Annotated in this window: 57 protein-coding genes (2 of these 57 only partly in view); 26 read left to right on the top strand and 31 right to left on the bottom strand. The window is 48.6% G+C overall.

Going from position 1 to position 57,295, the window contains the following annotated elements; all coding sequences use genetic code 11:
• Both H6F90_RS04260 and H6F90_RS04265 read left to right on the top strand, forming a co-directional pair.
• Positions 1–64 carry the end of a type I glyceraldehyde-3-phosphate dehydrogenase gene (locus H6F90_RS04260; RefSeq protein WP_190431740.1) on the top strand. The gene continues 950 nt to the left of window position 1, outside the view, so only the last 64 of its 1,014 coding nucleotides appear in the window; its start codon lies off the left edge, out of view; it ends in the stop codon at positions 62–64.
• Between the two features lie 185 nt (positions 65–249).
• Positions 250–585, top strand: coding sequence for a cupin domain-containing protein (locus H6F90_RS04265; protein ID WP_190550531.1), 336 nt, complete (start codon positions 250–252; stop codon positions 583–585).
• Here H6F90_RS04265 and thiL read toward each other — a convergent pair.
• The 3 genes from thiL to H6F90_RS04280 all read right to left on the bottom strand — a co-directional run bounded on the left by thiL (position 582) and on the right by H6F90_RS04280 (position 3,220).
• Complete coding sequence (thiL, locus tag H6F90_RS04270) at positions 582–1,640, bottom strand: thiamine-phosphate kinase (RefSeq protein ID WP_190550533.1); 1,059 nt, start codon at positions 1,638–1,640, stop codon at positions 582–584. The genes H6F90_RS04265 and thiL overlap by 4 nt on opposite strands.
• Positions 1,641–1,701: 61 nt before the next feature.
• Positions 1,702–2,007 (bottom strand): hypothetical protein, encoded by a 306-nt coding sequence (locus H6F90_RS04275; protein WP_190431737.1) that lies wholly within the window; start codon positions 2,005–2,007, stop codon positions 1,702–1,704.
• An 82-nt stretch (positions 2,008–2,089) separates the two neighbouring features.
• The gene (locus tag H6F90_RS04280; protein WP_190550535.1) at positions 2,090–3,220 is read right to left on the bottom strand and encodes a peptidylprolyl isomerase; all 1,131 of its coding nucleotides are present in this window, start codon (positions 3,218–3,220) and stop codon (positions 2,090–2,092) included.
• Positions 3,221–3,527: 307 nt separating this feature from the next.
• On the opposite strand from H6F90_RS04280, the gene efp reads away from it, so the two are divergent.
• From efp to H6F90_RS04300, 4 genes are all read left to right on the top strand, one after another.
• Positions 3,528–4,091: an elongation factor P gene (gene efp, locus H6F90_RS04285; RefSeq protein WP_190550537.1), complete on the top strand. Its 564-nt coding sequence runs from the start codon at positions 3,528–3,530 to the stop codon at positions 4,089–4,091.
• Between the two features lie 111 nt (positions 4,092–4,202).
• On the top strand, positions 4,203–4,745 hold the full coding sequence (gene accB, locus H6F90_RS04290) for an acetyl-CoA carboxylase biotin carboxyl carrier protein (protein WP_190550540.1): 543 nt from the start codon (positions 4,203–4,205) through the stop codon (positions 4,743–4,745).
• A gap of 390 nt (positions 4,746–5,135) precedes the next feature.
• Positions 5,136–5,534, top strand: coding sequence for a four-helix bundle copper-binding protein (locus H6F90_RS04295; RefSeq protein ID WP_190550542.1), 399 nt, complete (start codon positions 5,136–5,138; stop codon positions 5,532–5,534).
• Positions 5,535–5,615: 81 nt separating this feature from the next.
• Entirely contained in the window at positions 5,616–6,308 is a 693-nt protein-coding gene (locus tag H6F90_RS04300) for a DUF3105 domain-containing protein (protein WP_370587943.1), read from the top strand.
• A gap of 45 nt (positions 6,309–6,353) precedes the next feature.
• Here the strand turns inward: H6F90_RS04300 and H6F90_RS04305 are convergent, their stop codons facing one another.
• Entirely contained in the window at positions 6,354–6,923 is a 570-nt protein-coding gene (locus tag H6F90_RS04305; RefSeq protein WP_199295707.1) for a DUF981 family protein, read from the bottom strand.
• 87 nt (positions 6,924–7,010) lie between these two features.
• Complete coding sequence (locus H6F90_RS04310; protein WP_190550544.1) at positions 7,011–7,949, bottom strand: carbohydrate ABC transporter permease; 939 nt, start codon at positions 7,947–7,949, stop codon at positions 7,011–7,013.
• Between the two features lie 115 nt (positions 7,950–8,064).
• Here H6F90_RS04310 and purN point away from each other — a divergent pair, with 115 nt between their 5' ends.
• From purN to H6F90_RS04325, 3 genes are all read left to right on the top strand, one after another.
• Positions 8,065–8,790: a phosphoribosylglycinamide formyltransferase gene (gene purN, locus H6F90_RS04315; protein ID WP_190550546.1), complete on the top strand. Its 726-nt coding sequence runs from the start codon at positions 8,065–8,067 to the stop codon at positions 8,788–8,790.
• A 264-nt stretch (positions 8,791–9,054) separates the two neighbouring features.
• Entirely contained in the window at positions 9,055–12,228 is a 3,174-nt protein-coding gene (locus H6F90_RS04320; RefSeq protein ID WP_190550548.1) for an MFS transporter, read from the top strand.
• 236 nt (positions 12,229–12,464) lie between these two features.
• Complete coding sequence (locus H6F90_RS04325; protein ID WP_190550550.1) at positions 12,465–12,707, top strand: hypothetical protein; 243 nt, start codon at positions 12,465–12,467, stop codon at positions 12,705–12,707.
• A gap of 55 nt (positions 12,708–12,762) precedes the next feature.
• On the opposite strand, the gene H6F90_RS04330 is transcribed toward H6F90_RS04325, so the two are convergent.
• From H6F90_RS04330 to H6F90_RS04345, 4 genes are all read right to left on the bottom strand, one after another.
• Positions 12,763–13,365 carry a type II CAAX prenyl endopeptidase Rce1 family protein gene (locus H6F90_RS04330; RefSeq protein WP_190550551.1) on the bottom strand — a complete coding sequence of 201 codons (603 nt, stop codon included), beginning with the start codon at positions 13,363–13,365 and terminating at the stop codon, positions 12,763–12,765.
• 118 nt (positions 13,366–13,483) lie between these two features.
• The gene (locus tag H6F90_RS04335) at positions 13,484–14,548 is read right to left on the bottom strand and encodes a DUF3326 domain-containing protein (RefSeq protein WP_190550553.1); all 1,065 of its coding nucleotides are present in this window, start codon (positions 14,546–14,548) and stop codon (positions 13,484–13,486) included.
• The gene (locus H6F90_RS04340; RefSeq protein WP_190550555.1) at positions 14,545–14,748 is read right to left on the bottom strand and encodes a hypothetical protein; all 204 of its coding nucleotides are present in this window, start codon (positions 14,746–14,748) and stop codon (positions 14,545–14,547) included. The genes H6F90_RS04335 and H6F90_RS04340 overlap by 4 nt, the downstream gene beginning before the upstream one ends.
• A 121-nt stretch (positions 14,749–14,869) precedes the next feature.
• Positions 14,870–15,199, bottom strand: a complete 330-nt coding sequence (locus H6F90_RS04345) for a 2Fe-2S iron-sulfur cluster-binding protein (RefSeq protein WP_190550557.1) — start codon at positions 15,197–15,199, stop codon at positions 14,870–14,872.
• Positions 15,200–15,445: 246 nt separating this feature from the next.
• Between H6F90_RS04345 and H6F90_RS04350 the strand changes: the two genes are divergently transcribed.
• Positions 15,446–16,564, top strand: a complete 1,119-nt coding sequence (locus H6F90_RS04350; protein WP_190550559.1) for an acyltransferase — start codon at positions 15,446–15,448, stop codon at positions 16,562–16,564.
• A gap of 102 nt (positions 16,565–16,666) precedes the next feature.
• Here the strand turns inward: H6F90_RS04350 and H6F90_RS04355 are convergent, their stop codons facing one another.
• The 9 genes from H6F90_RS04355 to H6F90_RS04395 form a co-directional block, all read right to left on the bottom strand.
• Positions 16,667–17,614, bottom strand: a complete 948-nt coding sequence (locus H6F90_RS04355) for a F0F1 ATP synthase subunit gamma (protein ID WP_190431718.1) — start codon at positions 17,612–17,614, stop codon at positions 16,667–16,669.
• Positions 17,615–17,708: 94 nt separating this feature from the next.
• Entirely contained in the window at positions 17,709–19,226 is a 1,518-nt protein-coding gene (atpA, locus tag H6F90_RS04360; RefSeq protein WP_190431716.1) for a F0F1 ATP synthase subunit alpha, read from the bottom strand.
• Positions 19,227–19,280: 54 nt separating this feature from the next.
• Positions 19,281–19,838: an ATP synthase F1 subunit delta gene (gene atpH, locus H6F90_RS04365; RefSeq protein ID WP_190550561.1), complete on the bottom strand. Its 558-nt coding sequence runs from the start codon at positions 19,836–19,838 to the stop codon at positions 19,281–19,283.
• Positions 19,835–20,398 (bottom strand): F0F1 ATP synthase subunit B, encoded by a 564-nt coding sequence (locus H6F90_RS04370; RefSeq protein WP_190550563.1) that lies wholly within the window; start codon positions 20,396–20,398, stop codon positions 19,835–19,837. Before H6F90_RS04370 ends, atpH begins: the two co-directional genes overlap by 4 nt.
• A 116-nt stretch (positions 20,399–20,514) precedes the next feature.
• Positions 20,515–20,997, bottom strand: a complete 483-nt coding sequence (locus H6F90_RS04375) for a F0F1 ATP synthase subunit B' (RefSeq protein WP_190550565.1) — start codon at positions 20,995–20,997, stop codon at positions 20,515–20,517.
• Positions 20,998–21,116: 119 nt separating this feature from the next.
• On the bottom strand, positions 21,117–21,362 hold the full coding sequence (gene atpE / locus H6F90_RS04380; protein ID WP_010994186.1) for an ATP synthase F0 subunit C: 246 nt from the start codon (positions 21,360–21,362) through the stop codon (positions 21,117–21,119).
• 168 nt (positions 21,363–21,530) lie between these two features.
• Positions 21,531–22,292, bottom strand: a complete 762-nt coding sequence (atpB, locus tag H6F90_RS04385) for a F0F1 ATP synthase subunit A (protein ID WP_190432021.1) — start codon at positions 22,290–22,292, stop codon at positions 21,531–21,533.
• 56 nt (positions 22,293–22,348) lie between these two features.
• Positions 22,349–22,792, bottom strand: coding sequence for an ATP synthase subunit I (locus H6F90_RS04390; RefSeq protein ID WP_348252011.1), 444 nt, complete (start codon positions 22,790–22,792; stop codon positions 22,349–22,351).
• A 182-nt stretch (positions 22,793–22,974) separates the two neighbouring features.
• On the bottom strand, positions 22,975–24,171 hold the full coding sequence (locus tag H6F90_RS04395; RefSeq protein WP_190550567.1) for a class I SAM-dependent methyltransferase: 1,197 nt from the start codon (positions 24,169–24,171) through the stop codon (positions 22,975–22,977).
• A 641-nt stretch (positions 24,172–24,812) separates the two neighbouring features.
• On the opposite strand from H6F90_RS04395, the gene H6F90_RS04400 reads away from it, so the two are divergent.
• From H6F90_RS04400 to H6F90_RS04430, 8 genes are all read left to right on the top strand, one after another.
• Positions 24,813–28,208 (top strand): phycobilisome rod-core linker polypeptide, encoded by a 3,396-nt coding sequence (locus tag H6F90_RS04400; RefSeq protein ID WP_190550569.1) that lies wholly within the window; start codon positions 24,813–24,815, stop codon positions 28,206–28,208.
• A 420-nt stretch (positions 28,209–28,628) separates the two neighbouring features.
• Positions 28,629–29,114 carry an allophycocyanin subunit alpha gene (gene apcA, locus H6F90_RS04405; protein ID WP_190431701.1) on the top strand — a complete coding sequence of 162 codons (486 nt, stop codon included), beginning with the start codon at positions 28,629–28,631 and terminating at the stop codon, positions 29,112–29,114.
• A 66-nt stretch (positions 29,115–29,180) separates the two neighbouring features.
• Complete coding sequence (apcB, locus tag H6F90_RS04410) at positions 29,181–29,666, top strand: allophycocyanin subunit beta (protein ID WP_190431699.1); 486 nt, start codon at positions 29,181–29,183, stop codon at positions 29,664–29,666.
• A gap of 149 nt (positions 29,667–29,815) precedes the next feature.
• Positions 29,816–29,947 (top strand): hypothetical protein, encoded by a 132-nt coding sequence (locus H6F90_RS31030; RefSeq protein WP_255524960.1) that lies wholly within the window; start codon positions 29,816–29,818, stop codon positions 29,945–29,947.
• A gap of 191 nt (positions 29,948–30,138) precedes the next feature.
• A complete protein-coding gene (locus H6F90_RS04415; protein ID WP_190431698.1) occupies positions 30,139–30,342 on the top strand; it encodes a phycobilisome linker polypeptide in 204 nt (67 codons plus the stop codon).
• Positions 30,343–30,493: 151 nt separating this feature from the next.
• The gene (locus H6F90_RS04420; protein ID WP_190431696.1) at positions 30,494–31,666 is read left to right on the top strand and encodes an FtsW/RodA/SpoVE family cell cycle protein; all 1,173 of its coding nucleotides are present in this window, start codon (positions 30,494–30,496) and stop codon (positions 31,664–31,666) included.
• A 110-nt stretch (positions 31,667–31,776) separates the two neighbouring features.
• Positions 31,777–32,520: a cytochrome c biogenesis protein CcdA gene (locus H6F90_RS04425; protein WP_190550571.1), complete on the top strand. Its 744-nt coding sequence runs from the start codon at positions 31,777–31,779 to the stop codon at positions 32,518–32,520.
• 2 nt (positions 32,521–32,522) lie between these two features.
• Positions 32,523–33,938, top strand: coding sequence for a cytochrome c biogenesis protein (locus H6F90_RS04430; protein ID WP_190550573.1), 1,416 nt, complete (start codon positions 32,523–32,525; stop codon positions 33,936–33,938).
• A gap of 63 nt (positions 33,939–34,001) precedes the next feature.
• On the opposite strand, the gene queF is transcribed toward H6F90_RS04430, so the two are convergent.
• Complete coding sequence (queF, locus tag H6F90_RS04435) at positions 34,002–34,442, bottom strand: preQ(1) synthase (protein ID WP_190431692.1); 441 nt, start codon at positions 34,440–34,442, stop codon at positions 34,002–34,004.
• 178 nt (positions 34,443–34,620) lie between these two features.
• Here queF and H6F90_RS04440 point away from each other — a divergent pair, with 178 nt between their 5' ends.
• The gene (locus H6F90_RS04440) at positions 34,621–35,205 is read left to right on the top strand and encodes a hypothetical protein (protein ID WP_199295710.1); all 585 of its coding nucleotides are present in this window, start codon (positions 34,621–34,623) and stop codon (positions 35,203–35,205) included.
• 245 nt (positions 35,206–35,450) lie between these two features.
• Positions 35,451–35,789: a P-II family nitrogen regulator gene (locus H6F90_RS04445; protein WP_190431690.1), complete on the top strand. Its 339-nt coding sequence runs from the start codon at positions 35,451–35,453 to the stop codon at positions 35,787–35,789.
• 110 nt (positions 35,790–35,899) lie between these two features.
• Here the strand turns inward: H6F90_RS04445 and rdgB are convergent, their stop codons facing one another.
• From rdgB to H6F90_RS04460, 3 genes are all read right to left on the bottom strand, one after another.
• Positions 35,900–36,478 (bottom strand): RdgB/HAM1 family non-canonical purine NTP pyrophosphatase, encoded by a 579-nt coding sequence (gene rdgB / locus H6F90_RS04450; RefSeq protein WP_190550576.1) that lies wholly within the window; start codon positions 36,476–36,478, stop codon positions 35,900–35,902.
• 68 nt (positions 36,479–36,546) lie between these two features.
• The gene (locus H6F90_RS04455) at positions 36,547–38,001 is read right to left on the bottom strand and encodes a phosphoglucomutase/phosphomannomutase family protein (protein ID WP_190550578.1); all 1,455 of its coding nucleotides are present in this window, start codon (positions 37,999–38,001) and stop codon (positions 36,547–36,549) included.
• An 81-nt stretch (positions 38,002–38,082) separates the two neighbouring features.
• Positions 38,083–39,831 carry a diguanylate cyclase gene (locus H6F90_RS04460; protein ID WP_190550580.1) on the bottom strand — a complete coding sequence of 583 codons (1,749 nt, stop codon included), beginning with the start codon at positions 39,829–39,831 and terminating at the stop codon, positions 38,083–38,085.
• Between the two features lie 606 nt (positions 39,832–40,437).
• Here H6F90_RS04460 and H6F90_RS04465 point away from each other — a divergent pair.
• Positions 40,438–42,495 (top strand): GAF domain-containing protein, encoded by a 2,058-nt coding sequence (locus H6F90_RS04465; RefSeq protein ID WP_190550582.1) that lies wholly within the window; start codon positions 40,438–40,440, stop codon positions 42,493–42,495.
• A 17-nt stretch (positions 42,496–42,512) separates the two neighbouring features.
• On the opposite strand, the gene H6F90_RS04470 is transcribed toward H6F90_RS04465, so the two are convergent.
• Positions 42,513–43,064: a hypothetical protein gene (locus H6F90_RS04470; protein ID WP_190550584.1), complete on the bottom strand. Its 552-nt coding sequence runs from the start codon at positions 43,062–43,064 to the stop codon at positions 42,513–42,515.
• A gap of 641 nt (positions 43,065–43,705) precedes the next feature.
• Here H6F90_RS04470 and H6F90_RS04475 point away from each other — a divergent pair.
• Positions 43,706–44,737: a permease gene (locus H6F90_RS04475; RefSeq protein ID WP_190550586.1), complete on the top strand. Its 1,032-nt coding sequence runs from the start codon at positions 43,706–43,708 to the stop codon at positions 44,735–44,737.
• A complete protein-coding gene (locus H6F90_RS04480) occupies positions 44,727–45,533 on the top strand; it encodes a TIGR03943 family protein (RefSeq protein ID WP_190550588.1) in 807 nt (268 codons plus the stop codon). The genes H6F90_RS04475 and H6F90_RS04480 overlap by 11 nt, the downstream gene beginning before the upstream one ends.
• 34 nt (positions 45,534–45,567) lie before the next feature.
• On the opposite strand, the gene H6F90_RS04485 is transcribed toward H6F90_RS04480, so the two are convergent.
• Complete coding sequence (locus H6F90_RS04485) at positions 45,568–46,152, bottom strand: 2OG-Fe(II) oxygenase (protein ID WP_190550590.1); 585 nt, start codon at positions 46,150–46,152, stop codon at positions 45,568–45,570.
• Between the two features lie 52 nt (positions 46,153–46,204).
• Between H6F90_RS04485 and H6F90_RS04490 the strand changes: the two genes are divergently transcribed.
• The 3 genes from H6F90_RS04490 (at position 46,205) to H6F90_RS04500 (ending at position 51,852) form a co-directional block, all read left to right on the top strand.
• Positions 46,205–47,716, top strand: coding sequence for an Ig-like domain-containing protein (locus H6F90_RS04490; RefSeq protein WP_190550592.1), 1,512 nt, complete (start codon positions 46,205–46,207; stop codon positions 47,714–47,716).
• A gap of 68 nt (positions 47,717–47,784) precedes the next feature.
• Positions 47,785–49,515 carry a pentapeptide repeat-containing protein gene (locus tag H6F90_RS04495; RefSeq protein WP_190550594.1) on the top strand — a complete coding sequence of 577 codons (1,731 nt, stop codon included), beginning with the start codon at positions 47,785–47,787 and terminating at the stop codon, positions 49,513–49,515.
• A gap of 462 nt (positions 49,516–49,977) precedes the next feature.
• Positions 49,978–51,852, top strand: coding sequence for an iron uptake porin (locus H6F90_RS04500; RefSeq protein WP_190550597.1), 1,875 nt, complete (start codon positions 49,978–49,980; stop codon positions 51,850–51,852).
• 107 nt (positions 51,853–51,959) lie between these two features.
• Here H6F90_RS04500 and H6F90_RS04505 read toward each other — a convergent pair whose 3' ends face one another.
• The 7 genes from H6F90_RS04505 to H6F90_RS04535 form a co-directional block, all read right to left on the bottom strand.
• Entirely contained in the window at positions 51,960–52,505 is a 546-nt protein-coding gene (locus H6F90_RS04505) for a tetratricopeptide repeat protein (RefSeq protein WP_190550599.1), read from the bottom strand.
• A 54-nt stretch (positions 52,506–52,559) separates the two neighbouring features.
• Positions 52,560–53,399, bottom strand: coding sequence for a transporter substrate-binding domain-containing protein (locus tag H6F90_RS04510; protein ID WP_370587944.1), 840 nt, complete (start codon positions 53,397–53,399; stop codon positions 52,560–52,562).
• 29 nt (positions 53,400–53,428) lie between these two features.
• Positions 53,429–53,788 carry a 50S ribosomal protein L20 gene (rplT, locus tag H6F90_RS04515; protein WP_190431669.1) on the bottom strand — a complete coding sequence of 120 codons (360 nt, stop codon included), beginning with the start codon at positions 53,786–53,788 and terminating at the stop codon, positions 53,429–53,431.
• Between the two features lie 22 nt (positions 53,789–53,810).
• The gene (gene rpmI, locus H6F90_RS04520; RefSeq protein WP_190431667.1) at positions 53,811–54,008 is read right to left on the bottom strand and encodes a 50S ribosomal protein L35; all 198 of its coding nucleotides are present in this window, start codon (positions 54,006–54,008) and stop codon (positions 53,811–53,813) included.
• Between the two features lie 86 nt (positions 54,009–54,094).
• Positions 54,095–54,625: a CDP-diacylglycerol--glycerol-3-phosphate 3-phosphatidyltransferase gene (pgsA, locus tag H6F90_RS04525; protein WP_190550601.1), complete on the bottom strand. Its 531-nt coding sequence runs from the start codon at positions 54,623–54,625 to the stop codon at positions 54,095–54,097.
• A gap of 147 nt (positions 54,626–54,772) precedes the next feature.
• Positions 54,773–55,456 (bottom strand): sugar transferase, encoded by a 684-nt coding sequence (locus H6F90_RS04530; protein WP_190550603.1) that lies wholly within the window; start codon positions 55,454–55,456, stop codon positions 54,773–54,775.
• Positions 55,457–55,892: 436 nt separating this feature from the next.
• Positions 55,893–57,295, bottom strand: the 3' portion of a protein-coding gene (locus H6F90_RS04535; RefSeq protein ID WP_190550605.1) for a hypothetical protein. 718 nt of this gene lie beyond the right edge of the window; 1,403 of the gene's 2,121 nt are visible here — the last part of the coding sequence; its start codon lies off the right edge, out of view; it ends in the stop codon at positions 55,893–55,895.

Below are 57,295 nucleotides of genomic sequence, written 5' to 3' on the forward strand. Positions count from 1 at the left end.
GTGGGGTTATAGCCAACGTGTGGTTGACCTAGCTGAAACCGTGGGCGAGAAATGGCAAGGCTAGACAGACGCTGATGCGTTCTAGCCCAGTACTTGGCGCGATCGCTCTCACCTAAAATTAGAGTTTAGAGGTGCAGCGATTCGTCAAGCGATCGCAACTCCATCTGCTGAAGCAACTGTTATCTACATTCAGATCTGGGACGTTCGATAAGAGCGTCCTTTTTTGTAGCAACTAGCAATTAAGCCTGTATGAAACTGACCACTCTCAACCAGCTACCTGAAGAACAGGTTTCTCATAACCCAGCGATTAAGAAGAAAGTAATGCTGCGGTTGAACGATCTGCCCCACTTGATCAACTTTGCTCAGGCCTACTTTGCTCCGGGGCAAGTTGCTACAGCGCATGCCCATAAGGATATGTGTGAAGTTTTTTTTGTCGAAGCTGGCTCAGGTGTGATTCAAATTGATGGGCAGGAACATCTGCTGCAACCAGGCACTTGTATTGCCGTGGAACCTGGGGAAGTGCACGAAATTGTAAACAACGGCTCTATCAACTTAGTCTTGACTTACTTCGGCTTAGGCGCCTAGAAATGTTGGAAGCCCTTTTGTAGAGCCAGTGTCTCATCAGGCTCATGCCCCGCAGCGTCAATCAGTAAAACTTCAGGCTCCTTAGTTATCGTCCCCACAATCGCGGCTCCTAGCTCTAACTGCTCAACCAAAGCTTGGGCTACTGCTTGCTCTAGACACAAAACCAATTCAAAATCTTCTCCCCCATATAACGCCCATTGCATCGCTTGTTCAGAGCTAACCCAACGAGTTAAAGCGGGCGGAATGGGAATTTGGCTCCGCTCAACCCTGGCACCCACCCCACTCATCCGGCAAATTTGCACGATCGCGTCGGCAAGACCATCACTGCTATCCATGCCAGCGATTCTGAAAGGAGAGGAAAGCAAGGATGAGGGATGAGGGATGGGGAAGGAAGGAAGAAGGTAAGGCAGAATATCGAGGCGAGGGTTGGGGCGTTGGTGAGCTTGAATGAGATAGGTGCGATCGCTCTCACTAAGCTCCTGACCTAGCTCAGGATGGAGTAGCAGTTCTAGACCTGCTCTAGAAGCACCATGCCAACCTGTCGCGACGATCGCATCTCCGGGTTGTGCGGTAGAGCGGCGGATTACCTGATGTGGTGCTACTTGACCGAAGGCAGTAATAGCTAGGGTCAGAATTGGCGATCGCGTAATGTCTCCACCTACAATTGGAGTCTTGAATCGCTGTAAGCAAGCAGTTAAACCTTGATAAATCTCTTCAATCCAGACGACAGGCGTCTCTCCCGGAGCACTCAAACCCACTGTAATGCCCAGCGGTGCTGCTCCCATCGCGGCTAAATCTGAGAGATTTGCGGCGGCGGCTCGCCAACCGACATCTGCTGGAGAAGTTGTATAAACACCTGGAGATGCAAGACCAACGCTAAAATGTACCCCGTCTACTAATACATCCGTTGTAATCACCAGATCGAGTTGTGGGTGCGTCTGGAGCACAGCAGCATCATCACCGACAATTCCTTCAGGACAAAAGCGCTGCAAGCGTTGCAGTAATGCTTGTTCTCCTAAATCTTGGACTTTCAACCTGGATAAATCGTTACTCACAGGTCGTGTCTGGCACTAGGGTCTGGTTTAGCAATTGATGTTTCACGAAGGACGCAAGTAATTAGCGTGCTGCATCACTCGGACGCAGTTTGGGAAAGCGATAGAAAGTATCACCGTCAGCATCTACTTCTGGGGTAGCGGTCAATACCTGCGCTTGGTGCTCTAGAAATTGTCGAGCCAATTCTGGATCTACTTTAGCTGCTGCCACCAGTTGAATCAGTGAAATATAGCCGTTTCCTGCTCCCAGTTGTTGGTAGAAAGCATTTCTCAGCCGTTGCTGTTGCTGCTCACGCTGCATTGAGTTGACCAGCAGGAGCACCACAAAAACACCCAAAGCGATCGCAAACACCAACTCGATGAGGACCATAAATGCAGTTCCTAGGGGCTACACAAGCAACAGGTAGAAAAGCTGTTTCACTCAACTCTTCTACCCACAGCATAACTAGTCCTCAAGCAGACTTAGGCTGGACCAGATTCTCTGCTCCCTTCATCACTTTGGCCGAGGTGATTTTGTCTCCAGCTTTCAGTTCGTCTAAAACATCCTTGCCTTCGGTCACGTAACCAAAAATTGAGTACCGACCATCCAGCAAATTCAAGCCGGCGGGTGTAAGTTCTGGCTCAAACAGGAAGAAGAAGAACTGGGACGATCCACCATTTGGATCATCACCGGGGCGAGCTAAAGCTAAAGCCCCAAAAGCGGAGAAGGGTAGTACTGGCAAATCTTTATAGCGGCCTGCATCTTCTAAGGTAATGCCGTAGGTGGGGGCATCATCTCCTTGAACCAAGACTTCGAGAGGCACCGCGCGGTACTTGCCAGTCGCGGGATCAATAAAGCCTTCCGCTGGTCCGGGTGGATCTCCAATTTGCAGCACATAAGAATCTTCAGCACGGGTGAACTCTAAGCCATCGTAGAAACCCCGTTGTACTAGATCAACAAAGTCTCCAGCGGTCACAGGAGCGCTATAGCCATCCACAACTACCGTTAGGGGGCCTTTGCTCGTTTCCACAACTACTGTGGCTCGCCCTTTTAGTTGAGGCAAGTTACTGTACTCTGTTGGCACTTCAAAGGGGAATTCCTGTACCATCGCCTCCTCTAACTCACTCACATGATTGAGTAGTTCGGCTTGCTTCTGGCGAATTTGCTCTTTATCTTTAGACTCAGCCGCTGCTTGTAAATCAACAGCTTCTTGCTGCATTTCTGCGATCAGAGCCTCGGCTTGCTGCTGGTGGTCGGGAGGAATACTGGCGAGTAAAGCAGCTTGGTTTTTCTGAAGAATGGAAGCTGCTTTATTTGCATCCCTAGAAATAGCTCCCCAACGGCGATTGGCTCGCAGTTGGGTAGTAATGTCTTCCAGGCTGGTTTGGACGTTTCTAATATCTTTGTTATTGATGGGCAAGGCATAGCGCAATAACGCCTTACCGTCTGTAATTGCGTTCCCAGCAGGCAATCGGCTCACGCGATCGGCGGCCCATGCTGCTGGACTAAAGCTGACAGCAAGCGTCATCAGCAGGAACGCTAAGAGGCCTAGCTTTAGCCAGCTCTGGTGTGAAGTGAGCCGCGAACGATTTAAATGAAGCATAAACTCATCCCCGTGTGCCTTGTACTGGTTCCGGTGCGATTAATCTAGTCATGGAAATTCCATTTTTAATCTTGCCACAGTGTTTCGCCTAGAAGCTCTAGAGAGATTCAGAGGTAGATCCCAATCTGGAGCACTGGCAAGCTGGTTTTGATCTTTGATATATAGCAATCTCACAACCTACAACCTTATAAATCATTTAGGAATGCTATAGATCGGCAGTTTGCACAACTTCTGGAAGGGGGGTACTGGGAAGTACCCGCTCAGCGGTACAATAGGATGCCAATTGTTCTGCCCAGACACAAGATTCATGATCTCCAGTAATGACTTTCGACCCGGCGTCACTATTGAATTGGATGGCAACGTGTGGCGAGTTGTGGAATTTCTCCACGTTAAACCCGGTAAAGGATCTGCCTTCGTTCGCACCAAACTAAAGAACGCCCAAAATGGCAACGTTGTAGAAAGAACCTTCCGGGCTGGAGAGGTTGTGCCTCAGGCCAATTTGGAAAAGAGCACGATGCAACATACCTATAAAGACGGCGAAGACTTTGTCTTTATGGACATGGAGACTTACGAAGAAGGACGCTTAAGCGCTTCTCAGATTGGCGATCGCGTGAAGTACCTGAAAGAGGGGATGGAAGTCAACGTCGTTCGTTGGGGTGCCCAAGTTCTGGAAGTTGAACTACCTAACTCAGTGGTTTTAGAAGTTACTCAAACCGATCCAGGTCTCAAGGGTGATACCGCTACAGGTGGCACTAAGCCTGCGATCGTAGAAACAGGTGCTCAAGTCATGGTGCCTCTCTTTATTACGATTGGAGAGCGCATCAAGGTTGATACTCGCAACGACACTTACCTAGGTCGGGAAAAAGACTAGAGCTGGGATCAGTACTTTGTTGGCACTGTGCTAAATTGCACTGTTGACAATGTGTAATTAGTAAAGACGAGCTGGTTGAAAACAGCTCATTGGATTGGGGTCATAAACACTGTGCAATTGAATTTTGAAGAACTCCGCAACCTACTAGTCACTCTGGGCCAGACTGATATTGGCGAGTTGACCATCAAAAGTGCTGACTTTGAGCTTACGGTACGCAAGGGTGTGCAAGTCAGTAGTCAAACAACAGCGATCGAGTCCACGGCTGCTGGTAGTGGTGGTGTTCCTAGTGTTGAGTTGGCCCCACCCATTGCAATAAACCCCACACCATCCTCAGTGGCTCCTGAGTCTCGTCCCAGCATGGGAGCTACTACTCCTGCGGCAAGTCCTACGGTTGTCTCGGTAGATAAAAGCAAGTGGTTGGATGTCACTTCACCGATGGTGGGCACATTCTACAGAGCCCCAGCACCCGATGAGCCGCCTTTTGTGGACATTGGCGATCGCATTCGGAATGGCCAGACTGTCTGCATCATTGAGGCCATGAAGCTGATGAATGAGTTAGAGGCTGAGGTGAGCGGAGAGGTGATGGAAGTCTTGGTTCAGAATGGCGAACCAGTCGAGTACGGCCAAGTATTAATGCGAGTTAATCCTGGCTAAGACACTCAATAGTTCGTAGAAGTTAGATGTTTTCGACCTAATTTTCTCCACGCTCTAATTTTTTATGAACTTTCATTTCTAAAGCATAAGGATGTAGCTAAAGATTTTTAGCTCACAATTTGAACAACATACAGGTGCAAACGAGCACCTTTTTTTTATCTAAAAAAGCTAAATTATCTCCACACATGCTTAGGAATTTTCTAATTCTGCTCAATAAGGCATGTCGCAGACAGCGTATCGATAGGGGGTTTCGCCTTCCATACCTCTATTTGCGTAAATGAAATACAGATGCAGGTGCTAATCTCTAACTTCAGAAGTGTTGCTTAGGAGCGATGAAAGTTTTTCTATTTCAGCCGATAAGCAAACTAGAAGAATTTAATTGTTTTTTAAATGACTTATCATCAATATCAATCTTTTTTAGATGCCATTAATTATTGCGCTTTAGAATGCCAAGCTTCTGCTGAAACCCAGTCAACTGACTTAATAGAGTACGCTAGCCTTTGTCGAGACTGTGCCGATCTTTGTTGGATCTGTGCCGCCACTTTGATGAATCGGGGACCGCGCTTTGTGGCTTTAATTGCTCAAGCCTGTGCTGATTTGGCAGATGTCTGCGCTAGAGAGTGCGAAAAATACTCAGACGATCGCCTGCAAAAATGTGCGATCGCCTGTGAACAAGTGGTTTTTGAATATCGGCAAATTGCTGGCTTCTTATTTCTACAAGAAAAAAGTAAGGTGTCACCTAGCCGCCAAGATTCTAGTCGCCGCTTTGCTGCCGCTCTAGGAAATTAGTGATTTCATCTAGCATGAGAGTAGCTGCGCCTTGCTTCAGGCAAAACAGCGACAAGACGGGCCAAGACTAGGTGAAACAAGGTGAGCAAATACCCAGAATCACGGCGACGTAGCCGCACATGGCAGGATAAGGTCCTAGCCAGCCGCCAACTCCTGCTTTCTATTGGGATAGTTGGGGCATTAGTGGCAGTAGGTTGCACGCAACAATCGTCAGATACAGCTTCTCAGCAGATAGAGACTAAACCCATGAGTCAGCAAAGGGTTCAGGCATCTACTGGAGATGAATTCTTTAAGATAGAAACCCCTGGCTCACCTTTGCCACCCCCACCTGCCGCTGCTAAGTTGCCTGGTACTGCCTTACCAAAGTTAGACCAAGATCACGTTCCTGAAACTGAGAAAGTTAAATACAACTCTAACCCTCCCACTTCTGGTCCCCACTATGCCATTTGGGCGCAGTGGGGCATCCATGCTAAAGCGCCATTGGACGAAAGGTTGGTTCACAATTTAGAGCATGGTGGCGTCATTATTAGCTACAAGCCCGAGCAGATCCAAGGCCAAGCGCTAGAGCAAATCAAAGCTCAGGTCCGAGACCTCAGCAAAAACAATCCCCGAATTATTTTGACCCCTCGCCCAAATCTGGATACAGCGATCGCGCTGACTGCCTGGGGCTATTTGCAGAAGCTTGATCGCTACGACCCATCAGCAGTCACAGCTTTTTATAATGCCCATATCGCCCGGGGGCCAGAGTGTAAGAACGGCTTATGTCCTAACTAGCAGTCTGATTGAAGCGGAGCCGAAGAGCGCTATCCCATGCAAGACTTACGGCATTCCAGGAGGAACCCAGTTGCTAGAACCCTCCAAGTGGCCCCAATATGCCATATAACCTGTAAACGCCCAAATTGCCGCGGCGATCGCCAGTACCCCAACCCCCGCTAAGCGAAACGCTCGGTTAGTTCGCCAATACAGAGCAGGGGCAGCACACACCCCACCCAAGCCAGTCAAGATAAAGCCTAAACCAGAAATTAACGGGCGACGAGTCATTTCTAAGTCGATGATCCGGATACCAATCACGATCGCAGTTACACCAGCAAAGAAGGCGTAAATCGCGACAGTCAAAAGATCCCAGCCTAGGGCTAAGGCCAGCGACGCACCCACAAACAAAATGCCAAATAGAACCGTCGTCTCACCAAAGGCAATGTTGTAGCTGCCTCGAATCGGCCAATGCCAAATCATGTGGAATCCGGTAGAAAGGGCGATCGCTCCTACCATACCGAAACCAGGAACCCAACGTTTTGGGTTGGGATGCTCAAAGCCTTCATAAACAAAGCTAGCCAATAAAACCAGCCCTGCCGTCAGGTTAATCAGCATCAATGTGATGTAGTTAATCAAGATGCGGTTCCTCCTGTAGGGATGGGTTGATTGTAGAGAATCTCAATGTAGCGGCCAAGTATTGTTAACGGGTTCAACCCCAGCGGACTATTCGGTCCAAGTCTGCAACTGCAAATAAACCAGTACTGACGTAGCACTTAGCAGCACGGTGGCAGCAGCGGCGGCATAGCCAAAATCAAATTGAGCAAACGCTTGCTCATAGATGTAGTAGACCAACAAGTTGGTGGAGTTGAGCGGTCCTCCTTCAGTGATCACATACACCTGCTCAAAGCTCCGTAGCGTGAAAATCACTGTTGTAATCGCCGCAAAAATTAAGGTAGGTCTCAATCCTGGTAGCGTAATGTGCCAAAACTGCTGCCAAGCATTAGCCCCATCCAGTTCCGCCGCTTCGTAGCGATTGACTGGAATGGTTTGCAACCCCGCTAAAAACACCACCATATTGAAGCCGAGTTGCTTCCAGACACTCAGCAGAATCAGCACAGGCATCGCCCAAGTCGTGCTACCCAGCCAAGCAATCGGCTCTAACCCGATCGCGCCGAGTAAAGTGTTGATCGGTCCTTCGGTTTGAAACAGCCACCGGAAACCTAACCCCACCGCTACCAGCGAAGTAATAGACGGAATAAAGTAGGCAGCTCGGAGCAATCCTTGTAAGGCAAAGGTTCGGTTTAGGAGTACTGCTAACCCCAAAGCCAAGATCAAGCTCGGAATCACTGTCGCCACTGTAAAATAAAGCGTATTTCCCAACACCTGCCAAAAATCGGGATTGAGCAGCAAGCGCCAGTAGTTGCTGAAGCCAATCCAGTGAGTGCCAGTGCGAGTAAAGCTCCCTGCCGTGAAGCTGAGGTAGACCAAATAAGCGATCGGCCCCAAGACAAAAATGCTCAGGAGCAATAGAGCAGGCGCTAAGAATAACCAAGCTGCGATCGCGCCTGACTCATTTTTATCCACCCAGGTTTGGGAATCTGCCTGAGGCGCAGTTGGACTGTCCTGATGAGACACTTGGCGACGAGACGACCACAAAGACATAGCAAGTTTCTACTGACAAGCATGGGATGCAAGAACCCTGCTGTTACAATTCTGAGACTAGCGCTTAGTCAGCGACTACGCTAGCGCAATTTTCGAGCGATCTTTTCCTGATTTCATGACTTCTCACTCTGCGGTGCCTACTTCCAGTCCGGATTCTATCCCTAGTCTCGTTTCACCGATTTTGGTTGCTTCTACATTCGCCACACCTGCGGCAACTCCTTTAAAACTAGGCGTGATGGCTTCTGGTTCGGGCAGCAACTTTGAGGCGATCGCTCAAGCTATTGCTGATGGCCAGCTGCATGCCAAAATCCCAGTTTTGATCTGCAACAATCGCAATGCAAAAGCTTTGGAACGCGCAGAGCGCTGGGGCATTCCTTCTGTTTTATTAGATCACCGCACTTTTGCGTCGCGTGAAGATCTCGATCGCCAAATTGCAGAGACCCTGAAGCAGCACGGGGTGGAATGGGTGATCATGGCGGGTTGGATGCGGCGAGTGACGCAAGTGCTGATTGACGCATTCCCCGACCAGATGCTAAATATTCATCCCAGCTTATTGCCCAGTTTTCCCGGCATTCGTGCGGTAGAACAAGCCTTGCAGTCAGGGGTAAAGATTTCAGGCTGTACCGTGCACTATGTACATTTAGAAGTGGATAGTGGTCCGATTGTGATGCAGGCAGCAGTGCCAATTTTGGCAGAAGATACTCCAGCGACGCTGCAAGCTCGGATTCAAGTGCAAGAACATCGGATTTTTCCTCCCGCGATCGCTCTAGCAGCAGCACAGAAAGCAGGCGTAGACCCGACCACATTTTTCTCGACCCCAGCGAATCACAAGGTTTCGTGACGACCCAGTTTGGTTAGTAGAAACGGCTTGAACTAGCAGCAAATTCTGATCCCCTGGTTCGCCTTCCGTAAGAAATACGTCCTTAGAAATCCTTGCTGCATAACTTTATCCGCCTATAGAGTTCATTTCAGACTTCGGAGAGATGCTTTGTACCCTCTGAGTCGGAGATTCTGAGCGTGAGGGTTATTAGTTTTGCAGAAATATAGCGCTGGGATGCAGGCAAGCTCAGATTTGCGTGGATCTTAGCCTTAACGAGGGAAAATCATGTTTCACAATATAGGAATTGCACGGGAATTATTCCAGGGGCAATTCTGGATTGCGCAAGTGCCAGTGGATGGATCAGTCACCACTCCTGAAGAAGCCGCACTTGTCTTTTCAGGTCCCCAATTTTTTGTAGCTTTGATCGCAGGGCTAGTCTTAGCCTTTGCCATTCAATTAGTTCTAACCAACCTTTCTGTAGCCGCAGGAATTTCTTATTTAGGCCACCAATCTGACGACAATCAATCCAGCCACTCTAGCCATTCCAGCCACAAAGATTCAGGCAGTTTGGGCGGCACGATCCGCAAAATTGGTACTGCTGTGGGCCTATGGACTCTGATCACGGTCACCATTACCTTATTCATTGCTTGCTTACTCGCCGTTAAGCTGAGCTTGATTGAAAATGCTGTTTTAGGCGCAATTGTTGGTCTGGTCATTTGGGCTGCTTACTTCACGCTGCTAGTGTGGGTTAGTTCCTCAACGGTCGGTTCCTTAATTGGTTCGGTGGTTAACACGGCCACCTCAGGGTTCCAAGCGGTGCTGGGCACTGCAACTGCCGCGATCGCGGGTAAATCTGCAAGTGACCAAGTGGTAGCAACCGCAGAAGCCGCAGCCGCAGCCGTGCGCCGGGAACTTACCGTCGGTATGGACCCAGTCAGCATTCGCGAAACTATTGAAGACTATCTCGATCGCTTGAAGCCGTCTGAATTGGATATTTCGCGGATTCGGGGTGAGTTTGAAAACTTAGTGAACACCCCAGAGCTAAAGTCTTTGGCTCAGAGTGCGGGTGGTGTGGGGGAATCTCTACGCGATCGCCTCAGCCACATCGATCGCCAAACCTTTGTCAACTTAGTTAGTAGCCGCACCGATCTTTCTAAGCGCGATATCAACCGCATCGTAGATCAGTTAGAAGGCGTATGGCAGCAAGTGCTGAGTCAGCAAGGTCAGCAAGATCTGATGGGCCAATTGCGAGATTATCTCTCTTCGGCTCAGCCAGAAAACCTACGTTCTAACGAGTTCAGCAACAAACTTGATCAACTGATTGCGGAGATCCGCCGTTCTAATCAAGGTGGCAGCCAACAGCAGCAACCTCCTGGCTTGATTGGGCGAGCTGCTCAGTTTGGTATGACTGCCCTCTCTGGCACTGTCCTGAGCCGCACTGACCTTTCTGACCTTGATGTTGAGAAGGTGATGGGTCAGTTACAAGGCTTCAAAGATAAGCTGGACGAGCAAGCTAATAAAGTAGGTAGCCAAGTCGCTGAAAAAGCGCCTGCCCTCCCCTTCAACCCTATCCGAGCGGATATCGAAAACTACATCCTCAATTCCTATGCTTGGCATTTGAATCGAGAAACAATTAAGTACGAATTCCGCAACGTTATCTACGATCCGCAAGCCGATCCTGGTGTGGTGAAGCGGCAACTAGAACAGTTGAACCGCAGCTACTTTGTGGATCTGTTGACTCAGCGGGGCGATCTCTCTCCTGCTCGAGTGGGAGATATTGCCGACCAACTGGAAAGCATTCGCCAAGAAGTTCTCACGACTGCCACGATTGCTGCGGATCAAGAGGAATCGCAGGATCTTCGCAGTCGAGTCGAGAATTATCTGAGCTCTACTGGCAAAGCTGAACTCAGCCCCGAAGGCATTGAGCGAGACTTCCAAACTCTGCTAGAAGATCCTGAAGCGGGTTATGAAGAATTGCGCGATCGCCTGAACCACTTTGACCACGATACCTTGGTTCAGTTGCTGGCTCAGCGCCAAGACCTGAGTCAGGAAGAAGCTGATCACATTGTTAGCCAACTCGAAAGCACTCGCGATCGCGTTTTGGGCAACGCTCAGTCCGTGCAAGACCAAGCGGAATCAAAAGCGACTGAGTTGCGGCAACGTCTGGAGTCATACCTGCAAAACACAGGTCGCTCCGAACTCAACCCTGAAGGCATCAAGCGCGACCTCCAAACTTTACTGGATGATCCCCAAGCTGGCTTTAGAGCCTTACGTTGGCGCTTCTCCGCCGTTGATCGCGATACCTTTGTCAAACTGTTGGCCCAACGTCCCGACATTAGTGAGGAGGAAGCCAACCGCATCTTTGATCAAGTCGAAAGCAACTGGAACAACATTACCCATGCGCCCCAGATTGTTGTAGGCAAGACCAAAGAGCAATACGACAAAACCACAACTGCGATCGCCGATTACCTGCGGAACACCAACCTGCAAGAACTCGATCCAGTAGGTATCCAACGCGACCTGCAAACTCTGTTGCACGATCCCAAAGAAGGTACTCTGGCACTGAGACGACGCTTGTCTCAAGTCGATCGTGAAACGTTGGTGCGATTGCTGAGCCAACGCCCCGACATCAGCGAAGAGCAAGCCAATCGCCTGGTAGATCAAACCCAAGAAGCGATCCGCAGCATTGTCAGAGCGCCGCGTCGTTTGGCTGCTCGGACTCAAGAGCGTGTGCGTGACTTCCAAGCCACCCTGGAAAACTACCTGCGTAATACCGACAAAGAAGAACTCAATCCAGAAGGGATTAAGCGTGACTTGCAATTGCTGCTCAGCGACCCCCGCGCTGGGTTGGGTAGCCTAGGCGATCGCCTCTCCCATGTAGATCGCTCGACCATCGTGGCTCTGTTGTCTCAGCGCTCTGACATGAGTGAGGCAGAAGCCAGCCGCATCGTCGATCAAGTTCTCTCCGTTCGGGAGCAAGTGCAAGCGCAAATCCAGAACATCCAGAACCAGATTCAATCGGTGATCGACGGCATTTTTGCTCGCATCCGCAACTATTTGAATGCATTGGATCGCCCAGAGCTGAACTACGAAGGCATCAAGCGCGATCTACGCACCGTGTTCGATGATCCACAAGCTGGATTTGATGCGTTGCGATCACGGCTCGGTCAGTTCGATCGCGGTACTTTGGTGGCGCTGCTCAGTTCCCGTGAAGACATCTCGGAAGCAGATGCCAATCGCATCATCGACCAAATTGAAGGGGCCAGAAACAGCGTCCTCCAGCGGGCTGAACGCATCCAACACGAAGCTCAGCGCCGCCTAGAAGACCTGAAGCGACAAGCGCAGCATCAAGCTGAAGAAACTCGTAAAGCCGCTGCTACTGCTGCCTGGTGGTTATTCGGTACCGCCGCTGTCTCCGCATTGGCTTCTGCTGCTGCTGGGGCGATCGCTGTCGGTTAATTGATTTCCGCAGTTTAAATTTCACTCCAGACTACACCTCTCCCCATAAAGGAGAGGTTTTTTCATGCTTGTCTTGCTTCCTAATCTTTATTCTTACAACTATTGTTTTTCATATAATCTTCACGAAATCGCCTATTCGCAGGGTGCAAGCTTAGAGAATCATTCAGGAATATAGGGAAGTGGAAGTGAAGCTAAGTTTTTGTCCGCCGTTCCCTCGGTTCTCGTTTAATCAAATCATGTTGAATTTAAGCAGTGCCACTGATAACAGTTTGAGGACCGATAGCGTTGAATTTTTTGTTCGCAACGCGCTCTCCTCCGGAGTTCTCTCACCTGCTGCTGAAACTCAAATTCATCGTTTGGTGGAGCGAGGCGGCCTGAGCGATCGCGATCGGTCTTTGGTAGCCATTCTGCGCGATGCGATCGCCGATGGTTGCATTCATCGAGAAAACGCTAGTGGTTTAGCAGGACTAAGATTTTAAGGTACAGCTATTTGCTGCCGCTGTTCCAGGTTTTCCCTTTAAGTAATAGCTAAGCTCAAACGGAAGGATTAGGCTTCTGATCACTGTGCCACTTCCAAACACAGCCAGAAATCAAATTAGTCACAATATGAGCCGCTAAAGGCACAAGCAAATTGCCTGTAATGAGAGCGCTAAGTCCTAACACTGCCCCAATGGCCATGGCCCAGAGCATGTAGGGCCAATTTTTAAGACTACTGAGGTGTAGTGCCCCAAAACATAAGCTAGAAAGAGCCAAACCTGTCAGATCAAATCCCAACGCGGGTAGCATCACGCCACGAAACAGCAGTTCCTCGCTTATTCCAGGCAAAAGGCCCAACCAAACCAAATCAGGCCAAGCCAAAGGCCTAATCACAAGGTCTAGATAAAGATTTGCACTTTGGCGATAAGCAGGCCAGAGGCGATAAATAATGGCGCTGGTTGCAGAAATTCCTAAGCCAAGTCCTATCCCCCAGAAGGGAGCATTGCCCATCCAATCCAGTGGTAGCAGAGGAACCCCACCCACTCGCTGCCATATTTTGGCAACCATCAACAAAAATAAAGCTGTGACGCCCATCGCAATTAAAACTTGGACGCGGGTTAGAGTTTCGGTTTCGGGAGTTTGAGGGAGCTGATTTGCCACAAAACTAGGGAAAGGCTAAGTTACAACTCGACTACTACACCAACAGGGGCTAGAAATAGTCGATCCGTTACAGCTTAACGAAAACCTAAATTCAGTTACACCTGTTTCAGACTAGATTTCAGGCCAAGTAACGAATGGGTGCAACGTGAGGCTGAAGCACAGTCGGACTAATTCCCGCCCGATGCGCTACTAACACGCCAAGAGCCTCTAAATAAGAGTTCACTTGGAGGGCTTTGATGCCCAACCGGGACGGCGGCACTCGCATTTTAGTTTGATTCTCGCGCACCGTAATAATTTGAGCTTGAGAGTGGCTGAAACTTAACACAGCGCTACCGCCACAGGCTGTTTCAGGAATGACGACTGCGTCCACGCGATCGCACCAGATCTCACTTTCATCCCTAATGCGGGGAGAACGCTGAGTTGTAAATTGCGGCGCTCGGCTGAGTCCTGCCAACACACAGGGTAAAAAGGTGTAGCCCAACTCTTCCGCAGCAGAACGGGGAGAAATTTCTGAATCTAGCGGTAGCGGTGCCAAAGCAGGCGCATGGGCACAGGGAATTTGAAAGGTTCGGACTACCAAGTGACTGATCACCGCTTCTGCACCTGCCAAGGGATCAACGCCTTGCCCATGACGGTACTGTTGCAGCGCTTCGCTATCGACATCATCCGGAAACCGAGCCACGACTGCGATCGCCTCTGCTCGTGCCTGCGTAATCAGTCGTTCAACCGCTCGTAGCAAACTATCCGGGTTCTGAATTGTACCCCAGGTAGCTCCCGAATCTGCAGTGCGTAACTCCACCCCTAAAGGAGCATCAGTCACGACATAATCAGTTAAGTTCAAACCTAAGGTAGCGCGAGTCGCATCAGCTGCCTGTAGCTGCCGCACTCGCAACTCTGGTTCAATGCCTTGATCAAGAACCAAACCGACTCGGTTTTGATGCACCGATCGCAAGCCCCATTGTCCTGCTGCAAACTGATCAAGCCCATATCCCTCAACATACAGTGCATTCGGTAAGGGCCAATAAAGCTGAGCGCCATTGAGCACGTTGGGGTGGGTGATCAGGCAATCGGCTACTTGGGCGATCGCTCGGGCTACAGGTAGAGCATCGCCTGCATAACCCCCGATCGCCGCTCCAATCCCGGTCGGAACAATTAATAAAACAGTGTAGGGACGCTGAATCAAGCCGTGGTTACAGTCTCAGACGTAGCTGCATCAGAGGTTACGATCGCATCAATATAGGCTTTTTGTTGCTCTACATTTACATCGGTAACTGCCCAACGCAAGGGTTGACCTCGCTTTTGCAGTTCTGCCTCAATCGCTTGATGCATCGCTACTGGGCACTCTTGCAGATCGATTTCAGCCGTAATAAAGTGGGTCGTCATAGTTGCTGATTCCAACGCTGTATTAGTTTATGCCACATTGCCGCTGAGTACGGTTAACTTTGGAGAAGTTAGCAACTGGCTACTTCTAACCTGAAGCAAGCTTTTATCTCAGAATAAGAAATTACTTGCGCTCTTGGAATTGCCCAAATTGCAGATGATATACAACGTCTTCTTTCTCAGTTTCAATCTTGAGGTCAGAGCGAGGATAAGCTACGCATAAAAGTGCATAACCTTGTTGCTGTAACTCTTGACTAATTCCCATGCCATCATCCTGCTCAACGTTACCTTCTGTAATCTGCGCAGCACAGGTAGTGCAGACTCCGGCATTGCAAGAACTAGGCAGTTCCACGCCTGCTTCTGTAGCCACCTCCAGAACGGTGCGATCGGCTGGCACTTCTAAAACATGGCTATTGCCCTGATGCTGAATTTGAACTTTGTAAGTTTGGGACATAAACCAATAATGCGAGGTAAATATACCTCAACAAAACAACTACTCTTGTCTATTATTTCACGAGACGAATCGTGTATTGCATTTTTCATACTTGAGTACTTTCCATTTCAGGGCTAGAGCACAACAAAAATCCTAGGCCCTTTATCAGCTTGAAGTTACTACCATCAGGCATTGAAATTTGCTAAATTACTTCTCATACCAAGGATTTCTGTACTTCACTAAAATCACTATGAACAATCAAAGTCTATGCGCAATTTAAGCCAAGTTTTTGAATCTAAAAAGAATAGCTTAGGTTTTTTGAGATTTTTGTTCGCAGCCCTGGTTGTGTTCTCACATTCATTTGTCTTAGGAGGCTTTGGTTCCGAAAGGATCCTTAACATATTTCAAGGAAGCTACGGAGAACTTGCAGTTGATTGCTTCTTCATCATTAGCGGCTTCTTGATTACGCGTAGCTATATTAGATCTGTATCGATCTCACGTTTTTTATGGCATCGATTTCTCAGAATATTTCCAGGTTTTTGGGTGTGTTTGTTAATAACCATTCTATTTTTTGCCCCCATTGTCTATCTTGCTACACATGGCAATTTGAATAACTATTTCCAGTCCAAAATAGACAATCCTATTAACTACATCAAGGCAAATTTCCTTCTCAGAATGAACCAATATGGCGTTGCTGGTCTCTTGAATAATATTCCGTTTCCTGCCGCCTTCAATGGCTCTCTGTGGACATTGATATATGAATTTAAGTGCTACCTAGCAATCGGCATTCTAGGCAGATTGCATATTCTAAAGTCAGCTAGAGTCTTTGTGATTGGAATATTTATATTTTTATGGGGAGGATACACATTAGAAAGTCTAATCCCTGGTACAGGAGCCAGATTTTCTAATTTACTAGCGGACAAAGAAGGTTTAAGAATGATGATGTATTTCTTTTCCGGCTCTGTTTTGTTCTTATATTCAAAAGATATAGTTTTTAGTACGCGTAACTTTATTTTTTCTGCTGTATTAACACTAATAAGTATAATTTGTGGCATTCATCAGCCTATCTTTGCACTTCTATTAGGACCATCACTCTCTTACGTGATTTTTTGGCTTGCCTGTGAACTCCCCTTTAGTCATTTTGATCGATATGGAGACTTTTCTTACGGGCTATATATTTATGCGTTTCCTATACAACAAATTCTTGCCTTCTTTAAGGTTAACAAATACGGATTCTCCGTCTATTTTCTCCTTTCCTTGGGGTTAACCACTTTGCTGGCTATTCCTAGCTATCGCTGGATTGAAAAGCCATCTCTAAATTTGAAGGATTTTAAGATAAGTTCATTATTTAATACTAAATTGATACGTCCTTTGACCAAGCTTTGATCTGATCCAGCGGATTAAGAAAGTTATCTCTTCATTAAAAATGCGCCTGAGTTAGCTCAGACGCATTTTTAATTCCCTCTCAAGTAGGGTTGCTATGAGTGTTTAGCCCAGAGCTTCAGCTCCACCAACCACCTCTAGAATTTCTTGAGTGATCGCAGCCTGACGCGCTTTGTTGTAGGACAAAGTCAAACCACTAATCAACTCACTAGCGTTTTCACTAGCATTGTTCATGGCCGTCATTCGAGCTGCCAGTTCACTAGCCGCCGACTCTTGCAAAGCCCGTAGTAACTGATTGTTCAGATACAGAGGCAAGAGAGCATCCAGGATTTGTACTGGATCTTGCTCGAAGATCATGTCCCGAGGCAGCGCTCTGGCTTCAGCGCTAACTCTGGAGCGTTCTACTTGGAACTGTCCACCGCGACTGGTCAATCGGAAAATCTCATCATCGGGTGTCTCTAAACCCTGAGGATCAAGAGGCAACAGCGTCTGAATCACAGGCCGAGAGCTAATCAAAGACACAAAGCGGGTGTAAACCAACTCAATGCGATCGACAGTCTCTGAGAGAAACAGCGACAAGATTTCATCTGCAATTTCCGAGGCTTCTTGAGCCGTGGGCACTTGCTCTAAACCTGTGTAGCTAGCGCTGATCGGTTGGTCCCGGCGCTGAAAGTACTGCGAGGATTTGCGGCCAACCATGATGAACTTGTAATCTAGGCCTTCTGCTTTCAGCTCTTTGGCCCGATTTTCAGCTCGGCGGATTACGTTGGAGTTATAAGCTCCACAGAGACCGCGATCGCCCGAAATCACTAACAGACCCACAGTACGGACTTCGCGCTTTCTCAGCAGAGGTAGGTCTACATCTTCAAACCGTAGGCGAGTTTGCAGACCATACAGCACCTGTGCCAAGCGATCGGCAAAGGGACGGGTTGCGATTACCTGCTCTTGAGCTCGACGCACTTTAGCAGCAGCCACGAGGCGCATTGCTTCCGTGATTTTTTTGGTATTTTTGACCGACTGGATGCGATCGCGAATGACTTTGAGATTTGCCATAGTTATTTCCCTCCATTAGCGATCAGCGATTAGCCATGAGCTATTAGTGTTTGAAGACTAAGCCACCACTGGCTAACCGCTAATGGCTCATCTCCTACGCAGCTGCCATGAATGCTTGCTTCGATTCAGCGATCGCTTCCTTTAGGATTTGCTCCGCTTCAGCGTTCAGGGTCTTTTGGTTGCGAATGATTTCAGCATACTGAGGTTTGCTGGTTCTGAGATATTCCCGCAGGCTCTTCACGTAGCTGGTGACTTTATCAACAGGTACATCATCTAGATGACCGTTAATCCCTGCATAAATCAGAGCAACTTGCTCGTTCACAGGAATGGGGGAGTTTTGCGGCTGCTTCAGCAGTTCACGCAAACGCTGTCCTCTGGACAACTGGTCTTGAGTTGCTTTATCCAAGTCAGATGCAAACTGAGCAAATGCTTCTAGGTCAGCAAACTGAGCTAGTTCCAGCTTCACCTTACCAGCCACTTGCTTCATGGCTTTGATTTGAGCCGCAGAACCCACACGAGATACTGAGATACCTGCGTTTACAGCGGGGCGTAAGCCTGCGTTAAACAAGTCAGAAGACAAGAAAATCTGACCATCGGTAATCGAGATTACGTTGGTAGGAATGTAAGCAGATACGTCACCTGCTTGGGTTTCGATGATGGGCAGCGCGGTCATGCTACCTTCACCTAACTCAGGGCTGAGCTTAGCTGCACGCTCTAGCAAGCGGGAGTGTAAGTAAAATACATCTCCGGGGTAAGCTTCCCGTCCGGGTGGGCGACGCAGCAGCAAGGACATTTGGCGATACGCTTGAGCATGCTTGGACAAGTCATCGTAGACCACCAAGGTTGCTTTGCCTTTGTACATAAAGTACTCAGCCAAGGTCGCTCCGGTGTAGGGAGCCAGCCACTGGAGTGTAGCAGGGTCGTTCGCGTTTGCAGCAACCACGATGGTGTAGTCGAGAGCGCCACGCTCACGCAACACGTTCACCACGTTGGCAACGGTAGAAGCTTTCTGACCGATCGCAACGTAGACGCAGATTACATCTTCGCCTTTCTGGTTCAAGATGGTGTCAAGGGCAACCGCAGTCTTACCTGTTTGGCGGTCACCAATGATCAACTCCCGCTGGCCCCGACCGATGGGAATCATTGCATCGATCGCGGTAATCCCAGTTTGCATCGGCTCATACACAGATTTCCGCTCAATGATGCCAGGTGCAGGAGACTCTAGCAAACGAGTTTCGCTGGTCTGGATATCACCTTTGCCATCAAGGGGGCGAGCCAGAGCATCGACGACGCGACCGATCATCGCATCACCCACTGGGATCTGAGCAATTTTCCCAGTAGAAGTAACAGAACTACCTTCTTGAATATCGCGGCCATCGCTCATCAGCACGGCACCGACGTTATCTTCTTCCAGGTTGAAGGCGATGCCGACACTCCCGTCTTGGAACTCTAGCAACTCGCTTGCCATTACCTGTTCTAGACCGTAGATCCGGGCAATGCCGTCTCCAACCTGCAATACTGTACCAACGTTGGAGACTTTAACTTCTTGGTCGTACTGCTCAATCTGCTGCCGAATAATATTGCTAATTTCGTCAGGTCTGATGCTTACCATGAGAATTGCTCTTTTACTAAGGATGAGGGATGAAGGATAGGTCGTTGTTTGAGCCTAGGCGGCACTACTCAAACGGAGAGAAATACGTCGTAGCTGACCCCGGATACTTGCATCAACCACTTGTGAACCCACCTTAATAATGACGCCACCGATTAGGTCTGGGTCAATCTTGGTTGCAAGCTCTACTTGGCGAGCATTGGTCATCGCTGTCACTTTCTCTCGCACAGAGCGCTGCTGCTCTTCATTGAGTTCTACAGTAGAAATCACTTCAGCCAGAACGGTTTGATTTTGCTTACGCAACAAAGCCTGGTACTGCTTACAAATGCCCTCAATGAAGAGAATGCGGCCTCGATCAACTAACAGGCTGAGGAAGTTGCGAGTGTAAGGATGCAATTGATCGCCAGTCACCTGCTGTAAAACTGACTTTTTCACGTCAGCCTTGGTCAAAGGATTCGCGAGAAAATTACGCAGGTCTTCCGAGCTGTTCAGCAGCCCTAGTAAAGCGCTAACGTCTTCACCCACGCGGTCAACAATGTTGTTGGATTGGGCAACTGACATTAGAGCCTGAGCATAGGGCTCGACGATTTGACCCACTACAATGCTGTCTCTCATGAGTTGCCTCCTAACAGCGCAATGCTGCGATCAATCAACTGTTGTTGGGCACCGTCGTTCAAGTAGTTACCAATCTGAGATTCAACCCGCTGCACGGCCAAAGCTGCTGCTCGTTGGCGCAGTTCGGCGATCGCCCGCTCCTGCTCAGTATTGGTTTCTTGAGCTGCGGTTGCCTTCATCCGCTCCACATCTTTCGCTGCTTGAGCCAGAATTTCTTCCTTGGCGGCTTGAGCATTTTGCTCCGCTGTCACCCGGATGCGTTCTGCCTCAGCTTGCGCTTGAGCTAGCTTTTGCTGTTGTCCTGCCAGAGCGGACGCAGCTTCTCGCTGGCGTTTCTCTGCATCCTTAATCGCTGTCTCAATTGCCGAGCGACGTTCTGTTAGGATACCGCCCAAGAACTTCCGCCCGAAGTAGAACAGCACAAAAATAATGATAGCGAGGTTGATTAGGTTGGTTTCTAAAATATCAAAATTTAAGCCAAACCCACCTTCCTCGGCTGCTTCTGCCAACCCGGAGGCAGTTGCACTACCTGCCGTTGCTAGTAATAAAAAGGTCCCCATGATACTCATCCATAACTGCGCTGCTCATGCCAAAGTCTGGTTGCTAACCAGAGCTACAAACCACGACTAAAGCTGCCGCGATTCCCCGATTCCATCTCCCAACTCTTGAGCCAGCTCTACTTGACCAACTGAGGGCCGAGTAGTTTTTCTAAAATCTGGCGACTGAGAGCATCAACCTGTTGCTCTAACGATTGCATCGCTACTTGCTTTTGCTGATCGAGCTCTCGCTGAGCCTGTTCTCGTTGAGCTTGGGCTTCTTGTTGTGCTGCTGCAACCTTCTGAGCCGCAACTTTTTGAGCATCGGCTTGAGCCTCAGCAATAATCGATTGAGCCTTCCGACGGGCTTCCCCTAGCTCTTGCTCATACTGCTTGGCGAGGTGCTCAGCTTTGGCCAAGCGTTCTTTGGCCTCCGCTTGGTTGGTACGAATATACTCGTTCCGACCGTCAATCGCGTTACTCAGAGGCTTGTAAAAAATCGCGTTTAAGACGGTGGCTAGAGCCAGAAACTGCAACGCCATCAAGGGCAGCGTGGCATCGAGATCGAATAACCCACCCTGTTTAGCAGTTTCCGCAGCCAGTAAAATTGTCGAATGCATCATAATTACGTGTTTCCCGTTGCCAAGCAGGGTCAAGCTTGAATTGGGCTAGAACTAGAAAATAGTTAGGTGTAGAGATGCGATCGCTGACCACATCTCTACGGAGTCAGTAACCAAAAGCCTTAAGCGAAGGGGTTAGCGAACAATAGAACAAGAGCAACTACCAGACCGTAGATGGTGAGCGCTTCCATGAACGCCAAGCTGAGCAGGAGAGTACCGCGAATCTTACCCTCTGCTTCGGGCTGACGAGCAATACCTTCTACTGCTTGACCTGCAGCATTACCTTGACCGATACCAGGGCCAATTGCAGCTAGACCAACAGCTAGAGCAGCAGCCAAAACAGAAGCAGCAGAAACTAATGGATCCATGATGAGTGTCCTTATCTTGAATGCAGAAATAACAGGTGTACGTTAACTAGCAGATACGTGATTTTCACGCTGCCCTAAATCACCGATCGCAACTACTTAAACCAAGCAATTTCTGCGATAGTACCGGGCTATAGATAGGCGTAATAGGCTACGCCTCAACTGAGGGATTTAAGCGTGTCCCCCATGCTCTTCACCACCATGCCCATGCTCTTCCACAGCTTCACCAATGTAAGCGGCGGCTAGGGTTGCAAAAATCAACGCCTGAATCGCACTGGTAAACAGACCCAGCACCATCACTGGCAACGGCACGAACAGAGGAACTAAGAGTACGAGAACTCCTACAACTAGTTCATCAGCCAGAATGTTGCCAAAGAGACGGAAGCTTAGGGAGAGCGGCCTGGTGAAATCTTCCAAAATCTTGAAAGGCAACATGATGGGCACAGGCTCAACATAGTGAGCAAAGTAACCCAAGCCCTTCTTGCTAATCCCTGCGTAGAAATATGCCAAGGAGGTCAGCAAGGCAAATGCCACTGTGGTGTTGATGTCAGCAGTCGGTGCGCCCAACTCACCCTCTGATAGCTTAATCAGCTTCCAAGGAACAAGTGCACCCGACCAGTTTGACAGGAAGATAAAGAGAAATAATGTGCCAACAAACGGCACCCAGCGGCGATAGTCTTTCTCACCAATTTGAGTCTTAGCAATATCGCGAATGTATTCCAAAGCATATTCCATCAGGTTTTGCAGTCCTGACGGCACTCTTTGGACATTACGGGTTGCTGCTAAGGAAAACAGAACGAGAAGTCCAATCACAAACCAGGAGGTAATAAATACCTGCCCGTGCAACTTGAGGTTGCCGAGGTGCCAGTAAAGATGTCGTCCTACTTCCAACTCAGCTAGGCGGAAGGAGTTAAAGGCATCAAAATACAGCATGTCCATTCAGGAGGTTCCCCAGAGATTAGAGTGGAGAATTCTAAGAATCGCCCAACCTACTTGGGGTCAGGGATGAATGTAATTCGCAACACGTAAACGAGGAGCGCCACTTTATAGGTCAGAAATCCCAAAAAGATTGGGATAATTTGCAGTTGATTTAGCTGAGTTGCTATTACAATCAACCCAATAAAAAGAGCGAGCCGGGTGTTGCCCACACGCTTCTTGCTATTGCCAAGCTGCTCAACGTTTTTAGCCAACAGTCTTAAGTAAACCACACCTGTGCACGCCCCAATCAAATAGTTGAGGGCAATGTTCAGAGAATAAAAAAAACAGACAAAACCGAAGATCACTGCCGTTGCAACCAGTGTTATGACTAGCAGTTCTTGCTGTAGCCGATAATACTCCTGCATGGAGGTGTTAGGTTCTGTCGCTGGAGAATCGCTAGGTTGCAAATCTCCGCTTACAGGTGTTGGTTCCAGCGTTGGGTCTGACAAGGTCACAAAACTCTGAAACGAGTCCAGATATTTAACTTGACTGGGATCAGCCAGGACAGATCATATCACGGGGTGGTAACAATACTTAATGCTGAAAATCGAGCACTAAGACAAGGAATTCTAGATAATCTGCCTGACTGACGCTCATTCGAGCCGAAATGGCCAAATGCTTATGACTGCGCTATCGATTAACCTGGAATGAGCAAAATTAACTGCTGATCAACCAGCGATCGCACTTGGTCCACTTCTAATGGTAGCTCGGCCAAAATCTCTTGAACGGTGCGCTGCTGGCTTGTGTTGGCATCGCAAGCTTGAATAAATTCAAACTCTGCTGCCGATAAATTTGTAATTTGATAGTCGTAGTTAAACAAGCATTGGCTGGGCCAGCCATCCATACAGGGGCTACGTTCTGGAATCGCAGCCAGTAACGCAGCATCCTGCGACCAATCGGCTTTCGATAGGGGGGGGCGGGCCAAGAAAAATTCGTAGTGGGTGACTGATTCAGGATCGAGCAGTTCGATCAGGCGATACTTTTCGCGATCGCTCAGTCCTTCAGCTCGTTCAACTAAGTCTGGTGCTTTGCCGAGTAATCGCTCTAGCTGCCATTGCCGAGGATTGGAGAAGCCCAAAAATTCCAATCCGGAAGCATCAATCAACTCAAACAAAGTTTCGATGTTGTAGTCCACCTCTTGCGGATGCACGTACATATCCGCAAAACACTCATCTTTCTGGTTTTCTAGAGACCAGCGCTCTTGCTCTCGCTTCACCAGCCGATTGTTTTCGGGTAGCGCCGCAAAAATCTGCCGACCCACCTGCACCCCATCTTTGTAATCACCTTGGCGATCGCCTTGCAGCAGCGCGATCGCTTTTTGCATTAGTTGAATTTCCCAACGTCCCAATTCAGCGTAGACGAATATATGCATCAAACCGCCGGGAGCGAGTTTAGGAGCCAATGCTTGAATGCCACGAATCGGGTCAGGCAAATGGTGCAGTACGCCCACACAGTTGATCAGGTCAAATTCTCCCGGAACTTGAGCCACGTCATAAATGCTGAGGTGATGAAATTCCACGCGATCGGCTCCAGATCGCTGACAGCGTTCTTTGGCAACGGCTAGCGTCCCAGCGCTGAGATCAATCCCAACCACTTGAGCTTGTGGATTCAAATGCACTAAATATTCGGTGCCTACGCCAGAGCCACAGCCTGCGTCCAAAATCCGTACATTTTGCTTTTGAGGTTTTTGCCCAGTACAAAAGTTGTAGGCTGCCACCCAGTTCCAGCGCCAGTTGTAGCCCGGAGGTGGTTCATCCAGCAGTGGTTCTGGGGGAAATGGGTAAGTATCGTAGAGTTTGGCAACCGCAGCGCTAACCGTTTGAGAATCTGACATGATGAGCAAAATCGCAGCAAGATTGAGTTTAGCGAATGTCTTGGCGTTGTTACAGGGGTGAGGAGTTAGAGGTGAGTAGTCAGAAGTCAGGAGCCAGAATTTTAGAAGTTAGAAGTTGAGAGCCAAAAGAGCTAAAAAACAAAAACCAGTTTTTCTAACTCCTGACTCCTAACTCTCGCCTTCTATATATCGCCCTCTGTCACGTAAAGAAACATTAAGTTTCCCCTTCTAATTGCTGAGATAGCTGTTTTCAATTCAGTTGCGATCGCCTCTCATATTTCCAAAATCGCAAAACGGTTGAATGCCTTATGGGGTCAGAGGAATTTGTCACGAGTGACTAAAACCAAAGTAACAAAACTTATCTTTTTTCTCAGGTGTCTTACCTAGATCTCGTATGATCGCACCGTAAACCTATCAACAGGACTCTACACACTTTTTAATAAAGCCCTGTGGAGCGTCCGAAACGTTTTAATCTAAAAACTGAGCTGGTTGACCCTAGGCAGTCGTTTTATTAACTTTTTCCAGAAGCCTTGTTCTTTTGTTGAATGAACCTCGTAGAGAATCGGCTTGTGGATGGTTGCCAAGTGGCACTCTGGTCAGGTTCAACGCATTAATGATCTGAAGGGAGCTTTTGAAATCCAATGAGTGTTAAGGCAAGTGGTGGAAGCTCGGTTGCGCGCCCGCAACTTTATCAAACCGTACCAGTTGCAACAATTTCGCAAGCTGAACAGCAAGACCGCTTTTTAGGCACGACCGAGTTGGGCGAGCTAACAAGCTATTTCAACTCTGGACTCAAACGCCTCGAAATTGCAGAAACGTTAACTCAAAATTCAGAAATTATCGTTTCTCGCGCCGCCAACCGCATTTTCGTCGGTGGTTCACCGATGGCTTACCTGGAGAAGCCTAGGGAAACCGCGATGGCGACTGCTGGCGGCATGGAAGTTGGTGATGTTCGAGAAGCTATGAAGCTGGGTACCGCGACTTATGTATCTAGCGGTGGTGGCTTCTTAGAGGGATTGCGATCGCTATTTAGCGCTTCTGGTGGTGGCCCAGCCCCAGCAAACTTTAGGCCCATTAACGTCGCCCGTTATGGCCCTAGCAATATGCAAAAGTCTCTCAGAGACTTGAGCTGGTTCCTACGCTATGTGACCTACGCGATCGTCGCTGGCGACCCCAACATCATTGCAGTCAACACCCGTGGCTTGCGAGAAATCATCGAGAATGCTTGCTCTGGTGAAGCAACCATTGTGGCGTTGCAAGAAATGCGCCAAGCAGCCCTGGGTTACTTCCGCAAAGATGAGAACGGAACCAATGTTGTCAGTCAGTACTTCGATGTCTTAATCAACGAATTTAAGGCTCCTAGCCCCTCTGACAAAATCCGTCAACGCCAATCTGGTGATTTGCAAGGGCTACAACTGCCTCAGATCTACTTCAATGCTGCTGAGCGTAGACCCAAGTATGCAATGAAGCCGGGTCTTTCTGCTTCTGAGAAACAAGAAATTGTTAAAGCAGCTTATCGCCAAGTATTTGAGCGTGATATTACCCGCGCTTACTCGTTATCCATTTCTGACCTAGAGTCCAAGGTTAAGAATGGCGACATTTCCATGAGGGAATTTGTTCGCCGCTTGGGTAAATCACCTCTATATCGCAAAAACTTTTTTGAACCCTATATCAATAGCCGCGCTCTAGAACTAGCATTCCGCCACTTCCTCGGTCGGGGTCCTAGCAGTCGCGAAGAAGTACAGAATTACTTCTCTATCGTTTCCAAGGGTGGTTTGTCGGCTCTCGTCGATGCCTTAGTAGACTCTCAGGAGTACTCTGACTACTTTGGGGAAGAAACCGTACCCTACCTACGCGGTTTGGGTCAGGAAGCTCAAGAGTGTCGTAACTGGGGACCCCAGCAAGACCTGTTTAACTACAGCGCTCCCTTCCGCAAGGTGCCTCAGTTCCTTACAACCTTTGCAGGGTACGATCGCCCACTACCTGACCAACACCCTTACGGCTCTGGTAACGATCCCCTCGAAATCCAATTCGGTGCCATCTTCCCGAAAGAGACTCGCAACCCCAGCGCTAGTCCCGCTCCTTTCGGTAAAGATACTCGCCGGATCTTAATCAACCGTGGTCCTGGCATCAACAACCAGCTCAGCAACCCAGCCGCAAGAGGAATTGCCCCTGGAACTTTAGGGCCCAAGGTATTCAAGCTGGATCAACTGCCCAGCTTTAGTGGCAAGCGCTACGACAAAAACGCCAGCGTCAAGTTTGCTGAAAGCTCGACTCAGAAAGTCATTCGCGCTGCTTACTTACAAGTGTTTGGTCGCGATGTGTACGAAGGCCAACGCCTCAAAGTCTCGGAGATCAAGCTGGAAAATGGCGAGATTACAGTCCGGGAGTTTGTCCGTCAGTTGGCGAAGTCTGATCTCTTCCGCAAGCTTTACTGGACCTCACTCTACGTCACCAAGGCGATCGAGTACATTCATCGCCGCTTGCTAGGTCGTCCTACTTACGGTCGTCAAGAAACCAACAAGTACTTCGATATCTGCGCCAAGAAAGGCTTCTATGCTCTGGTCGATGCCATCCTCGACAGCCCAGAGTACAGCGAAGCTTTTGGGGAAGATACCATTCCTTACGAGCGCTATGTTACCCCTGGTGGCTTAGCTCTTCGTTCTGTGCGGGTTGGCAGCATTGGTGAAACTGGCGCGAGAGTTCAAACTGATGAAGCGCCAAGATTTGTGGAACTGGGCGAAGTTAAGCAAGTCCGGACAGAACCCGATCTGCAATTCCGCATTAACCAAGGCGTCAACAAGCAACGCGAACAGACGAAAGTCTTTAAGCTCACCACCACCACCGATAAAACAGCTCTACCAGTTGTGATTCGTGCCGCTTATCGGCAAATCTTCGAGCGTGACATTGAGCCGTACATTCTACAGAACGAATTCACCGCTCTAGAAAGCAAACTTGGTAACGGCGAGATCAACCTTAAGGAATTTATTGAAGCCTTAGGTGGTTCCAGACTGTATATCAAAGAGTTCTACACTCCCTACCCCAACACCAAGGTAATCGAGTTAGGAACGAAGCACTTCTTAGGCCGCGCTCCTAAGGACCAAGCCGAAATTCGGAAGTATAACCAGCTCTTGGCATCTGAAGGAATTCGGGGCTTTGTTGGGGCAATGGTCAACAGCGCTGAGTATGGGCAGCTCTTTGGTGAAGACACGGTGCCCTACCGCCGCTTCCCCACTTTGCCTGCTGCTAACTTCCCCAACACTGAAAAGCTCTACAACCAACTCACGAAACAAAACGATAATTTGGTTGTACCCAGCTTTGAGCCAGTCAAGTCCCGCATGGACATCACCAAAATGCCGTTGATGTCTAAGAGCATGGCTGATTTGGCTACCAAAGCTCGTCAGATGGACAAAACTCAGCCTCTATTCCTAGAGTTGGGTCGCTCCTTCAGTAATGGATCGGGCCAATCTGTAGAAGTAGGCGTGGGTACATCTCGCCGCAAACCCGCCCGGATTTACCGCATGAATCCTGGTATGGACCAAACGGAAACAGCCAACGTCATTAATGCCATCTACTGCCAAGTGTTGGATGTCTTTAGCGGCCAAGTTCCGGCAGAATTCCGTCGCTCTGAGTTAGAAAGCAAACTGCGGAACAGCGAAATTCCTGTGCGGGAGTTTGTTCGAGCTTTAGCTAGCTCTGACATCTACCGTCGTCGTTTCTACACGCCCTATCCCAATACGAAGGTGATTGAGTTCCTCTTCCGTCACATCCTGGGACGCGCCCCAGCGACTCAAGCGGAGATTCGTCAGTACAACAAGTTGTTGGCTGACCAAGGTCTCAAGGGTGCGGTAGAAGCGATGATCGATAGCCCAGAATATGCGCGTTACTTTGGTGAAGATGTAGTGCCTTACAAGCGCTTCCCCACTCTTCCTGCGGGTAACTACTTGGGTAGCATCAAGGCGGATGCTGACTTGGTGAAGCAATCCTGGTCTGATTTGTCTCCTTCCTACCTAGGCGGACGTTCTCGCAACGTTTAGTCGCTCTAGCGAGTCGGTAGGTACACTCCGAGGATTTTTCTAACCTACTCACATATAAATGGGTAGGTTAGAAGCTCTCATTTACTGAATAACGACTCATAAATCTACCTAGCGGGCATTGGCGATTTCTCGATCCCAATGGCTCGCTATTTCTGCTGTGTATCTGTGAGAGATGATTGATAGGCTGCGTAATATTCCTAAGGGGAAAGCTGAGGGTAATATTACAAACTATTACGAACAACCTTAGAATGTGAACCTGATGCCGCAAAATATTTGCGGAAGGCAGATTGTTGAGTTGCAGAAATTTGCTGATTGCCAAATCCTGCTAGGGCAACTTTGCAAGTAAGCACTCAGCCGTCTTGAATTACAAATGCCAGTTTAGACACGTCTGGTTACTTTTTCTTTTGGAGGAATCCATCAATGAGTATTGTCACGAAATCCATCGTGAATGCTGATGCTGAAGCTCGCTACCTCAGCCCTGGCGAACTAGATCGGATCAAGAGCTTTGTGACCTCTGGTGAGCGTCGTCTCCGCATCGCTCAAGTTTTGACCGATTCTCGTGAGCGCATCGTTAAGCAAGCTGGCGACCAACTGTTCCAAAAGCGCCCTGATGTTGTTTCTCCTGGTGGAAACGCTTACGGCGAAGAGCTGACCGCTACCTGCCTGCGTGACCTCGACTACTACCTCCGTCTAGTAACCTACGGAATCGTTTCTGGCGATGTGACCCCCATCGAAGAAATCGGTATCGTTGGTGTTCGTGAGATGTACAAGTCTCTGGGTACTCCCGTGGATGGCGTTGCTGAAGGTATCCGCGGCCTGAAGAACGTTGCTACTTCTCTGTTGTCTGGTGAAGACGCTGCTGAAGCTGGCTCCTACTTCGACTACGTGATCGGTGCAATGCAGTAAGGTTTTGACCTTGCCTACGCACAGTCAAATACTTTTCGAGATTACGTGATTTAAGGAAGCAAAACCATGCAAGACGCAATTACTGCTGTTATTAACTCTTCTGACGTTCAAGGTAAGTACCTAGACACCGCTTCTTTGGAAAAGCTCAAGGGCTACTTCCAATCTGGTGAACTGCGCGTTCGTGCAGCTACCACCATCAGCGCTAACGCAGCTGCAATCGTGAAGGAAGCTGTTGCTAAGTCCTTGTTGTACTCTGATATCACCCGTCCCGGTGGTAACATGTACACCACTCGTCGCTATGCTGCTTGCATCCGCGACCTCGACTACTACCTCCGCTATGCAACCTACGCAATGCTAGCTGGCGATCCTTCCATCCTTGATGAGCGCGTGCTCAATGGCTTGAAGGAAACCTACAACTCCTTGGGTGTACCCATCGCTGCTACTGTACAAGCTATCCAAGCAATCAAAGAAGTGACTGCTAGCTTGGTTGGTGCAGATGCTGGTAAGGAAATGGGTGTTTACCTCGACTACATCTCCTCTGGCTTGAGCTAATCGCTAGATTCTGAGTTCTGAGTGCTGAGTTAGCTTTAATTCAAACTCAAAGCTCAACCCCTTCTGTAAGGTCTGGGAAGTCTAGAGTGAGTGCTAGCTTGTTAAAGACTTGTCTAACTCATAAGTAGATTGGTTTTAGCGGTCTAGTATTGACTCTTGACTCCCAGCCTTCAGCATATTTAGAGGATTTTTGGGGTCTTGCGATCGCCCCTCTATATCGAGAAGCTTTGATTTTTATTCGCTATTACATTCGTGATTTAAGCGATCGCATCACGTTTTAGCTGCTATAGCGCCTCTAGCAACGTCGCAACTGACTCAGTAAGCATTCTTCGGACCTCAGCAGACTCTTAGATGCCACCTTCACAGCGACAATTTGGTTTCTCAGAAGTTGGTGCTACATCTCTAAGATTCTGAACTTGAAATTCTTTGATCTCCAAACTTTAACTCTGCACCTAGTCAGGAGAAATAACCCATGCGCATGTTTAAGGTTACGGCTTGTGTTCCTAGCCAAACCCGGATTCGCACCCAGCGGGAACTACAGAACACCTATTTCACGAAGCTAGTTCCCTACGAGAACTGGTTTCGTGAGCAGCAACGCATCATGAAAATGGGCGGCAAGATCGTTAAAGTTGAGTTGGCAACTGGCAGACCCGGAACCAACACTGGCCTCCTCTAAATCATTCAGCAACGCCTACCAAGGCTCTCACTCTTTATCGACTTGGAATACAAGCCTTGAGGCCGTGATGGCCTCTTTTTTATTGCCTATATTTCTTCTACTACCTGCGCTACTCTTAACAGATACTCTTTGATTGCACACCACGGCTGCTGTGAATCTTCGCTATCTAATCCCATTTTTTGACACGTCTGCACAGAGTTGGAGCTTAGAGGCTCGTCTCCTGCGGTGGCTAACTTTCCTATGGTTGATGGTTGGGCTAGCAGCTTTATTTTCTGCTTCTTACCCGGTTGCAGATGCAGATTTTGGCGATGGGCTTTACTACTTTAAACGCCAGATTCTATGGATTTTAGTTGGCTTGGTAGGATTTAACCTACTAGTGCATTCTCCACTGCGCTATGCCCTGGGTATGGCGCATTGGTTTGTTGTGTTGATATTGGGTCTCATTTTTGCGACTTTGGTGCCGGGTTTAGGCACAACTGTGAATGGTGCAACGCGTTGGCTGGCCTTGGGGCCTGTACCAATACAACCATCAGAGTTAATGAAGCCATTCTTGGTTCTGCAAAGTGCTCGGTTGTTTGGGCAATGGAACCGTTTTAGCCCAACTTACCGATGGAGCTGGCTAGCTATTTTTGCCGCTATATTGGCGGGCATTTTGTTGCAACCTAATTTGAGCACGACAGCGCTGTGTGGCATTACCCTTTGGTTAATCGCGATGGCAGCGGGTATTCCCTACGCTTACCTAGGAGGGACTGCGTTAGGAGGACTGCTTTTAGCCACACTGAGTATCAGCATTAAAGAGTATCAACGGCGACGAGTCATTTCTTTCTTGAATCCTTGGGCTGACCCTGCTCAAGATGGTTACCAGTTGATTCAAAGTTTATTGGCTGTTGGTTCTGGAGGAGTTTGGGGAACAGGCTTTGGGTTGTCGCAGCAGAAACTCTTTTACTTGCCGATTCAGTACACAGATTTTATTTTTGCGGTGTTTGCTGAAGAATTTGGCTTTATGGGTAGCTTGCTGTTGTTGTTGCTTCTGGCAATCTACGGCACGTTGGGTCTGTTTGTTGCCCTGAAAGCCCGCAAGATTGTCCATCAACTGGTCGCGATCGGAGCGGTGATCTTAATGGTGGGGCAATCCCTCTTAAACATCGGGGTGGCAACGGGCGCTCTACCCACGACAGGATTACCGTTTCCGTTGTTTAGCTACGGCGGTAGTTCTATGATCGCTAGCCTATTAGCGGCGGGGTTATTAATTCGGGTAGCGCGTGAAAGTAGTGAGGCGGAAGTTGTCTCGCTGCCAGAACAGCGACTTTCGGCTAGAAGCTAATTGAACAGTGCATTGAGCCATCACTCACATAATCTCTGGCCTTTAGCTCAAGGAAACCTCGATAATAAGATCATGAGGATAGCGTTTGAGCGAACTGAGCCAGCTTCAGCATGATTGAATTATTGCGGACCCAACTGTACCAACTAGAACAATTTGCCAACCGTCTCGTTTCGACGCAGTTGACCCATCTGACGGTGACGAGTATTGTAGTCATTTTTCTAGCTGGGCTCCTGACTAGTTTGACTCCCTGCATGCTGTCAATGCTGCCGATTACCATTGGGTACATCGGAGGTTACGAAGCCAAAAGCCGTTGGCAGGCAGCTCTGCAATCGACTTGGTTTTCCCTAGGATTAGCTACCACGTTGGCAGGTTTGGGCATTGCCGCAACCGCTCTCGGTCAAGTTTATGGCCAAATTGGTCTTGGCTTACCTATCGTTGTCAGTGCGATCGCCATCATTATGGGGCTGAATCTTCTAGAAGCCCTGCCGCTCCAACTACCTTCATTTGATGGATTTGCACTAATTCCTTCAGATTTACCGCCTGGTGTCCGCGCCTATCTCTTGGGCTTAACCTTTGGTTTGGTGGCTTCTCCTTGTAGCACTCCAGTGCTCGCTACTTTACTAGGATGGGTATCTACTACTCACAATCCCGTAATGGGAGGTGTGCTGCTGTTAGCTTATACAGTGGGTTATTCAGCCCCGCTAATTTTGGCAGGCACCTTCACAGCTTCAATCAAAAAGTTACTGGAACTCCGCCGCTGGTCTAGTTGGATCACCCCTGCCAGTGGAGCCTTACTGGTTGGATTTGGAGTTTTTTCGCTGCTATTCCGTTTTCTGCCCACCGCAACCTTTTAGAAATGACTACAGACAATACATTTCTATCCAAAATTTTGGATTTAAGGACTGGTCCTCAACGCTTTTTTCAAAAAGAATTGCTGCCGCTGCTAGCAGATTTGCGGTTGGCCATTGTGCTGCTCTTAGCGATCGCGGTGGCGAGTATTTCCGGTACTGTAATTGAGCAAGGCCAATCGAGCGCTTTTTATCAAGCGAACTATCCCGAAGACCCAGCTTTGTTTGGCTTTCTCTCTTGGAAAGTGCTGTTAACGGTAGGGTTGGATCATGTCTACCGGACTTGGTGGTTTTTGGCGATCCTTATTTTGTTTGGGGGCAGTCTGACCGCTTGTACGTTTACTCGCCAATTTCCGGCGCTGAAAGCGGCACGACAATGGAAATTTTATGAGCAGCCCCGCCAGTTTCAAAAGTTAGCGCTCAGCGCGGAGTTGGAAACTGGCTCTTTAGAAGCTTTAGTTCCTCTTTTAGAAAGGCAACGCTACAAAGTTTTTCAAGAGGGAGAAAAGCTGTATGCCCGCAAAGGCTTAGTGGGACGCATCGGGCCGATTGTGGTGCATGCCAGCATGTTGCTGATCTTGGGGGGGGCTATTTGGGGAGCTATGACTGGCTTTATGGCTCAAGAAATGATTCCCAGTGGAGCCACGTTTAAAATTCAAAACATTGTCGATGCGGGGCCTTGGGCGGGGGCACAGGTGCCGAAAGATTGGTCAGTTCGGGTGAATCGTTTCTGGATTGACTATACGCCTGAGGGCGCGATTGATCAGTTTTATTCAGACTTGTCGGTGCTGGATAGTCAAGGACAGGAAATTAAGCGTAAGACGATTCATGTGAACGAGCCATTGCGGCACAAAGGCGTGACTTTGTATCAGGCGGATTGGGCGATCGCCGCCGCTCAAGTCCGACTCAACAAAAGTCCGGTATTTCGCTTACCCATGGGTAAGCTAGAAACAGGCGGTGCAGGCCGTATTTGGGGAACTTGGGTGCCCACTAAACCAGATCTAAGCGCTGGCGTGTCCCTTGTAGCTAAAGATTTACAAGGCATGCTGCTGATCTACGACATTCAAGGCAAGCTTGTTGCCACTGTTCGCTCTGGCATGGCGGTCGATGTGAATGGCGTCACGCTGTCTGTGGTGGATTTAATTGGCAGTACAGGTTTGCAAATCAAGGCTGACCCAGGAATTCCTGCGGTCTACGCTGGGTTTGGGCTGCTAATGTTGAGCGTCATGATGAGCTATGTCTCTCACTCGCAAGTTTGGGCTTTGCAGAAAGAGGGACGCTTCTATGTCGGTGGCAGAACTAATCGGGCGCAAGTTGCCTTTGAGCGGGAGTTGCTAGAAATTCTCGATCGCCTGAGTCAACCTACCTCTGCACCTGCTAAGCCTGCGATCGCTGCTGAAGCCCTCACCCCATCAGCCCGCTAAAAATTCGGACATTAGTTGATATGCGGTAGGGGCAACCACAAGGGTTGCCCTCATTGTCTAACTTCAATGATCCTTTTGGTGATGCACTTCCACTACGGTGTGGACATTACCGCGGGGATTAAAGTCACCTTTAACTCTGATCTCTAGAGGGTCAGCAGCGGCGACGAAATCATCCAAAATTTGGTTGATCGATTCTTCGTGGGAAATATAGCGATCGCGATAGCTATTGATGTACAGCTTCAGCGCTTTTAGCTCTACCACGCGCTGATCAGGTACATAGGTAATGTGAATCGTAGCGAAATCAGGATATCCCGAAAACGGACACTTGCAGGTAAATTCTGGCAAGGTGATGCTGACATCGTAACGTCGTCCCAGCCGAGGATTGGGAAAAGTGATCAGTTGTCCTTCAGCGATTTGCCGTTCTCCGTACTTCACCTGAGATGCAGATTCAGCGATCGCATCAGGCTCAGATACCATATCTGGAGAGGCTGGAGAGTGATTCATAGTCATGCAAAGACAAACGTTGACGAATGGATGGATCTGAGTTTGCGGGCTGAATTTGCAGATTTGTAGCGAATTCCTTGACGAATCGCTGTTAGATTGCTCTAATTTCATCTATTCTGGGGCATAGATCAATCGACTAATTGACCGACGCTGCCCTGTAGGATTTCAGCTCAACCCTATGACATCCCATCTCAATACTAAGCCACCAATGCGCAACGTTACGGCCTCTAGTTACACTGGGCAAGCTACAGCTAATGGTTATGCTCCCTCGGTGCCTATTTCGGTATACCGCGAGTTGGCTGCCGAGCTGCAAGCCACCCGCGCCATGCTCGACTCCCTTAACAATCAGAATCAAAATTTAGCCAAGCAAAATCAACAACTACGGACAGAAGTTGACAAAGTTGTTCAGTCTGCTTTGCAGCTACAAAAGGTAGCGGGTTCCCAGCAACCTCTCAGTCGCAGTGTTATGGCTGAAGTAGCGTATACCAGACCCGATATTGTGGTTGAGTCGGGTTATTTCACCCCTGAACCTGCTCGATCCATGCCCCGGAGTTTTAATCCTCGGCCAGAGCCAGCCGAACCTACGGTGGTTCCAGAAAAGCTATTTACTGAGCAAGCAGAAACACGGCCTCGTCGTAGTCCCCAAGGGGAGCAATCACCCGAGTTGGGTGGTTTTTGGTTAGCAGCAGTCATCTTTCTGATTGTTGTCTCAGCGTTTGGGGCAGGCTTCTTGATTGTGCGTCCTTTTTTACCTAGCCGTTAACTAGATAGTGGTAGGTAGCTATGTATTGCAGCTGCTTCAATTCGCCTCAGTGATAAATAGGCCTGACTAATTCTCTAGTCAGACGATAAAATTTGTTGACAACGTCAAGTCTTATAAAGTACAGCTAAGTACTGCGATGCCTGCCCAAACAAATGTATTTTTTGATACAAAAGTATGGGTTTGAGCGGTGATAGAAAGTGTCATGCTGGTCAATTGGTAGAAAAACGGTCTGAGGAGTTAAGCACTTGAAAAAAGTTGAAGCTATTATTCGGCCCTTTAAGCTGGACGAAGTCAAAATTGCTTTAGTGAATGCTGGCATTGTTGGCATGACTGTCTCTGAAGTCCGAGGCTTTGGACGACAGAAGGGGCAAACTGAGCGCTATCGCGGTTCCGAGTACACGGTTGAGTTTTTGCAAAAGCTCAAAGTGGAAATTGTGATTGAGGACGACCAGGTTGACATGGTGGTCGAGAAGATCATCACCGCTGCTCGGACGGGTGAAATTGGGGACGGCAAAATCTTTATTTCACCAGTGGAACAAATCATCCGCATTCGGACTGGGGAAAAGAACCTCGAAGCAATCTGAGCACGGCTGGCAATCGGCTTCCTCAGGGCATTAAAGTTTAAGGTTCACCTCAGAAGGTGAACCTTATTTTTGTCTATAACATTTAGAAGCAGCCTATTGCTTTGGGCAACTCAGTCTGCTTTCAGCGATCGCAGTTGTGGAATTAAAGCTGCGATGGCTTGACCGCGATGGCTGAGCGATCGCTTCACCTCTGGGGTCATTTCCGCAAAGGTGAGGTGCTTTTCTGGCACGTAAAACACTGGATCATAGCCAAATCCACCCGTACCGCGAGGAGCATGCAGAATTTCTCCCCGACACACCCCTTCTGATTGCAGGGCGATCGAACCATCTGGGCGGGCGACGACGACGACACAGACAAACTGAGCTTGGCGATTGAGTTCACTGCCGAGTTCAATCAGCAACCGCTCTATGCGTTCTGGATCGGTTTGGCCATAGCGGGCCGAGTAAACGCCGGGTGCGCCTTCTAGGGCTTCCACTTCCAAACCGGAGTCATCCGCGATCGCCCATTCTCCCGTAGCTTGAGCAATTTGCGCTGCTTTCAGAGAAGCGTTGGCGAGAAAGGTGTCCCCAGTTTCTTCCACGTCGAGTTCGGCTGGTTTGAGCTGCAAATCCCAATTGGAACCAGCCAGATATTCTTGCATTTCCCGCAGCTTGCCAGGATTGCCAGTAGCAACAATCAGGGGTCTCATGATAATAAGTCAGGCAGAAACAACAATTCTCCCCTTCCCTGATAGAGAAGGGGTTGGGGGTTAGGTCATTAAAAGGAGTTGGCCCAGTTTTTGGCCCAAGCAAGAGTTTCATGAACTTGGGCGAGGGTTGCGGCTTCACAGTAGAGGCGGAGGACAGGTTCGGTGCCGCTAAAGCGAATCATGAGCCATCGCTGATCAGCTAAGCGAAACTTGTAGCCGTCGGCAGTATTGCAATCAATCACAGCTTGTCCGGCAATTTCAGTCAAGGGGTAATTTTGTAGCTGCTCTAGCAACTGCGATCGCACAGCCATACTTGCTAAGGGCAAGTCGATGCGATCGTAAGCAGAGGTGAAGTTAGTTTTTTCCTGTAACTGGCGGTAGAAATCTGCCAGATCCAACCCAGACTGAGCGATCGCCTCTAGAACGTACAGAGCAGATAGGAGGGCATCTCGTTCGGGAATGTGATGTCCATAGCCGATACCACCCGATTCTTCGCCGCCCAGCAACACTTGTGCTTCCATCATGCGATCGGCAATGTATTTGTAGCCCACCGCTGTTTCAAATACAGGCAGGTTATACAGAGCCGCCACTTTGGGGATGAGGTCGGAGCCGCTGACTGTTTTGACGATTTCGCCTTTGAAGCCCCGACGAGCAGTCAGATGATCAATCAAAATCGGAATCAGCACTTGAGAGCTGAGGAAGTTGCCTTGGCCATCAACCGCAGCAATGCGATCGCTATCTCCATCAAAAACCAATCCAACCGCCAGATTTGAATTAGCAGCTCGGTGAGTTTTGATTTGTTGAAAAAGCTTGTCGAGGTAGCGCGGTAGCGGTTCGGGTGCGCCGCCTTCAAAGAGCGGATCGCGATCGCTGTTGAGTTCGTGAATCGGCATGCCCAAAATCTGGGCCAAGCCACCCGCTGCGGCTCCATGCATCACGTCCGCAAAAACAGTTAGGTTGCCTTGGGCGATCGCATTTTGAATCAGAGCAATATCGACTTTTTGGCGAATCGCTTCGCAGTAGCTCGGCCAAGGATCAAAGCTTTGGATAGTGCCAGGCGAATTAGTAGTTGTAGCGGGTGGCGTTGCTAGCAAGGCTTCAATTTGCTTGGTGACTTCTGGAGATACTGAGCCTCCAAACGCTCCTTTGACTTTTAAGCCAGAGTAGCTACCCGGATTATGGCTGGCTGTTATCACCAAGGCTCCCAGAGCATTTTCTTGCTTGGCGGCCCAACTAAAGGCAGGCGTAGGCGCGTAGGTGTTGGTTAGCAAGACATCGAAGCCTGCGGATTGCACTGCTTCGGCAGTCGTACGAGCAAACTCTTCCGATAAGAAGCGGCGATCGTGCCCCACAATAATCGTGCGGCTACCCGTCGCCCCATACACATGAGCTAGAACCTGAGCTGCAATCGGTGCCACAAGTGCCAAACGCTCAAATGTAAAGTCTGCGGCAATTACACCTCGCCAACCGTCTGTACCAAATTTGATTGAGTCGGTTGCTGGCACAGAGGAAGGGTGAACCATGCTCAAATTCGCCTCCAAAGACACTCTCGCGATCGCTGTTTCTTTAAACTGCTCAACTCTAGCATTTGCACTTACGGATGTCTAAAGCACGATGGCGCGATCGCGACCTTGACGCTTCGCCTCATACAAAGCTCGGTCAGCTCGCTGTACCGTATCCCAAGCATCTTGATCGCTAGTTGGATCTTGCTGAGCCACGCCAAAACTAGCACTAATTTCCAACGGTCCAATCGTGGTCTCGAAAGCGGTGGAGCGAATCGCCAGCCGCAACCGCTCAGCGACTTCAAAGGCTCTGTCTATCGTCACATCCATTAGCAGAATGACAAACTCTTCACCCCCATACCGATAAGCGGATGTGCCAAACCGTAGCTGTTTTTGCAGTCGTTGGGCCAAGCTGTACAACACCTCATCCCCCACTAAGTGACCATAAGAGTCGTTGATCAACTTGAAGTAGTCGATATCACACACAATCACACTGAAGGGCGGCTGCAAGCTCCACTGGGCAGGAGCACTGAGTTGAGCCAGCTCCCGCTCTAGCGATCGCCGATTTAGCAATTGCGTCAACTCATCATGGATAACTTCCAGTTGTAAGGAATTATTTTGCAAGCGTAGAGTTTCCTGCTTAAACCAAAGGCTTTGATAGTGCTGGGCATTGGTCAAAGCTACCGCAGCCTGGTCTGCTACCTGTCGAATCGTCTGGAGTTCATCTAGCTCGTAAACTCTTTCCTTTTCGTAAGACAACAGCAGGACCGCCCCAAAAAACTCATCTTGGACAAACAGCGGCACAATTAAAGCAGCAAACGCTTGAATTTCACGTAACCAATTTAATAGCGGGTCAGACTCCTGTTGGCTCAGTTCTAACTCCAGATAGGAAGCCGCACCTTGGAGAAACATCTCAACTGTGTCCTGCCATAGATCACGGGCGATATGGCGATTCTCTAGCGGCTGAAAGCAGCGCTCTGGATGGTCCCAAGCAGCCAAGATGTGGACTGGATCGCCTCGCAGATCTACTAAAATGCAGCGATCGCTGTTCAACCCTTGGCCCAACTCCGCCACAATGCATTCCACAATTTCATTGGGGTTGAGGCTGGAGTTCAGCAACCGTACAATTCGACCCACCAGGGCCGCCTGTTGCCGCGATTGTTCAAGACGCTCCCGCCAGTGCAGCGCATTCAGCGCCAATACTACCTGGCTGCAAATCACTTCTAGCGTTTCAACTTCCTCAACCATCCATGCTTGAGCGGCTGCAACCGTAGGCTGAGGGGTAGGCGCTTTAGGGTTAAAGTAAGTGCGCAAAAATGGCTTACGCCTTGTCTCTACAGCAGGTAAATGTGTAGCAGCTTGCGGTAAATGGCGCTGCAATTGCAGGACAAAGCGGAGGCGATCGCCATTCCAAGCAGGCACAATCAAGCTTTCCCCAAACAGTCTAGCGGCGTGTGAGAGGTGCTGTTGATCTAACAACCATTGAGGTGACTTTGACAGATAGCAAATCTGAATCTTTGACTCCGAGGCTGGCGGAGCAGTTAAAATCAGTCCGGGAGTCTCGGCTAGAGTGGGAATTAAACTCAGCTCCTGTTTCAAGCTTTGCAAAGCTCGATCTGTGCCATAGACTTGAATGCCCTCAGCTACTTCAGGGTCAAACCCTGTCCAGAGTAGACACTCAACTTGATGCTCAGCGGCGATCGCTTCTACAATCTGTTGTAATAGGGAGTTTGCTGAGGCGAGATTAATGACTGCTGCTTCTACCAAAGGGTAGATGGATTTCCAATTAGGCTGCCTGAATCTTGATTGAAGCATTTGAGGATCACTAACTTGTACCGTTGCAGCACCCATAAACTTCTATCTTAAGAACTGGAACCTGTTCTTAGGAACTAGCTTAAGGATTGGAATATCTAAAAAAAATTCTTGATTAAAGCCTAAAAAGTAATTACTTTTAGATCCTTATAAATTCCCAAAACTTAAGCAAAAGCGATAGAATTTTTTCCATAGGGCAGACTCTTTAGCTTTCCGGTTATTCCATTTAGCGATTGGTTTTAGATCTCGGGTGCGTCTAATTTGCCGATGAACTAGCTAGACTGGATAAAGGCAAGCTCTTTGTAAGAGTGAATCTGTTCTTTATGCATCTCCACCAGCATCTCCACTAGATATCGCCTCAATTTACTTAAGTAAAAATACAGAGAGTTAGCACAAGCAGCGCTCGCCTCTTGTGATTTTGAACACCACAGACCTCTTCTGTCCTACGACAGATGTAGGACGAAAATTTATTTTGATTAGATTGATCTAATTTTAATAATTTGAGCAACCAATACGCTATTTCAGCGTCTATTGCTTTGTTTAGAAGAACTAGTAAAACATTTAATTCCTTAAAAGCCTGCTTTTAGTCAAATTTATTCATTCGTTGTTTACAAGACCTAAAGCCGCAAAAGCAGTTGAGAATTTATGTCCTCTGAAGTCAATAGCTCTCCTCTTCATTCACATTGTCAAGCATTTTCTCTGGAGAATAATGGGACACATCCTGCTGAAGGTGAGCTATTGGAGCTAGAACTATATAAACGTCAGCGCCATCAAAACTTAACGCAACAACTACAGCAGCAAGTTCAACTCTCTAAGCTGATTAATCAAATTAGTAATGAAATTCGCAGCACTTTAGATTTAGAAGAAATCTTAAATTCTGCTTGTCGTTTACTAGGCCAAGCCCTGAAATGTAGCAGAGCTAGTATTTTAGTCGTTGAGCCAGATGAGGAAGATAGTCTGACAACGATGGGGGAGTATAACCAAGGCGACTATCCCTCTCAACTCGGCAGCAAAATCCCCTTCAGAGATAATCCTCACTTACAAGCCTTGATTGCCCAGCCTAGAGCTTTAGCAGTCACTCGCTTTCTAGAGTTTCCAGGCTTAACCGAGCAAATTAGGGAAGTGGCTCAGGGCTTACAAATTCGCTCCATGATGGCTTTGGCAACTCGTTACCAAGGCAAGGTCAACGGCATTATTGGGCTGCATCAGTGCGATCGCGAGCGAGAATGGACGCCTTGGGAAATGGAACTGCTGGAAGGCGTTGGCAGTCAGTTGGCGATCGCCATCAATCAAGCTTGGCTATATAGTGAAACCCGGCGACAGGTGGAGCAGGAATCTCTCCTGCGCTTAGTCACGAATCAAATTCGCAGCACTTTGGACTTACAGACCATCCTGCAGACAGTAGTGCGAGAAGTGCGGCACTTACTTGACACCGATCGGGTGGTAATCTACCAGTTTTTGGATGCCAACTGGCAAGGCGAAGTCGTTGTAGAGGAAGTCATTAGCCCTTGGATATCGGCATTGGGCCAACTGAGCCAAGACAACTGCTTCTCGGCCAAATATGCCCAGCAATATCAGGGAGGCCGCGTTCGTGCTATCCACAACATTTTTCAAGCTGGTTTAGACCCTTGCCATGTCAGATTTTTGGAGCGATTACAGGTCAAGGCCAATTTGATTGTTCCCATCGTTATTCGCTCAAAGTTATGGGGGCTCTTAATTGCGCAGGAGTGTGGCGCACCTAGGGTTTGGCAAGCTTGGGAAACCGAATTATTACAGAAATTAGCTGACCAAGTCGCAATCGCGATTCAGCAAGCTCAACTGTATACTCAAGTACAAACAGCCGCAGCTCAGTCGCAAGCTCAGGCCGAAACGCTCAAAGCGACGCTAGAAGAACTGCAAACCACACAAATGCAGTTGCTTCAGAGTGAAAAGCTATCTAGCTTAGGACAAATGGTGGCGGGAGTTGCTCATGAAATTAACAACGCCATCACCTTTATTCATGCCAATCTGCCCTATGCCCAACGCTATACCACTGCCTTAAATCAAGCGATCGCCCTTTACGAAGACTGTTGTCCCAATCCTCCAGAGGCGATCGCAGAGTTGATTGCTGAGCAAGAGCTTGGTTATGTGCGGGAGGACTTCCCTAAGCTCATTAGTTCTATGGAGGAAGGTACCAAGCGCATTCGAGAGATTGTTTTAACTCTGCGTAATTTTTCCAGATTAGATGAAGCAGAGCGCAAGTCTGTTGACCTGCATGAGGGCATTGAAAGCACTCTCCTAATCTTGCAGCATCGGGTTAAAACAGGCGTCAAAATTGACAAGCTCTATGGCGAGCTCCCCTTGGTAGAGTGCCATGCAGGACAAATTAATCAAGTCTTCCTCAATCTCTTGGCCAATGCTTTAGATGCCGCTGGGGAAAAAGCAAATATCACCATTCAGACTTGGCATGAAGGCGATCGCGTAGTTGTCTCAATTCGAGATGATGGCCCAGGAATTCCTCTAGAGTTACAGGAGCGCATCTTTGACCCCTTCTTCACGACTAAAGAAGTGGGCAAAGGAACAGGATTAGGACTGTCAATTTGCTATCAAATTGTGGTTAAAGGGCACAAGGGTCGTCTGCAATGTTGCAGTCAACCTGGAGCGGGTGCCGAATTTCGAATAGTATTACCTGTTTCTGCTTGCCAGTCTACGGCTACTCACTAGCCTTAACTCCAAGGCAGTTAAGGCTGGCTAAAGAAAAAATTGTCCAACGTGAAAGGGGCATCAGATTCAAACAGGATGCTCGCAATTCCTGGGGTTTGTAATTGCAGCGGCTGTTGGGGGAGGGGCGCTAGTTCCGCTTGGCCATCGGCCCACAAGTATCGGTAAGAGCCAATACTCACACGCTCCAAGACGACACCATTACTATCTAGAGCCGTAAGGGTAACTGGCCGAGTGCCGCTGACCAAAGCTTGCACGATTGCGACAGGTCGGCAAAACTGAGCCTGAATGCCAGCTTGAAACGTGGAAGGCATCAAAACTAAGCAGCCTGAACTGGGTACAAAGATCGGATTAGAGGGCCGAATCGCGATCGCACCCCAAAACTGAACTCCTAAAGTAGAATACTGATTTTCTACCCGCTCAAACTCCACTAAATCTTCAAAATCAAGTTGCGTTGGTCCTAGTCTTAAAGGGGTAACTTCAGCAGCGGTAGCCCGAACTAAATGATGTCTGCTTGTGGGTGGTGCAAGGGGCTGAGACAACTCGGTGTGTGACTTCAGGAAGGAGAACATAAGTATTTTAAATTTTTGATGCACTACCTGGGCTCTACAGTTAACTTACGGAGAATTCCGTAAGCAGACTAGACAAGCTGTGTCAGTTCCTTGATTGGTCTGACAAAGACAGGCTCTCCGTGACGGCTCAACGGTAGCAAGGTAGTTTTGGAATTAGTTAGATCGCTACTGGAATCGCCTGATTCAATAAATATTTAACTCAACTAAGTTAAATTCGTTACCCTAATACACCCTGAAAATAAGTATTATTTCTGATCAAAATTCAAGTAGCTATTTCTCTGACTTATTACTACCACATGCTTCTTACTAGCTTTCCTTTTTTCATAAACTTTGACAATCTTTCACAAGTGGTAAAGTAGCTACTTCGGTCTTACTTAGGACATAGCTTTTGGCGATCGTTAGCGGCACCGGATCTAAGCAAGACATTTTTGTGCTTACTTCTCTTACTATTCCCAGCCTGCTGCCTTTTCTAGTGTGACAATTGACAGATTGTCTAAATGGCTGCTTTAAAGCTCGTTTCTTCCCGATCCTCTTTTAGCACCTGTGCATTTACTGATCGTGAGATACTCAACTCAATTCCTAAACGATTCCGATAAAATGACTGGGATCACGCTCTTCAATCTGAGGAGTGAACGAGGCGCATGGATCTAAACCAATTGAACAGTGCTTTTACGCTGTTCTTAAGCTTGTTAGTCGAGGCTATTCCCTTTCTGATATTGGGAGTACTATTCTCTGGCTTGCTGTTGTTCTTTGTGGATGAGCGCAAACTGATCAAAGTTTTGCCTAAAAATCCTCTATTGGGAGCTTTTGCGGGCAGTTGTGTAGGTTTCTTGTTTCCAGTTTGCGAGTGCGGCAACGTCCCAGTCGCTCGACGCTTACTTATGCAGGGGGCTCCTGCTCCAGTGGCGATCGGTTTTTTGCTCGCAGCTCCGACCATTAACCCCATCGTGTTTTGGTCAACTTGGATTGCTTTTCGCGACCAACCAGAGATTGTGTTTTTGCGAGTGGGTCTGTCCTTAGCGATCGCGACCATCATTGGCTGGGTCTTTAGCGCTCAAGCCGATCTACGACCTTTATTACAGCCTGCGGTAGCCAGGGCTATGCCAGTACCGCGCGAGCCCAAAGAAAGCCAGGCGGAGAGTGGGGTTTCGCCTTTGTTACAATCAGGGACTTTTTTGCTGGGTCAAATCGGTCAACCGATCCGCATAGACACCACCGAGTTGCAGGCATCAATGGTCGCAGCAGCCACCATGCGTAAGCCTTTACCAGATCGCTTGTATTTGTTGTTGGAAAATACGGTGCAAGAACTGCGAGAGTTAGGCGGAGTCTTAATTCTAGGCAGTGCGATCGCAGCTCTTATTCAAGTGTTTGTGCCGCGAGAGGTGGTCTTGGGATTAGGCCAAGGTCCCGTTACCTCCATTATTGCCATGATGCTGATGGCGGGTTTGGTCTCCATTTGCTCTACAGTAGATTCGTTTTTCGCTCTGTCCTTTGCTTCTGCATTTACTAGTGGCTCTTTGTTAGCCTTTCTGGTTTTTGGACCCATGATTGACCTGAAAGGTCTGGGTCTGATGCTGTCTATTTTTCAGGCTAGAGCTGTCATTTACCTCTTTGCTTTGGCTGCGCAGTTAACCTTTTTGTTTACCCTCTTCATTAACTTGCATGTCAGTTGAGTCTACTTCTGGCCGCCGTCCCCGCAGTGGTGAGCAACGTCGCCGCTTATTTTCCCCCTGGCTCGACGTAGTGGCGATTAGTGCTTGGGGCATTTTGCTGCTCAAGTACTGGCTCACCGGAAAACTCAGTCTGCTAATTCATCCCAACTACACTTGGCTAGCGATCGCTGGTGGCATTGGTTTGCTGTTGATTGGCGGCGGCAAAGCCCTGACGCTTTTACCCCAATCATTTCAGCGGCGCAATGCAGCGATTCCAGTCCAAACCACTCAGCACCTGTCACTCTTTCCACCGGGTTGGAGTAGTACCTTGTTGCTGTTCACCGCTATCTTGGGTTTTGTCGTCACACCCCGCGCTTTCGCCAGCCAGACTGCTATCCAACGCGGAGTCGGGGATGCAATTACTTTAACCAGGGCTCAACCTCAGGCTTTTCGAGCCTCTAGTAACTCTGAATCGCGATCGCTGATTGAATGGGTGCGCACGCTTAACGTGTATCCAGAACCAGATGCTTACACGGGCCAAAAGGTAAAAGTCCAAGGCTTTGTCATCCATGCACCGGAACTGCCAGAGCAGTATTTTCTGCTATCTCGCTTTGTCATTACCTGCTGTGCTGCTGATGCGTATCCAGTCAGTTTGCCAGTGAAGCTAAAAGAAAGCCGCAAAGATTACCCAGTGGACACCTGGCTAGAAATCGAAGGGCAGATGATCACAGAAGATCTCGCTGGAAAACGTCAACTAACAATTCAGCCTAAATCGATTAAGAAAATCCCAGAACCTAAGAATCCGTACGACTACTAAACAAAAATCAGTACAAGCTGGATTCAAGCCTGAGCTAGTGGAAAAGCCAAGTTGTGAAGGAATATTTTTCTCCTTGTGTGACTGGCAAGGACTGATGGGGATGCGTGTAGTAAGACGGAAATACCAAAACGTTGCCAGTTTCAGGCTTTACTTTTAGGTTTTGGCGATCGAAAAACGTTTCTCCGCCTTCAAAGTCCTCATTGAGATAGCCCACAATACTGATATCGCGAGTTGGCACGCCTTGAGCTACTTCCTCAAAGCGATCGCTCAGCAATAAGTTATCGACATGGCGCTTGTAGTACTGACCTGGTTGATAGCGCAAAATTGAGCAAGCTTCCGCGTGAGGGAAGGCAACATCATAATGTTGCAGTAATAGTTGTTGAACTACAGCGATTCGAGCCAGCAAAAGTTGATGAGTAGAGTGCAACAACGAATCTGGGCTATCTAGGGACAGCAGATCATTACTGCGAATCTGGGCATTCACCGTTGCCACTTCGATTCCTGCCGCTTGAAACTGATGGCAGTTCACCACCTCTAAAATGTGTTTGCAGATGCTGGCATCCAGCAAGCCCCGGACCACAAAGATGTCGGCTCCTAAGGGTGTTAAAGTGTAATCCACGAATCACTATCCCGCAATCGACGCGATCGCTACATTTTAGCAACGAGCTTTTATGCAGAAGGCGAACTCCACCGCACCTCTCAAGCCATTTCCCCAACCTCTCGACCGCGTGGCGATCGCGCTGATGCTCGTGCTGGCGATCCTGATCGTCTTACTCCTGTGGAGTGGCGATCGCTCCGCCCCCAAAGTTCGGGAGTTTAACTGGCAAAACAAGCAAATTGGGGCAGAGGATACAGCTTTTATTCTCACCTTCAGCCGCCCCATGGAGCAGGCCAGTGTAGAAAAGAACTTGAAACTAGAGCCGCCTCTCCCTGGCAAAATTAGTTGGGCAGGTCGCCGCATGGCCTACACCTTAACCATGCCAGCCCCTTACGGCACCAAGTACCAAGTTCAGTTGCAGGATGCTCAAGACCGTTTTACCGCAGAAGGTACAAATCGAGCGTCAATTCAACCATTTTTAGGCCAGTTTCGGACTCGCGATCGCGCCTTTGCTTACATCGGCGTGGAAGGAGAAGAGGAAGGACGGTTGATTCTCTACAACCTATCGCAACAGCAGAAGCGAGTCCTGACCTCAAAAAATCTGGTAGTGATGGACTTCAAAGCTTATCCAGAAGGCGATCGGATTTTATTTGCAGCGACTGATCGGCAGGCAAATCGTCAAGGAACCCTCGATCAAAAACTGTATACCGTCACGACGGGGATGCATTTCGCCTCTCCTGGTAAACCGATCCGAGAACCCGCCAAGGCAGGTCAGCTCCAGCTCGTCCTCGATAGCAAGGAGTACCAGAACCTTAAGTTTGACCTCTCCCCAGACGGCCAAACCATCGTGATTCAGCGAGTCAACCAACGCAATCCTGGTGACTTTGGGCTCTGGCTTCTCAAGGAAGGAGCAGCCCCTCAACCGCTCAAAACCCAGCCCGGTGGTGACTTCTTAATCACACCGGATAGTAGTGCTTTAGCTTTTGCGCAAGGACAGGGATTAGCGATTCTACCGTTACAACCCCAAGCCGATCCTTTAGATTTTCTACCCAAATTCGGCATGGTCTTGAGCTTTACTCAGGACGGTTCGGCGGCGGCAATGGTGAAATTCAACACCAACTACACCAAATCACTCTTTTTAGTCACCAACCAAGGCATTCAAAAAGAGGTGCTAAAAACTGAAGGGTCTATTTTGAGCGCTCAGTTTGATCCCACCAAGCAAGTCCTCTACAGCCTAATTACGGAACTAATCCCAGGTAACGAATACCGAGAACGGCCTTTTTTGGTGGCGATCAACCTAAAAACTGCTGAGGCAAAACCCTTGTTGCGATTGCCCGATGACCAACGAGACATCCAAATGAACTTATCTCCTGATGGCTTGGGCTTCCTGTTTGACCAAACCATTGCAGCCGCTAAGGAAACCAACGCTGAAACCAATTCTCTCCGCACTGATGACGGCAAAGCGATCGCGACGAGTCGGCTCTGGCTACTGCCTGTCACCCCTCCTAGTCCAACTGAAGCCCCAGCGCAAATGCAACCGGAACAACTCCCCCTGGCTGGACTTCACCCCCGTTGGCTGCCATAACTAAACATGGCATTAGTTTGGCCTCGCTTCCTAATCTGTAATGATGGAGTGAAAGTCAGCGCAAGTACATGCAAGTACAGGAGCTCATCAGTCGATATCAACAAGGAGAGCGTGACTTCGCCCACGTTGACCTTAGTGGTGCCACGCTGAGTGGTATTAACCTCCAAGACGTAGATTTAACTGGAGCCAATCTTGCAGGCGCAAACCTGAGTTGGGCCTTGTTAAACCGAGCAAACCTGACCGGAGCTTGTTTACGACGTGCAGACCTCAGAAGTGCAGGCCTAAGCAGCAGCACCTTAACTGAGGCAGTTTTGAGCGGAGCTAACCTAAGCAAGGTTGACTTACGGCTGGCCCAGCTTCAAGCCGCTGACCTGAATTGGGCAACCTTGCAAGAAGGTGATTTGAGTGGCGCTGATCTGAGTCGGGCCAAGCTCGATCAAATTAATCTTGAAAAAGCTAAATTAAATGGCACTCAGTTTGTGGCAGCCGAATTAATGGAAGCCAACCTGCGGCGGGCTAGCTTAATTAGTGCCAACCTCAGCCAAGCCAATCTCCGAGAAGCCCATTTAGAGGAAGCCAATCTGCGGGAGGCTAAATTAGTTGGCACCAACTTAATTGAAGCTAACCTGAGTGGTGCTTGTTTGCGGCAGGCAGATTTGAGTCAGGCAGATATGCACCGCGTTACCCTCGTTGGTGCTGACTTGAGCGAAGCGGTACTAAACAGTGCGGATCTCAGTCGAGCTAACCTCAGTGGTGCTTATCTCCTCAAAACCAGTTGCAAGAAAACCTATTTACTGCGAGCGAGCTTACAAGATGTCTATCTTTTACAGGCTGATTTAACCGAGGCAAACTTACGAGGTGCTGACCTGCGTCGTGCTGATCTCAGTGGAGCTTACTTGAATGAGGCGACTCTAAGTGAAGCAGACTTAAGCGATGCTTACTTACTAGAGAGCCATCTAATCCGGGCTAACTTGGACGGAGCTCAACTCACAGGGTGCTGCATCTATAACTGGCACATTGCAGAATCAGATCTAGCCAAGGTAGAGTGCCGCTACATTTTTACCCAGTTTAACTACACTACCAAAAGTCCAACCGAGCGTTATCCTACTAACCGCGACTTTGAACCCGGAGAATTAGCTCGTCAGTATCAAGGTGGCGATGCCATTGTCGAAGTGGTTTGGCAGGAAATACCGCACTGGGAAGCCTTAATTTTCACCCTGGCTCAGGTAGAACTAGAGTGCCTTGATCTGCGCTTAACGATTCAGTCCTACGACTTAACAGACAACGGCTATTTACTGAAGCTCACAACCGATCGCTCGGTAAACGGCAAAATCTTAGCTCAACGAATTTTGCAACTTTATCCTGAGCTTTTGCCGCGTGTACTGTCTCGGCGCTCGGAAATTTTAGGGTTGTTAGGTATAACTGCTCGACCTAGCACTTTAGAGGCTGCCGTCATCACCCCTCAGCCTCAAGCACAGCCATCCACAGTTGCCGCACCGGACAAAGACAAACGCTTGCGGCTCTACCAAGAGGTGGTGCGCCAGATTCAGCATATTTTAGTTTCACAGGCTCCCAGTCAGTTCGTGGGCAGTGTCGAGCACCTGTTGGATTACCTCAGGCATCAAGGCATTTCTACAGAAGAAATTCAAAAGAAACTGATTAGTCAGGTCATTGTCAAGCGGGCTCAGCAAGATAAAGCTTTTCTAGAGCACTTAAAGCACTGGGAACAAACAGCTAACGAATCAGCCCGATTGTCATCTGTAGGAGAAGCGGTACGGTTGGCGATCGCCTTGCTTTGAACCTAACGCCATCCAATTATTGCTTGCACAAATAAAATTTCTCTTAAATTTGACTCAGCTTAAGCATCCTTTTTTGTCAAGATTGCCTGACTGTCAACATCATGACTGATAATTACTAAGAGATAGAAAAGACTTAGGGTGCTAAAAGCAACAGAGGGTTGCAGATTGTTCAATCTATATCAACCCAAACTGAGCTTATGCCGTTTTGGCTCAGTTTTTTCAAAGAAGTGTTTGCGGATTATCTCATCTCTGTTTAATGTTTGATTCTTTTTGCGAGATGGGAATGCTCCAAATGGTTAGTGATCAACTTCCTGAAAAACTGAGTCGTCACTGAGTGCAGCCTTTTGATTGTTGGCTCTAGCGACAAAAAATTTATGCAGAGGTGTGTCTAAGTCTCTACCGGCGATAACGATGAAGTATAGAGCTTGGTCACTTATGGTGTTCGAAGGAGTGAATAAAACAATGAAATCCCCAGTGGGCTTAGAAAAGAACGTCTCTTTAGCCCTGTTGTGTACAGTTTTAGGCTTGTTTACAGCAAATGTCTCTCCAGCTGTAGCCGCCACTAACGATAGTACAGATGCGGCTGCAGCCAACCGCTTATCGGCTCTTGAGGTCTCGGCTCCTGAGGCGTCTGTTAAGGAGGGTGAGCCTAGCGATCGCACCACGCAAATAACTGCTTTAGCAGCTGATGCAGCCACTACGACCTCCGCCACCCCAGCGATCGCAGACGCGACCCTGCAAGCTCAAGCTTTGAGCCCGTCTGACGACAGCCCAGGCATGATTGATGTTGCCACTTTAGACCCGGAAAGCCCAGAAGCTGCCAGTGATGGCATGGCTCAAGTCACCTCGGTTTCCCAACTCTCTGATGTGCAACCAACCGATTGGGCTTTTCAATCGCTACAGTCTTTAGTAGAACGGTATGGCTGTATCGCGGGTTATCCAGATGGCACCTACCGAGGCAACAGAGCGTTAACTCGCTATGAATTCGCGGCTGGGGTTAATTCGTGCCTAGACCGGATCAATGAGTTGATTCAGGCAGGCACTGATGAGCTGGTGCAGAAAGAAGACTTAGCAACATTACAACGGTTGCAGGAAGAATTCTCTGCTGAACTCGCTACCATTAGAGGCCGAGTCGATTCGCTAGAAGCTCGCACGGCTGAACTGGAAGCGAATCAGTTTTCCACCACAACCAAGTTGTTTGGCCAAGCTATCTTTGGCATCCAAGGCCGTACGGACAATACTGCTGACTTCTTCCCAGTCGATGGCGTTAAAGATACAGAAGACCCAGCAACAAACATTAACTTCATCAACAACGTTCAGCTGAGCTTGTTCACACAACTGAGCAATCGCAGCATCTTGCTAACTGGGCTAGCCGCTGGCAATGGCAGCACAGCTCCCCGTCTCAGTAACGATACTAGGCTGGGCTATGAGCTGGACAGCGATAACCAATTCCTCATCAGTGACTTGAGTTTTCGGCATTTAATTGGCAATAACCTTGCCGTGGTTGCAGGTCCTGTTGGCGTTAATGCAGTCAACGTTTTCCGGGGAGCTAACCGAGTTGAAAGTTCTGGTCAAGGCCCAATTTCGGCTTTTGCCCAGCGGAACCCCATTATTAGTATTGGTAATGGCACCGGTGGTGCTGGCTTCGACTGGCAAGTCAGCCCTCGCATCAGCTTGCAGGGTGTTTATTCGGCTAGTGACCCTGCCGACCCCAATGACGCTGGCTTATTTGGCAGCCGCCGCAGCGCCACAACTGCTGGAGCTCAATTGACGGTTTCCCCCACGGATACGATTGACCTAGCGCTCCATTACCTCAACTCCTATAACCCTTCTGGGTCTAACTTCGCTGGCAGTCTAGGCTTAGGAATTGGTGATGACCAAGTCACCATTGGGTCTGGTTTAAAGACGGATGCTTTTGGTGCCACCGTAGCTTGGCGCGCTACTCCAGGGATTACCGTAGGTGGTTGGGGTGGCTTTACTAATTCGCGGATTCCTAATCGCGATGGCAATGTGGAGACCACCAACTGGATGGCGTTCCTCAACTTCCCCGACTTGTTCGGCGAAGGCAACTTGGGCGGAATTTATGTAGGCCAGCCACCTAAAATTACCGAAAGCGACTTACCAGCAGGTCAGAACATTCCTAACTTGCTAGCAGGCGGAGCAGGAACTGAAGGGGATCAACCCGGTACAACAACTCACTTAGAAGTGTTCTACCGTTATCGCGTCTCTGACAACATTACGATTACACCAGGTGTGATTGTGCTCTTCAACCCAGGTAATGCACCTGAAAGCGACACAGTAGGAATTGGTGCTTTGCGAACCACATTCACCTTCTAGCCTCTAGCTTATTCAAAAACCTAGGCAAAAAGCGATCGCCCCAGCTAATCTTTCAAGCCAGGGCGATCGCTTTGGTATTGCACGTCAGAGCAGCTCTTCGTCAATCTTTATTTTTCAGCACTTGCTGTGGTTGAAACCAAGCGCTTCTTCAGAGACTCAGCTCGACGCTTAGCCGTTAAGCTTTGGGGGTCCAGCTTGAGGGCTTCTTCATAGGATTCTAGAGCTTGAGCCATGAGTTGCTTGCGCTCATAAGCGTGCCCAATATTATTGAGAGCCGTCACATAATTAGGGCTTAGTTTTAGAGCTTCTTTGTAATGACGAATGGACAAGTCATATTGCTCTTGAGCAAAGTAGGCATAACCGAGCGCGTTGTAGATTAGCGCTGTGTTTTCCTCTCCCTCTAAATCGGGTGATTTAAGGGCTTTTTGCAATTGTATGACTGCCTGAGAAAACAAATTTTTCTCTAAATAGATACTGCCAAGTTCATAGTATTCTTCGGCTGTACCTTTTTCTTTATTCAGCTTATTCTGCAAGCGCGAAATCGAAGTTTCAATCTTGCGAGTTTTCAGCACTTGGCGAAGAATCGCCCAGCCTGCGCTTGCCAACAAAGTCAGCAAGATTGACAAATAGACGATGGGAAGCAAGCTATCCATATTTGTTATGCGTGAGCACCGCTAAGCAATCTGGTTTAAATAGAATTTACCTGATTAGGGACGCAACATCTCTGTAGGTTTTGTATCCCTATCCTTCAATAAGTTAGCCCACGGCAGCCCCCAATAGACGGCTCGTTGTTGCAGCCAACCATCAGAATGCCAACGAGCGATCGCACTATTCACTTGACGTCGCAGGTCGTCGTACTGCACGCCTTTAGGTAGCACTACACACAAAGGCTCCGCAGATAACAAAGTCGGCAGCACATGATATTGAGGATATTCCTGCACCCACCCGCTCAAAACACTGACATCCGCCGCAAAAGCAACGACTTTACCTGACTCTAGGAGAGAGTATGCCGCTGCGTAGGAGTCTACCCCTACCAATTTAGCGCCAGGAACCAGATAGCGTACCGTGGCGATCGTACTAGAACCATTCAGCGCGGCCACTGGACGCTGGTTTAAATCAGCTAGTCGCTTGACTGTTGCCGCTTTAGTTACTAAGGCAGTGCCATCTAGATAATAGGGAAGGCTAAAGCTCACTAAACGAGAGCGAGGCTCAGTTGCAGTCACTCTTGCGATCGCGAAGTCTGCTTGACCTGCCAAAACAGATGGAAGGCGCTCTTGGTTAGCAACAGGCTGAAGTTGGATGGCATCTGCCTGACCTAGCAGCTCTTGAGCTAAGCGACGAGCCACATCAATTTCAAATCCTTGTAACTGCTGCGCTGAATTTTTGAACGCTAGCGGATATAGGTTTTCTTTAACAGCAACAATCAGGTAGCCCCGTTGTTGAATCGACTTCAACGTTTCAGCACTACCTGATTGACCTGCTAAACTCAGCCCAATTACCAAACAAAGACTAGATACTTTGCTGAAGAAATTCAGCGGCTCAAACACCTTTGATGCTGCCTTACCTAGTTTTTTACTTAGGCTGACTTTGCTTGACTCGCCAATTCTAGAACTCTACCGAAGCCCGCCGGATCTAGAACCGCCAGTTGCGCCAACATTTTACGGTTGAGTTGAATGTCAGCTTTCTTGAGGTTGCCAATTAACTGACTGTAGCTCATGCCATGCTGACGAGATGCTGCGTTAATGCGAGCAATCCACAGGCGACGAAAGTCTCTCTTCCGTTTACGGCGATCGCGGTAGGCGTTCCGCAATGCCTTCATCACTTGTTGGTTAGCAGTACGGAAGAGGCGAGAGTGAGACCCCCGGAAACCCTTCGCCAGCTTTAGAATCTTTTTGCGGCGCTTACGAGCGACATTGCCGCGTTTTACTCGTGTCATTGATTTATTGTCCTAGTAACTTTTATAGATAAGGAAGCATCAACCGCACGTTTTCTTCGTCTCTTTCGTGCACAACCGCTACATGGGAGAGCTGGTTTCTGCGCTTAGCGCTTTTGTGCTCTAGCAAGTGGTTCTTGAAAGCTTTACGGCGCAGGATCTTACCGCTGCCGCTGGCTCTAAAACGCTTAGCAGCAGCCTTACGAGTCTTCAGTTTTGGCATGGACTGGCTTTAATTCGACACGGTCTCCAATTTTATCGCTAGTTGTGTCTTGATAGCAAGCGATGGTGAAGAATTGCTGCCTGTCATCAAGAAACAGATTGAGACTGCTGGGGCCACAAATAGATTGCACCCGAGACCCAAGTGAGGCCGACCGCAACCCAAAATGCTATCAGACTAGGTGTACTCCACATAGCAGGCAAAGGTGCAATTAAAAGGGCGATCGCTAAAATTTGACTCACTGTTTTGAGCTTACCCCAGATGTTAGCTCCTGTAATAGTGCCGCCTGTCATAGCTGGGTTGACTCGCCAGCCTGCGATCGCCAACTCCCGTCCCAGAATTAAAAACACTCCCCAAGCAGGCACTTGACCTAGCTCAATTAAAGCCAGCAACGGCGCTAGCACTAGCAGTTTATCGACTAGGGGATCAAGAAACTTGCCTAAATCTGTGACTTGATTGAGCTTACGGGCTAAATAACCATCTAACCAATCTGTTCCTGCGGCAATGAGGAAGATGGCCACACAAAACCAGCGAGCTTCTGGAGTAGGCTCGTGCAGACCGTAAAGCAGCAAAGGCACGCCTAGTAAACGAGATAGGGTAATCCAGGTAGGAACAGTCATAAAGTGTAAAGTCGGTAATATGAGCCAAGCTAGCTATCTGCCATCGTACCGACTGATGTTCCTCGCTGTAGTGAATAAACAGGGTTAAGGTGAAGACGCCGCACAGCAGATCTTCACCTTAGGTTATAGAAATGTTGAGGAATTAATCTAGCAAGCTCCGTCCTTATTAAGAACAACTCCAATCGTTTTAATGATCAGGTAGAGGTCGTAAGCAATAGACCAGCGGCGTTGGTAGCGGAGGTCTAAGCTAATAATCTGTTCAAAATCTTTTACAGTGGACCGACCATGTACTTGCCACTCACCCGTCATACCAGGCTTCACATTGAGTCGTTGCCAGTGACGCTTGTTGTAGCGTTTGACTTCGTCTATGGTAGGCGGACGAGTTCCGACCAGGCTCATGTCTCCCATTAAGACATTCCAAAACTGGGGTAATTCATCTAAACTGGTTCGCCGCAGAAAGCGACCCACACGAGTCACGCGAGGATCGGCTTGGTTTTTGAAGATATGACCTTTAGCTTCATTGGTGACCAAATGCTTCAGTTGCTCAGCATTTGCCACCATCGAACGAAACTTCCAAATGCGAAAGGGATGACCTTGGCAACCGCAGCGCATCTGGCTGTAGAGAATAGGGCCTGGATTATCTAGCTGGATTGCGATCGCAACTGGAATGGCGATCACGACAGTCATGACCAATCCTACTAATGCACCGAGAATATCTAGGAAGCGCTTGATTCTATGATTGACTGATGGGTGTACATCAGCAGCACAACCAAATTTGGTGAAACCACTGGTGGTGAAGTTAGTAGAAGAGAAATCAGAAGTTGTAATCACAGCTGATAGGTGAGTTGCTCTAAAGGTCCTCACTTGTAACTATACGAAGGCACCTTTACAAACCGAAAGGAGAACAAGAGAGGTTCGTCCAATCTTTGAACTTATGACGGGTTATATAAAATTCCCATGTGGTTGTTACAGTGAAAAACTCAGTTAAAGTGCGAGTCTAAAGAGTTCTAAGAGCTTCACCTCGTGCTACCGCTGTGGTAATGCGGTGTACGAGTATGAAAAACCCTGCCCCAGAGTAAGCGGCTTCAGCGAAAGCTCTGAAACAACATAGCTCTTATAGAGATACTAAAGTCCTTTATGCAAATCAACGATTAAGTTCAACTGCACATAACACCAAACACTGATAGTAAACAGGTCAGTAGCAGCCTACAGGAACCGGAAAGAGGCAGAGCATTTAGGCAGAGATCCTGTAGAAGCGATCGCCCGCCTATTCAACAGCCAAGCTCAAATTAACAGCAAATGGCTCTTCCAAAGTTTGTTTGGTATTGGCCATCACTTGAGACAGGTACTCTTGTAAACGCCGACATTGCTCTAGATTCGGGCGATAGACTTGATTACCCTCCTTCAAAAAGAGGGGAGCGGCAGTTAGAGCATGTCCGTCCAGATATTGTTTCGACGACTCTGTGAGGCAATTTCTATCTTGCTCTAAGGGCACTAGACCTGGTGGTAAATGCCCCTCCAGCAGTGCCAGAATATGTAACTGACAAGCATGAGTGTTAATGCCTCGGCGCTCCAAAAGCTGCATAATTCCAGCAATCGAAACAGGCTGAGAAGGAAAAGCTCGCAATAACTCTAAAAGCAAGAAATAATCGCCATACTGCTGGCGAGGCAAGTCTAGCACTTGAGGATACAACGGCAGCGCTGCTAATCCGTAAGCAACACGGCTACAAGAAACCAAGCGATCGCCCAGAATAGCGGTTTTAGGTTCGGCGGCTCCAGAAGTTGTGACATCGTCAATGTCTTCTGAATAGGCAGTTTTATCGCCTATATTCAAGCTGCGATCGCCTTGGTAAGTATCTTGAATAATCGTGGCATTAGGCAACTTCTGGCGTAGCCAACGCGCGATCGCAGGCAAAGAAGCAGTGCCTCCAGTACAAATTGCCTGATTAATTGCTTGCATCGGCAGCCCTGTCTGGCTTAGCAAAACATTTAATTCTCGGTTCAGACGCTGGATAAAGGGGAGAAATACTTGGCTTTCCAGTTGCCGTCGCATAATCATCCAACGCTGATCACCCAACTCAAACGTGAATTGCTCTTCGTGTTGCAAAATCAGCTTCAGATGCCTAGCGGCTTCCAACAACCCTTGGCCTAAGGGTGAGCTTTCTAAGCGTTGTTGTAGGCGATGACGAGTTTCCAGGTCGGGTTCGCCGGGAATGGGCAGTGGTATAGTATCTAACCCTAAGCTATCCCAAGATAGACCATCCAACGCTGAGGCTTCTGCCTGCCAGTGCCATTGAGTCTCTACGACATTGCTCCGGTTGGCTGTGCGAGATTGCCGAAACCACTGGGGATGCAGTAGTTGGCAAATAATATCTTGGTCAATCACATTGCCTGCATAGGGTAGGCTACGCAGACTGAAGTCACTATGGGTCAAGTCAGGGAGATGGTCAGGTAAATTCACCAGAACCATTTCACTGGTGGTTGCTCCTGCATTGATCACCAGGGTGCCACCTTTCCATTGGGAGCGGTTAGGATTACGCAGCTCCGACAAGACAGCAGCGATCGCATCTTCGACAAAGAAAATTTGCTCTGGGCGAGAGACTAATTTGGCTTCTAGGACTGCTTCTCGCAAATTAAAGTTATAGGTATCTGGCCAATTAGCCGGGTAGC

The organism is Trichocoleus sp. FACHB-591 (assembly GCF_014695845.1).
In the GTDB taxonomy this organism is placed as follows: Bacteria; Cyanobacteriota; Cyanobacteriia; order FACHB-46; family FACHB-46; genus Trichocoleus.

What these genes read in the sequence shown, in the direction of transcription:
- H6F90_RS04440 (WP_199295710.1), top strand. Translation starts at nt 34,621, where the DNA reads ATGACATCCCATCTCAATACTAAGCCACCAATGCGCAACGTTACGGCC.
- H6F90_RS04345 (WP_190550557.1), bottom strand. Translation starts at nt 15,199, where the DNA reads ATGTCCCAAACTTACAAAGTTCAAATTCAGCATCAGGGCAATAGCCAT.
- H6F90_RS04475 (WP_190550586.1), top strand. Translation starts at nt 43,706, where the DNA reads ATGGATCTAAACCAATTGAACAGTGCTTTTACGCTGTTCTTAAGCTTG.
- H6F90_RS04500 (WP_190550597.1), top strand. Translation starts at nt 49,978, where the DNA reads ATGAAATCCCCAGTGGGCTTAGAAAAGAACGTCTCTTTAGCCCTGTTG.
- H6F90_RS04505 (WP_190550599.1), bottom strand. Translation starts at nt 52,505, where the DNA reads ATGGATAGCTTGCTTCCCATCGTCTATTTGTCAATCTTGCTGACTTTG.
- apcA (WP_190431701.1), top strand. Translation starts at nt 28,629, where the DNA reads ATGAGTATTGTCACGAAATCCATCGTGAATGCTGATGCTGAAGCTCGC.
- H6F90_RS04465 (WP_190550582.1), top strand. Translation starts at nt 40,438, where the DNA reads ATGTCCTCTGAAGTCAATAGCTCTCCTCTTCATTCACATTGTCAAGCA.
- efp (WP_190550537.1), top strand. Translation starts at nt 3,528, where the DNA reads ATGATCTCCAGTAATGACTTTCGACCCGGCGTCACTATTGAATTGGAT.
- H6F90_RS04275 (WP_190431737.1), bottom strand. Translation starts at nt 2,007, where the DNA reads ATGGTCCTCATCGAGTTGGTGTTTGCGATCGCTTTGGGTGTTTTTGTG.
- H6F90_RS04395 (WP_190550567.1), bottom strand. Translation starts at nt 24,171, where the DNA reads ATGTCAGATTCTCAAACGGTTAGCGCTGCGGTTGCCAAACTCTACGAT.
- H6F90_RS04340 (WP_190550555.1), bottom strand. Translation starts at nt 14,748, where the DNA reads ATGACGACCCACTTTATTACGGCTGAAATCGATCTGCAAGAGTGCCCA.
- H6F90_RS04415 (WP_190431698.1), top strand. Translation starts at nt 30,139, where the DNA reads ATGCGCATGTTTAAGGTTACGGCTTGTGTTCCTAGCCAAACCCGGATT.
- rpmI (WP_190431667.1), bottom strand. Translation starts at nt 54,008, where the DNA reads ATGCCAAAACTGAAGACTCGTAAGGCTGCTGCTAAGCGTTTTAGAGCC.
- H6F90_RS04470 (WP_190550584.1), bottom strand. Translation starts at nt 43,064, where the DNA reads ATGTTCTCCTTCCTGAAGTCACACACCGAGTTGTCTCAGCCCCTTGCA.
- H6F90_RS04425 (WP_190550571.1), top strand. Translation starts at nt 31,777, where the DNA reads ATGATTGAATTATTGCGGACCCAACTGTACCAACTAGAACAATTTGCC.
- H6F90_RS04350 (WP_190550559.1), top strand. Translation starts at nt 15,446, where the DNA reads ATGCGCAATTTAAGCCAAGTTTTTGAATCTAAAAAGAATAGCTTAGGT.
- rplT (WP_190431669.1), bottom strand. Translation starts at nt 53,788, where the DNA reads ATGACACGAGTAAAACGCGGCAATGTCGCTCGTAAGCGCCGCAAAAAG.
- rdgB (WP_190550576.1), bottom strand. Translation starts at nt 36,478, where the DNA reads ATGAGACCCCTGATTGTTGCTACTGGCAATCCTGGCAAGCTGCGGGAA.
- apcB (WP_190431699.1), top strand. Translation starts at nt 29,181, where the DNA reads ATGCAAGACGCAATTACTGCTGTTATTAACTCTTCTGACGTTCAAGGT.
- H6F90_RS04280 (WP_190550535.1), bottom strand. Translation starts at nt 3,220, where the DNA reads ATGCTTCATTTAAATCGTTCGCGGCTCACTTCACACCAGAGCTGGCTA.
- H6F90_RS04460 (WP_190550580.1), bottom strand. Translation starts at nt 39,831, where the DNA reads ATGGGTGCTGCAACGGTACAAGTTAGTGATCCTCAAATGCTTCAATCA.
- H6F90_RS04310 (WP_190550544.1), bottom strand. Translation starts at nt 7,949, where the DNA reads ATGTCTTTGTGGTCGTCTCGTCGCCAAGTGTCTCATCAGGACAGTCCA.
- pgsA (WP_190550601.1), bottom strand. Translation starts at nt 54,625, where the DNA reads ATGACTGTTCCTACCTGGATTACCCTATCTCGTTTACTAGGCGTGCCT.
- H6F90_RS04355 (WP_190431718.1), bottom strand. Translation starts at nt 17,614, where the DNA reads ATGGCAAATCTCAAAGTCATTCGCGATCGCATCCAGTCGGTCAAAAAT.
- H6F90_RS04490 (WP_190550592.1), top strand. Translation starts at nt 46,205, where the DNA reads ATGCAGAAGGCGAACTCCACCGCACCTCTCAAGCCATTTCCCCAACCT.
- H6F90_RS04320 (WP_190550548.1), top strand. Translation starts at nt 9,055, where the DNA reads ATGTTTCACAATATAGGAATTGCACGGGAATTATTCCAGGGGCAATTC.
- H6F90_RS04265 (WP_190550531.1), top strand. Translation starts at nt 250, where the DNA reads ATGAAACTGACCACTCTCAACCAGCTACCTGAAGAACAGGTTTCTCAT.
- atpE (WP_010994186.1), bottom strand. Translation starts at nt 21,362, where the DNA reads ATGGATCCATTAGTTTCTGCTGCTTCTGTTTTGGCTGCTGCTCTAGCT.
- atpA (WP_190431716.1), bottom strand. Translation starts at nt 19,226, where the DNA reads ATGGTAAGCATCAGACCTGACGAAATTAGCAATATTATTCGGCAGCAG.
- H6F90_RS04400 (WP_190550569.1), top strand. Translation starts at nt 24,813, where the DNA reads ATGAGTGTTAAGGCAAGTGGTGGAAGCTCGGTTGCGCGCCCGCAACTT.
- H6F90_RS04295 (WP_190550542.1), top strand. Translation starts at nt 5,136, where the DNA reads ATGACTTATCATCAATATCAATCTTTTTTAGATGCCATTAATTATTGC.
- queF (WP_190431692.1), bottom strand. Translation starts at nt 34,442, where the DNA reads ATGAATCACTCTCCAGCCTCTCCAGATATGGTATCTGAGCCTGATGCG.
- atpH (WP_190550561.1), bottom strand. Translation starts at nt 19,838, where the DNA reads ATGAGAGACAGCATTGTAGTGGGTCAAATCGTCGAGCCCTATGCTCAG.
- H6F90_RS04325 (WP_190550550.1), top strand. Translation starts at nt 12,465, where the DNA reads ATGTTGAATTTAAGCAGTGCCACTGATAACAGTTTGAGGACCGATAGC.
- H6F90_RS04495 (WP_190550594.1), top strand. Translation starts at nt 47,785, where the DNA reads ATGCAAGTACAGGAGCTCATCAGTCGATATCAACAAGGAGAGCGTGAC.
- H6F90_RS04430 (WP_190550573.1), top strand. Translation starts at nt 32,523, where the DNA reads ATGACTACAGACAATACATTTCTATCCAAAATTTTGGATTTAAGGACT.
- atpB (WP_190432021.1), bottom strand. Translation starts at nt 22,292, where the DNA reads ATGCTGTATTTTGATGCCTTTAACTCCTTCCGCCTAGCTGAGTTGGAA.
- H6F90_RS04455 (WP_190550578.1), bottom strand. Translation starts at nt 38,001, where the DNA reads ATGGTTCACCCTTCCTCTGTGCCAGCAACCGACTCAATCAAATTTGGT.
- H6F90_RS04370 (WP_190550563.1), bottom strand. Translation starts at nt 20,398, where the DNA reads ATGGGGACCTTTTTATTACTAGCAACGGCAGGTAGTGCAACTGCCTCC.
- purN (WP_190550546.1), top strand. Translation starts at nt 8,065, where the DNA reads ATGACTTCTCACTCTGCGGTGCCTACTTCCAGTCCGGATTCTATCCCT.
- H6F90_RS04480 (WP_190550588.1), top strand. Translation starts at nt 44,727, where the DNA reads ATGTCAGTTGAGTCTACTTCTGGCCGCCGTCCCCGCAGTGGTGAGCAA.
- H6F90_RS04375 (WP_190550565.1), bottom strand. Translation starts at nt 20,997, where the DNA reads ATGATGCATTCGACAATTTTACTGGCTGCGGAAACTGCTAAACAGGGT.